Genomic DNA, 55562 nt, shown 5'->3' with positions numbered 1-55562 from the left:
GGGCCGGGCCAGGGTCTCCGGGTCGCGCTTGTACGGCCAGAAGACCTCGGTGCCGTCGGCCTGGGTGTGGTTCGGGCCGGTCGCGAAGGGGGTCCGCAGGTCGGGCAGGTCCGCGACCTCGGGGATCCGCCAGGGTTCGGAGCCGTTGGCGAGGTAGCCGTCGGAGAGCAGGAAGACCGGGGTGCGGTAGGTGAGGGCGATCCGGGCCGCCTCCAGGGCGGCGTCGAAGCAGTCGGCCGGGGTCTTCGGGGCCACGACGGGGACCGGCGCCTCGCCGTTGCGGCCGTACATGGCCTGTAGGAGGTCGGCCTGCTCGGTCTTGGTCGGCAGGCCGGTGGACGGGCCGCCGCGCTGGATGTCGACGACGAGGAGCGGCAGCTCCAGGGAGACCGCGAGGCCGATCGTCTCGGACTTGAGGGCCACGCCGGGGCCCGAGGTGGTCGTCACCGCGAGCGAGCCGCCGAAGGCGGCGCCGAGCGCCGCGCCGATGCCGGCGATCTCGTCCTCCGCCTGGAAGGTCCGCACGCCGAAGTTCTTGTGCCGGCTGAGCTCGTGCAGGATGTCCGAGGCCGGGGTGATCGGGTAGGAGCCCAGGTAGAGCGGCAGGTCCGCCTGCTTCGCGGCGGCGATCAGGCCGTAGGACAGGGCCAGGTTCCCGGAGATGTTGCGGTACGTGCCGGTGGGGAAGGCGCGGGTGGCGGGGGCGACCTCGTAGGAGACGGCGAAGTCCTCGGTGGTCTCGCCGAAGTTCCAGCCGGCCCGGAAGGCGGCCACGTTCGCCTCGGCGATCTGCGGCTTCTTCGCGAACTTGGACCGCAGGAAGGCCTCGGTGCCCTCGGTCGGCCGGTGGTACATCCAGGACAGCAGCCCGAGCGCGAACATGTTCTTGCTGCGCTCGGCCTCCTTCCGGGACAGGCCGAACTCCTTGAGCGCCTCGATGGTCAGCGTCGTCAGCGGCACCGGGTGGACGCGGTAGCCGTCCAGCGAGCCGTCCTCCAGGGGGCTCTGCGCGTAGCCGACCTTCGCCATGGCCCGCTTGGCGAACTCGTCGGTGTTCACGATGATCTCGCCACCGCGCGGCACGTCCGCGACGTTCGCCTTCAGGGCCGCCGGGTTCATCGCGACCAGCACGTTCGGCGCGTCGCCTGGGGTCAGGATGTCGTGGTCGGCGAAGTGCAGCTGGAAGGACGACACGCCGGGCAGGGTCCCCGCGGGGGCGCGGATCTCGGCCGGGAAGTTCGGCAGCGTGGACAGGTCGTTCCCGAAGGAAGCCGTCTCCGAGGTGAAGCGGTCACCCGTGAGCTGCATGCCGTCACCGGAGTCGCCCGCGAACCGGATGATCACCCGGTCCAGCCGTCGGACTTCCTTCTCGGCGCCGTTCCGGGCCTCCGCCGGGGCGCTGCGCTGCTCCCCGAGCAGGGCCTCGCCGGCCTCGCTACTGACCTGGCTGGTCACTTACTGGACCTCCCTAGCGGCAAGCGGGACTCTCGGCCCACCCTACGACGGTGAGGTGGGCCTTCCCGGGACTTCTCGCATGATGGGCCTCTGTTTGAGACGCCCTTTCGTGGTGCATTGTCCTGTTCTACGTCTACCCGGATTGTTCCGGAACGCCGTATTCCGCCTCGTTCTTCCGTCCTAGGACCGCCCCAGGGTCCCCCCGGGGCGTCCACGGCCCGTCCAGGGGCCGTCCAGGAGGCCGGCCCCTCAACTGACAGAGTGTCAGAAGATCAAGGCCCGGGCACAAGGGAAACGGCTCAGGACCTGAGGTACGTCAGCACCGCGAGCACCCGGCGGTGATCGCCCTCGCTCGGCGACAGGCCCAGTTTCAGGAAGATGTTGCCGATGTGCTTCTCCACCGCGCCGTCGCTCACCACCAGCTGCTTCGCGATGGCCGAATTCGTCCGCCCCTCGGCCATCAGGCCCAGGACCTCCCGCTCGCGCGGCGTCAGATGGGCCAGCACGTCCTGCTGCCGGCTCCGCCCCAGCAGCTGCTGGACCACCTCCGGGTCCAGGGCCGTACCGCCCCCGGCCACCCGCACCACCGCCTCGGTGAACTCGCGCACCTCCGCGACCCGGTCCTTCAGCAGATAGCCCACGCCCCGCGTCGACCCCGCCAGCAGCTCGGTGGCGTACTGCTCCTCCACGTACTGCGACAGCACCAGCACCCCGAGGCCCGGATGCTCCGCGCGCAGCCGCACCGCCGCCCGCACCCCCTCGTCCGTGTGGGTCGGCGGCATCCGCACGTCGGCCACCACCACGTCCGGCAGCGCGCCCGCCTCCGCGAGCTCCGCCACCGTCTTCACCAGCGCCTCGCCGTCCCCGACACCCGCCACGACCTCGTGCCCACGGTCCGTGAGCAGCCGCGTCAGCCCCTCGCGCAACAGCACCGAATCCTCGGCGATCACCACCCGCACCCGGTCCGCCACCTCTCCCACGCCCACGTCCGCCGCCCCCATGTCCCTGCCGTGCCGATCACGCGGCCCGGTCGGCGCCGCGTGATCAGCATCGCAGGAAAGCCCCCGCCGGGGACACGGGACGCCTCAGGCCCGCCAGGGCAGCTCCGCCGTCACCGTCGTCGGCCCGCCCGCCGGCGAGTCCACCGCGAGCACCCCGTCCACCGCCCGCAGCCGCTCCGCCAGCCCGGCCAGACCCCGCCCGCGCGCCGGGTCCGCACCGCCGACCCCGTCGTCCCGCACCTGGAGCATCAGCCGCTCCTGCGACCGCCACACGTCCACCGAGGCCCGCCGGGCCCGCGCGTGCCGCGTCACGTTCTGGAGCAGCTCCGTGACCGTGAAGTAGGCCAGGCCCTCGATCGCCGCCACCGGCCGCCCCGGCAGGTCCACCGTCACCGCCACCGGCACCGCGCAGCGGGCCGCCACCGACGACAGCGCCGCGTCCAGGCCCCGGTCCGTCAGCACCGCCGGGTGGATGCCCCGCGCCAGGTCCCGCAGCTCCTTCAGCGCCAGCTTCACCTCGCCGTGCGCCTCGTCCACCAGCACCGCCGCCGCCTCCGGGTCACGGGCCAGGGTCTCCCGCGCCAGCCCCAGGTCCATCGCCAGCGACGCCAGCCGCGCCTGCGGCCCGTCGTGCAGGTCCCGCTCGATCCGCCGCAGGTCCGCCGCCGCCGTGTCCACGGCCGCGCCCCGGTCCGACTCCAGCTCCGTCACCCGCTCCGCCAGCCGCCCCGGGCCCAGCAGCCCCGCCACCAGGAAGCGGTCCACCGCCGTCAGCCCCCGCACCACCGGCGGCCACGCCAGCACGAACAGCAGCCCGACCAGGCAGGTCACCCCCACCTCGAAGGGCGAGTCCAGGTACAGGGCGTGGGTCTCGTCCCCGTACAGCTGGATCCCGTCCTGGCCCAGGTACGCCGGGAAGACCCACCGCCACACCGGATACGTGAACAGGGACCAGCCCCACGTGAAGAAGACCAGCGACACCGAGAACGAGAACACCGCCCACGGGAAGTGCAGCAGCGCGTACAGCAGGTGCCGCCACGAGGCCCCGGACCGCAGCATCGCCGCCATCCACGAGAACGCCCCGCCCGTCCGGCCCCGCACCGGCTCCGGCGCCGCCACGTCCGCCCCGAGCAGCCCCCGCACCCGGGCCCGCTCCACCGCGCCGAACCCCCGGCACACGGCCAGCGACGCGGCCAGCACCGGAATCCCGAGGAAGGTGATCAGCAGCCCCGCCCCCGCCGAGGTCAGCGAGACCGCCAGCGAGAACCACAGCACGCTCAGCGGCAGACCCACCAGTGTGAAGAGGAAGGCCTTCCAGGTCCGTGCCTGGAAGGGGGCCCGAAGCGCGGCGGGGACGAGGGGCGAATCCATCGGACGTCCTTCTCTCTGGGGGGTTTCCCGGGTACGACTCCAGGGTTCCGTCCGGGCCCCCCTCGGCACCATGAGGCGGGTCGGCGTCTCCCGAGGGGGGTTATCCCTACCTGCCCCGGAGACGCCCGGGGAGCGGGCGCCCTCAGGCCGGGCGCGGGCTCCGCAGGCCCCCCGGGGGCAGGCTTCCCCGGGTCCGGCGCGGGCTCCTCCGGACCCACCGGGGGCGGGCTTCCCCGGGTCCGGCGCAGTGGTCACGGCAGCTCCGCCGTGGCCACCGGGGCCGGGCGCCCTCAGCCCCGGCGCGGGCTCCTCCGGACCCACCGGGGGGGCGGGCTTTCCCGGGTCCGGCGCGGTCGCGCGGCAGCTCCGCCGTGACCACCGTCGGACCGGGCGCCCTCAGACCCGGAGCGGGCTCCGCAGACCCCCCGGGGGCAGGCTTCCCCGGGTCCGGCGCGGTCGCGCGGCAGCTCCGCCGTGGCCACCGTCGGAGCGGGTGCCCTCAGGCCCTGCGGACCCGCCACGGCAGCTCCGCCGTGACCACCGTCGGACCGCCCTCGGGGGAGTCCACGACCAGCAGGCCGTCCACCGCGCCGAGCCGCTCCGCCAGCCCCGTCAGGCCCGTGCCGCCGTCGAGCCGCGCACCGCCCCGCCCGTCGTCGCGCACCTGGAGCAGCAGCCGGTCCCCCGCCCGCCACACCTCCACCGAGGCCGTACGGGCCCGGGCGTGCTTCGACACGTTCTGCAGCAGCTCCGAGACCGTGAAGTACGCGATCCCCTCGATCGCCTCCGCCGGCCGCTCGGGCAGCTCCACCGTCACCGACGCCGGCACCGTGCAGCGCCCCGCCAGCGACGACAGCGCCGCCCCGAGCCCCCGGTCGGTCAGCACCGCCGGGTGGATGCCCCGCGCCAGGTCCCGCAGCTCCTGGAGGGCCAGCTTCACCTCGCCGTGCGCCTCCGCGACCATCTCCGCCGCCGCCTCCGGGTCCTCGTGCAGCTTCTCCTTCGCCAGCCCGAGCCCCATCGCCAGCGCCACCAGGCGCGCCTGCGCCCCGTCGTGCAGGTCCCGCTCGATCCGCCGCAGGTCCGCCGCCGCCGTGTCCACGACCACGCCCCGGTCCGACTCCAGCTCGGCGATCCGCCGCTCCAGCTCGTCCGACGGCGAGAGCAGCCCCCGCACCATGCCCCGGTCCGCCGCCGCCAGGCCCCGCGCGATGAACGGCAGCACCGGCCACAGCGCCACCAGCGACACCAGGGTCACGCAGAAGGTGACGATCCCCCACGGCAGCCGGATCAGCCCGTACAGCTGGCTCCGCCACGCCACCGGGTCCTTCAGCCCCGCCCACAGCCACGGCAGCGCGCCGCCGGCCCGGGGCAGCGGCGACGGCTCCGCCACGTCCGCGTCGAGCAGCCACCGCGCCCGCGCCCGCTCCGAACGCCCGATCCCGCGCGCCCCCGCCAGCCCCGCCGCCAGCAGCGGCAGGCCGATCACGGTGACCGACAGGCCGATCCCGACGACCACCGTGGTGACGGCGTAGACGAAGCCCACGAGGGAGGCGGGCAGATTGAGGAGGAGGAAGGAGATCTCCTTCCAGGTCTCCTTGCCGTACGCGGTCCGCTGCCGCGCGGGCGGGTCCCCGGCCGTGACGGCGGGGGCGGAAGGGCTCGGGTGATCAGCGGTCATGCCCCCAGCCTGCCGTCCCCCGCCCTCCCGGGGCCATGGGGGGAGTGGGTGTCGGCCAGGGGGGATAACCCCACCCGCACCTGCTTACGCTCCTTTTAGCAGGGCCTAGACTCGCGTCGGTGAAAAAGCCGAGGGACCGAGAGGGGCGGCCGACGTGCGGGAACCGACCGTAGTCGCGGCGGACTACTTCGATACGTACTCCGTCGTCGGACTGCTCGCCGTGGTCGGCGTGCTCTTCGTCGCGGTCGCCTTCGGCGCCGGCCGGCTGCTCCGGCCCGTCGTGCCGACCCCGGAGAAACTCCTCACCTACGAGTGCGGCGTCGACCCCGTGGGGGAGGGCTGGGCCCACACCCAGGTCCGCTACTACGTCTACGCCTTCCTCTACGTCATCTTCGCCGTCGACTCGATCTTCCTCTTCCCGTGGGCGACGGTCTTCGCCGCGCCCGGCTACGGCGCCACCACCCTCGTCGAGATGTTCGTCTTCCTGGGCTTCCTGGCCGTCGGACTGCTCTACGCGTACAAGAAGGGCGTCCTGGCATGGACGTAACACCCGCGGGGAGCGCCGTGCCCCTGCCCGCGCCCAAGCTGGGCACGCTCTCCCGGCTGGCCCCCGAGCCCATGAAGGTGGTCCTGAACTGGGGCCGCCGCTACAGCCTCTGGGTCTTCAACTTCGGCCTCGCCTGCTGCGCGATCGAGTTCATCGCCGCGTCCATGGCCCGGCACGACTTCATCCGGCTCGGCGTGATCCCCTTCGCGCCCGGCCCGCGCCAGGCCGACCTGATGATCGTCTCCGGCACGGTGACGGACAAGATGGCCCCCGCGGTGAAGCGGCTCTACGAGCAGATGCCCGAGCCGAAGTACGTGATCTCCTTCGGCGCCTGCTCGAACTGCGGCGGCCCCTACTGGGACTCGTACTCCGTCACCAAGGGCGTCGACCAGATCATCCCGGTCGACGTGTACGTCCCCGGCTGCCCGCCCCGCCCCGAGGCGCTGCTCCAGGGCATCCTCAAGCTCCAGGAGAAGATCGCCCGGGAGAACCTGGGGGAGCGGTACGGCGCGACGGCACCGGCCTCGGTGTCCCAGCTCACCAGCCCGCTGGTCACCCCGCCGCCGGGAGGCGACGGCCGATGAACCGCTACGACTCCCTTCCCGAGGCCGTCACGGACCTGTTCGGCGACGAGGCGGCGGCGGAGCGGGCGTACGACCTGCTGACCGTCGACGTCCCCGTCACGGACTGGCTCGACGCGCTGCGGACCGCCCGGGACGAGCTGGGCTGCACCTACTTCGACTGGCTCAGCGCGGTCGACGAGCCCGGTACGGGCTTCCGCGTCTGCGCGCACGTCGTCGCCGTCGGCGACGGCGCCCCCCGACGCCTCCTGCTCCGCACGACGGTCCCGCACGGGGCCCCGTCGCTGCCGACCGCCATCGGCGTCTACGCGGGCGCGGCCTGGCACGAGCGCGAGACCCACGAGATGTTCGGCGTCGTCTTCGAGGGCCACCCGAACCTCACCCCGCTCCTCCTCCCCGAGAACTTCGAGGGCCACCCGCTCCGCAAGGACTTCGTCCTCGCCGCCCGCGTCGCCAAGGCGTGGCCGGGCGCGAAGGAGCCGGGCGAGTCGCACGACGGCGGCCCCAAGCGCCGCCAGATGCTCCCGCCCGGCGTCCCCGACCCCAACGAGTGGGGCCCCCTCAAGGGCCAGCTCCCCCCGGCCCCCGAACGCCCCGCCCGGGGCGCCGCCGCCGACCGCCCCCGCCGCACCCGCACCACCACGGAGGGCTCGGCGACCCAGGAGACCCCGCCTCCCCGCCGCACCCGCACCGCCTCGGAGGGCCCGGAGAGCCGACCGGCCGCGGACGCCCCGGCCCGCCGTACGCGCTCCGCGTCGGAGGGCTCGGCGAGCCAGGAGGCCCAGGCCGCCCCGGCCCCCCGCCGTATCCGCTCCGCGTCGGAAGGTTCGGCCAGCCAGCAGCCCCCGGCGGCCCCCGAGCCCCCGGCGGCCCCCGAGCCCCCGGCCGCTCCCGAGCCCCCGGCCGCCCCCGAGGCGGGTGCCGCCCCGGCCCCCCGCCGTACGCGCTCCGCGTCGGAGGGCTCGGCCAGCCAGCAGCCCCCGGCCGCCCCGCGCCGCGCACGCAGCGCGAGCCAGGGCTCGGCGAGCCAGCAGGCGGAGCGGAACGCGCAGGCCGAGCCGGCCGGGGGCGCTCCGGCCGCCGCCTCGCCGCCCCCGCGCACCCGCAGCTCCGACGCCCCCTGGCACCACGCCCGCCCGGCCTTCGACGAGCCGCCGAAGGACGAGCCCGCCCCGGAACCGGCTCCCGCCGCAGGCGAGCCCGCACCGAAGGACGAGCCCGCCCCGAAGCCGACTCCCGCCGCAGGCGAGCCCGCACCGAAGGACGAGCCCGCCCCGGAACCGGCTCCCGCCGCAGGCGAGCCCGCACCCGAGGCGAAGCCCGCCGCGGGCGGAAGCACGGCCGCCGCCGACGGCGAGCCCGCCGCAGGCGAAAGCGCCGCCGCCGAGGGCGAGCCCGCCGCCACCGACGCCGACCGCAACGACACCCGTCCCGACCCCGCCGGAGGCGATCCCGCGTGAACGACGCACTCGACGTCGCCGTCCGGCTGCTGCTGGTCTTCGCCGCGTTCCTCGTCCTGCCGCTCGTCGTCGGGCAGACCGAGCACAAGGTCATGGCCCACATGCAGGGCCGCCTCGGGCCCATGTACGCCGGCGGCTTCCACGGCTGGGCCCAGCTCGTCGCCGACGGCGTGAAGTTCGCGCAGAAGGAGGACGTCGTCCCGAAGGACGCCGACCGGCGGGTCTTCCAGCTCGCGCCGGCCGTCGCCCTCCTCCCGTACCTGCTCGTCCTCGTCGCGATCCCGGTCGCACCGGGCTCCGTCGGCGCGGTCGTCGACGCGGGGATCTTCTTCGCGCTCGCCGTCATGGGCGTCGGCGTGCTCGGCAGCCTGATGGCCGGCTGGGCGTCCGCCAACAAGTTCTCCCTGCTCGGCGGCCTGCGCACGGCCGCCCAGCTGCTCGCGTACGAGCTGCCGATGCTGCTCGCCGCCGCGTCCGTCGCGATGGCGGCCGGCACCGTCTCCCTCACCGGCGTGCTCGACGCCTTCGAGTGGTGGTGGGTGCCGTGGCAGATCGTCGGCGCGCTCGTCTTCTTCGTCGCCGGCCTCGCCGAGCTCCAGCGCCCGCCGTTCGACATGCCGGTCGCCGACTCGGAGATCATCTTCGGCGCGTACACCGAGTACACCGGCCTCCGCTTCGCGCTCTTCCTGCTCGCCGAGTACGCCGGCATCGTCGTCCTCTGCGGCCTCACCACCGTCCTCTTCCTCGGCGGCTGGCACGGCCCCTGGGGCGCGGACGGCCTCGGCTGGCTCTGGACCCTGCTCAAGACCGCCGTCCTGGCCTTCGTCGTCATCTGGCTGCGGGTGAGCTACCCGCGCCTGCGCGAGGACCAGCTCCAGAAACTGGCCTGGACGACCCTGGTCCCGCTCGCCCTGGCGCAGATCGCGCTCACCGGCATCGTGAAGGTGGCGATCAGCTAGATGTCCCCGAACTTCCCCGGCTCCGGCCTCGCCAAGGGCCTCGCCGTCACCCTCCGCACGATGACCCGCAAGACGGTCACCGCGCAGTACCCGGACGCGCAGCCCGAGCTGCCGCCCCGCTCGCGCGGGGTGATCGCGCTGTTCGAGGAGAACTGCACGGTCTGCATGCTGTGCGCCCGCGAGTGCCCCGACTGGTGCATCTACATCGACTCCCACAAGGAGACCGTCCCGGCCGCCGCCCCCGGCGGCCGGGAGCGCAGCCGGAACGTCCTCGACCGCTTCGCCATCGACTTCTCCCTCTGCATGTACTGCGGGATCTGCATCGAGGTGTGCCCCTTCGACGCCCTCTTCTGGTCGCCGGAGTTCGAGTACGCCGAGACCGACATCCTGGAGCTGACCCACGAGCGGGACAAGCTCCGCGAGTGGATGTGGACCGTCCCCGAGCCGCCCGCGCTCGACCCGGCGGCCGAGGAGCCCAAGGAGATCGCCGCCGCCCACAAGGCCGCGGAGAAGGCCGCCGCGGCCCGCGCGGCGGCGGCCCAGGCCGCCGCCGAGGCAGAGGCCGCGGCCCAGCAGCAGGAGGGCCCGCAGTGATCCTCGCCGCCCCGCCGGCCCACCCCGGCTTCCTCTCGCCCACCGGCGTCGAGATCGCCTTCCTCCTGGTCGGCCTCGTCACCCTCGGCGCCGCCGTCCTCTCCGTCACCACGAAGCAGCTCGTGCACGCCGCGCTCTGGCTTGTGGTCGCGCTCGGCGGCCTCGCCGTCGAGTACCTCCTGCTGACCGCCGAGTTCATCGCCTGGGTCCAGGTGCTGATCTACGTCGGCTCGGTCGTCGTCCTGCTCCTCTTCGGACTGATGCTCACCAAGGCGCCGATCGGCCGCTCCCCGGACGCCGACTCCGGCAACCGGCCGGTCGCCCTCGCCGTCGCCGCGGCCGCCGCCGCGGCGCTCGTCTGGGTGGTCTGGGACGCCTTCCGCAAGACCTGGATCGAGCTGGACGGGCCCGCGCAGGGCTCCACCGACGTGACCGGCGAGTTCCTCTTCCGGCACTGGGTGCTGCCCTTCGAGGCGCTCTCGGTCCTGCTGCTCGCCGCCCTGGTCGGCGCCATCGTCCTGTCCCGCAAGAAGCCGGAAGGGGAGCGGGACTGATGCACCTCGCCTACCCCGCCGTCCTCGCCGCGCTCCTCTTCTGCGTCGGCCTGTACGGCGTCCTCGCCCGCCGCAACGCCATCCTGGTCCTGATGTCGGTCGAGCTGATGCTCAACGCCGTCAACCTCAACCTGGTCGCCTTCGACGTCTGGCTGCGCGACGCCCTCCACGCCGGCCAGGCCCTCACCCTCTTCACCATCGCCATCGCCGCCGCCGAGATCGGCATCGGCCTCGCGATCGTCCTGATGGTCCACCGCAACCGGGGCACGGCCGACGTCGACCGCCTCCGCGACACGGCGGAACGGCAGCGGTCCGCAGACGAGAAGGCCGAGGCCGCCGCGTGACCACCACGACCCTCGCCGTCCTCGTCCCCGTCCTGCCCTTCCTCGGCGCCCTCGCCGGACTCGCCACCGGCCGCGCCGCGCCCGGCTTCGTCCGCCCGCTCGCCGTCCTGCCGACGCTCGCCGCCGCCGTCCTCGCCGTCCTCGTCGCCGTCCGCCAGGGCGGGAACACGGTCATCGAGGCGTCCACCGAGCTCACCCCCACCGGCTCCGTGCCGATCACCCTGGGCCTCCACATCGACGGCTTCGCCGCCCTCGTGGCCGTCCTCGTCGGCGTGGTCGCGAGCTGCGTGCAGATCTACTCGACCGGCTACCTCCGCGAGGACCCGCGCTACCCCTCGTACGCGGCGCTCGTCTCCCTCTTCACCGCCGCGATGCTCCTCGTCGTCTACTCCGGCGACCTGATGGTGCTCCTGGTCGGCTGGGAGATCATGGGCATCTGCTCGTACTTCCTCGTCGGGCACTACTGGGAGACCCCCGAGGCGCGCTCCGCCTCCCTGAAGGCATTCCTCGTCACCAAGCTCGGCGACGTCCCCTTCCTCTTCGGGCTCTTCGCGCTCGCCGCCGACGCGGGCACCTTCCGCATCGACGGCATCCTCGCCACCGTCGCCAGCGGCGGCCTCGACCACCCCACCGTGGTGGCGCTCCTGCTCCTCGCGGGCGTCGCGGGCAAGTCCGCGCAGTTCCCGCTGCACACCTGGCTCCCGGACGCCATGGCCGGCCCGACGCCGGTCTCCGCGCTCATCCACGCGGCCACCATGGTCGCCGCCGGCATCTACTTCGTCGCCCGGCTGCTGCCGGTCTTCGCCGCCTCCGCCGCCGCGATGACCGTGCTCGCCGTGATGGCCGCGGTCACCATGGTCGGCTCGGCGCTCGCCGCGCTCGCCCAGGACGACATCAAGCGGGTCCTCGCCTACTCGACGATCGGCCAGCTCGGCTACATGGCGGGCGCGCTCGCCGTCGGCGACCGCGGCGCCGCCGTCTTCCACCTCCTGTCGCACGCCGCCTTCAAGGCGCTGCTCTTCCTCGCCGCCGGCGCGGTCATCCACGCCGCCGGCACCAACTCGCTCACCGCCATGTCCCGGATGGGCGGCCTGGCGAAGCGGATCCCCGACGCGTACTGGACGATGACCGTCGCCCTCCTCGCGCTGGCCGCGATCCCGCCCTTCGCCGGCTTCTTCTCCAAGGAGGCCGTCCTGGTCGCCGCCGAGCACACCGCGCTCGGCGACCGGGCCGGCGTCCCCGCCGGGGCCGGCTGGACCGTCCTCGTCGCGGGCCTGCTGACCGCCCTGCTCACCGCCGCGTACGCGCTCCGCCTCTGGCTGCGCGCCTTCCGCGGCCGGGGCGCCGAGGCACCGGACCACGGACGCCAGCCGATCGCGATGACCGCCGTCCTGTGGGTCCTCGCGGTCCCGTCCCTCGGTTTCGGCCTGAGCGCGCTCGTCCTCGACGACTGGTTCGACGGCGAGGCGCTCCTGCCGACCCTCACCACCGCCGTCCTCGGCACCGGCCTCGCCGTCGCCGGCGGCGCCGTCACCTACGCCCTCTGGCGCACCCTCGCGGCCAGGGCCGTACCCCCCGTCCCGGTCCCGCACGTCGCCCACCCGGACGCCGACGCGGGCCTGGTCGAGGCGGAGGCGCTGCGCCTGCCGCACCCCGCCGAGGACCCGGCCGACCCCGGCCGCGCCCTCCTCGGCCCGCTGCACGGCGCCGCCGCCGACGGCTTCCACCTGGACGCCCTCTACCGGAAGGTGTTCGTCCGCCCGGTGCTCGGTGCCGCCTCCCTGGTCCGCTTCCTGGACCGCGAGGTCGTCGACACCTACGTGCGCGGCGCCGCCGGCACCGCCAAGGGCCTCGGATGGCTCGTCCGCCGCGCCCAGACCGGCAACGTGCAGACCTACCTCAGCGCCCTGCTCGCCGGCTCCGTCGTCCTGGCGATCGCCGCCGTCGCCCTCGCCAACGCCTTCGCCGGAGCGTGAGCCGTGATCGATATCAGCGAACCCGTGATGCAGTCCCTCCTCGCCTTCCTCGTCGTCGCGCCGCTCCTCGGCGCCGCCGCCGCGCTCCTGCCCGCCCCGCCCGGACTGAAGGGGAAGTCGCCCGAGCAGGCGGTGCTCCGCCACGGCGTCACCGTCACCGGCGTGATCCTCCTCGCGGCGATCGCCCTCGCCCTGGGCTTCGACCACGACGACCCGTCGAGGATGCAGGCCACCACCGACATCAGCTGGATCAGGGCGCTCGACGTGCGGATCCACCTCGGCGTCGACGGCATCTCCCTGCCCCTCCTGGTGCTGACCGCGCTGCTGACCTTCCTCTGCGCGCTGTACTCCTACTTCAAGATGCCGCAGGGCCCGACCCCGAAGGCGTTCGTCGCGCTGCTGCTCCTCCTGGAGGCCGGCACCCTCGCCACCTTCGCCGTCCTCGACCTGGTCCTCTTCTTCCTCGCCTTCGAGATGGTCCTGGTCCCGATGTACTTCCTCATCGCCCGCTGGGGCGGCGAGGGCCGCCGGGCCGCCGCCGGGAAGTTCATCCTCTACACGCTGCTCGGCTCCGTGGTCATGCTGCTCGGCCTGCTCCTCATCGGGATAAAGGCCGGCACCTTCGACATGGTCGCGCTCGCCACCGACAACGGCCGCGGACTGACCACGTCCGTGCAGGTCACCGCCGTCCTCGCGATCGGCCTCGGGCTCGCCGTGAAGACCCCGATGTGGCCCCTGCACTCCTGGCTGCCGGACGCCCACACCGCCGCTCCCACGGTCGGCTCGGTCCTCCTCGCGGGCGTGCTCCTCAAGATGGGCACGTACGGCTTCGTCCGCATCGCGCTGCCCATCGCCCCCGACGGCATGCACACCCTCGCGCCCTACCTGGCCGCCTTCGCCGCCGCCGGCATCGTCTACGGCTCGCTGGCCTGCCTCGCGCTGGCCCTCCCGTCGCCCGACCACCGCCCCTCATCGAGCCGCTTCGCGGCGCGGCGCCCTCCCAGCGGCGCCAAGGGCGACCTCAAGCGGCTGATCGCGTACTCCTCCGTCGGCCACATGGGCTTCGTCCTCCTCGGCATCGCCACCCTGACCCCCACCGGCGTCAACGGCGCGCTCTTCGCCAACATCGCCCACGGCCTCATCACCGGCCTGCTCTTCTTCCTCGTCGGCGCCCTGAAGGACCGCTACGGCAGCGCCGACCTCGACACCCTCGCCGGGGCCACCGGCGCCGCCCTCTACGGCCGCGCCCCCCGCCTCGGCGCCCTCCTCGCCTTCGCCGCCGTCGCCTCCCTGGGCCTGCCGGGCCTGGCCGGCTTCTGGGGCGAGATGCTCGCCCTCTTCGCCGCCTTCGACCCGGCCGAGGGGCTCAGCCGCCCCGCGTACCTCGTCTTCATGGCCCTCGGCGGCCTCGGCACCCTGCTCACCGCCGCCTACCTGCTGATCGTCGTCCGCCGCGTCTGCATGGGCGGCCCCCGCCCGGCCGGCGAGCCGGAGCTCGCCGACGTCCAGCCGTACGAGCTGGCCGCCTGGACCCCGCTCGTCGCCCTCACCGTCCTCGCCGGACTCTGGCCCGCGGTCCTCCTCGGCCTCACCGACCCGGCCGTCCAGCAGCTCCTCGCGGGAGGCACCCAGTGATGCCGGCCACCACCTCGCTCGTCCAGTCCGTCGACTGGCTGACGATCGCGCCCCCGACCCTCACCGCCCTGGTCGCCCTCGGCGTCCTCGTCGCCGACCTCTTCGTCCCCGCCGCCCGCAAGCAGCTCCTCGGCTGGATCTCGGTCGCCGGCCTCGCCGCCGCCCTCGTCCTGCTCCTGCCGCTGCGCGCCGGCGACCGCGCCACCTTCTGCCTCACCCCCGCCGCCCAGACCGACAGCGCCGCCCAGACCGCCGGGTGCAGCTACACCGCCGACCACTTCACGCTGGTCATCCAGCTCCTCGTGCTCGGCGGCGCCCTCCTCACCGCCCTGCTGTCGCTGCCCGCCACCCGCGAGAAGCTCCCGGCCGGCGAGTACTGGTTCCTGCTGCTGTCCTCCGCCGCCGGAGCCGCCCTGCTGCCCGCCTCCCGCGACCTCGCCACCCTCGTGGTCGCCCTGGAGGTCGCCTCCCTGCCCGCCTTCGCGCTCGTCGGCCTCAAGCGTGGCGACCGCCGCTCCAGCGAGGCCGCCCTCAAGTTCTTCCTCTCCTCGGTGACCGCCACCGCCGTCACCCTCCTCGGCGTGAGCTTCGTCTACGCCGCCACCGGCACCCTCCACCTCACCGAGATCGCCGCCCGGCTCGACGAGGTCCCCCGCGAGCTCCAGACCCTCGCCGAGGCCGGCGTCGCCCTCACCCTCGTCGGCTTCGCCTTCAAGCTCGCCGCCGTCCCCTTCCACTTCTGGGTCCCCGACACCTACACGGGCGCGCCGCTGCCCGTCGCCGCCTACCTGTCGGTCGTCGGCAAGGCCGTCGGCTTCACGGGCCTCATCCTGGTGACGGTCGTCGCCTTCCCCCCGTACGCCGACGTCTGGGGCCCCGCCCTCGCCGTCCTCGCCGCCCTCACCATGACCGCGGGCAACGTCGCCGCCCTCCGCCAGGACCCCGCCCGCCCCGGCAGCGCGGTCCGGCTGCTCGCCTGGTCCTCCGTCGCCCAGGCCGGCTACCTCCTGGTGCCGATAGGGGCCGCCGCGTACTCCAGCGACGAACAGGTCGGCGCCACCGTCGCCTACGCCCTCATGTACGCCGTCGTGAACCTCGGCGCCTTCGCGGTCGTCGCCCTCGTCGCCCGTACCCACCCCGGCAAGCGGATCGCCGACCACGCCGGGCTCCACGCCACCAGCCCCGCCGCCGCCCTCGCGCTCGCCTTCTTCCTCCTGAACCTGGCCGGTCTGCCCCCGGGTATCATCGGCCTCTTCGCCAAGGTGACCGTCTTCTCGTCGGCCGTCGACGCGGGCCTCGGCTGGCTGGCCGTGGTCATGGGCGTCAACGTCGTCATCGGCCTCGCGTACTACCTGCGGTGGACCGCCCTGCTGTTCCGCACGCCCCAGGACGCGATCGCCGCCGAGCCGCGCCGGGCCCCCGCCCCCGTCACCCTGGCGATCGTGCTGACCGCCGCCGCCGGAGCCGTCCTGTCGGGCTACCCGCAGTTCGCCCTCCGCTTCGCGACGACCGCACTGTTCTGACCCCCCACGCGACCTAGGAGCAACACCCCGTGCTGAACGGATTCAAGGACTTCATACTTCGCGGGAACGTCATCTCGATGGCCATCGGACTGGCCGTCGGCACCGCGTTCACCGCCGTCGTCACCGGCTTCAGCAAGGCGTTCATCACCCCGCTCATCGGCCTCGCCACCGGCTCCGTGGGCAACTTCAACGACGCGCAGTTCCACGTCGGCAAGACCGTCTTCCCCTACGGCCTGGCGATCTCCGCCACCATCGCGTTCGTCATCACCGCCGCCGTCCTCTACTTCCTGATCGTCGCCCCGCTGGCGAAGGTCCAGGAGCGGTTCGCCAAGGAGGAGGCCGCCGACCCCAAGGCCGAGAAGCGCGACTGCCCCCGCTGCTTCACCGAGATCCCGGCCGTCGCCTCCCGCTGCGCCCACTGCACCAGCGAGGTCGAGCCGGTCGCCGCCGGCCTGGAGAAGCTCTCCGTCACGTCCGCCCGCTGACCGGGCTCCCTCACCCGAACGGCGCAACACGCCCCCCGTGCGGCCGGGGGAACCGCAGCCTCCCGCCTGGCGTTGACCAGTACGTGAGGGTCCACTGGACGCGTGGACCACGAAGCAAAGGGTTCCCCTGCCGCACCACTTGGAGGGCGTACCGTGCACCGCCGGCACAACGGGCTGAGGACCGCCGTACTCCTCGGAGGGCTCTCCGCCCTCATCATCGTCATCGGCAGCTTCTTCGGCCGTACGGGCCTGATCGTCGGACTCGTCGTCGCGATCGGCACCAACGCGTACGCGTACTGGAACAGCGACAAGCTGGCCCTGCGCGCCATGCGCGCCCGCCCCGTCAGCGAATTCGAGGCCCCCGCCCTCTACCGGATGGTGCGGGAGCTCTCCACCCAGGCACGCCAGCCGATGCCGCGCCTCTACATCTCGCCGACCCAGGCGCCCAACGCCTTCGCCACCGGCCGCAACCCGCGCAACGCGGCCGTCTGCTGCACCGAGGGCATCCTCGCGATCCTCGACGAGCGCGAGCTGCGCGGCGTCATCGGCCACGAACTGAGCCACGTCTACAACCGGGACATCCTCATCTCCTCGGTCGCCGGCGCGCTCGCCTCCGTCGTGATGTTCCTGGTCAACTTCGCCTGGCTCATCCCCGTCGGCCGCTCCAGCGACGACGACGGACCCGGCCTCCTCGGCTACCTGATGGTCCTGATCCTCGGCCCCGTCGCCGCCTCCATCATCCAGCTGGCCATCTCCCGCTCCCGCGAGTACGAGGCCGACGCCTCCGGCGCCCAGCTCACCGGCGACCCCCTCGCCCTCGCCGACGCCCTCAGGAAACTCGAAGCCGGCACCAAGCAGCTCCCGCTGCCCCCCGAGCCGAGGATCGAGACCGCGAGCCACATGATGATCGCGAACCCCTTCCGTCCGGGTAAGGGACTCTCCAAGATGTTCTCGACCCACCCGCCCATGGCCGAGCGGATCGCCCGGCTCGAAGAGATGGCAGGTCGCCGCCCGTGAAGACCGTTCTCAACGTCATATGGCTCGTCCTCTCCGGCTTCTGGCTGTTCCTCGGCTACCTCCTCGCCGGAGTGCTGCTCTGCGTCACGATCATCGGCATCCCCTTCGGACTGGCCGCCTTCCGCATCGGCCTCTACGCCCTCTGGCCCTTCGGCCGCACCGTCGTCGACAAGCCCGGAGCCGGCGCCGCCTCCTGCGTCGGCAACGTCCTCTGGCTGGTCCTCGCCGGCTGGTGGCTCGCCATCGGCCACGTCGTCACCGGCGTCGCGCTCTGCGTCACGATCATCGGCATCCCGCTCGGCATCGCGAACTTCAAGCTCATCCCCGTCTCCCTGCTGCCCCTCGGCAAGGACATCGTCCCCACCGACCAGGCGTACGGCGGCCAGGCGCACTCCCCGCAGACGTACGGCCGCCCCGGCTTCTGAGAAACCGGCCACCCCGTGCGGAACGCGCGCTACGCCCTGCTCTCCGGCCTCCACGCCGTCGCCCTCTGCCACGACGTGCGCGGCCTCTACGGCGACCCCGTGCCGCCCCCGCGGGTCCGCCACGAACTGCGCGGCTGCGAACCGCGCGGCGAGCTGGCCCGGGCCGTCACCCAGGCGATCGTCGAGGGCACGGCCCCGCTCGGCACGCTCGACGTCGAGACCCCGGGCGGCGGCTGGCGGCTCGCCGCCGTCCGGGTCCTCGGCGCCCGCGGCGACGTCGTCACCGTCGAGTCCGCCGGCCCGCCGCGCCGCCTGCACGGGGCGTACGGCGCCGTCCCCTGCGCCAACCTCGTACCGGTCCCGCCGCGCCCGCCCGAGGAGCCGGCCCACGAGGACGTCACCTTCCTCGGCTGCTCCCCGCGCGGCGCGCTCCGCGACGCCCTGGCCGCCGGCGCCACCGAGTTCGAGACCGTCCGCTACCAGGTCCTCGACCGGACCTCGGGGCCCCAGCACGAGGCGGAGGCCGGCCGGGTGACCGCCGCCGCGGACTCCCGCCTCCACCACGGGCTCGTCGACCTGACCGTGGCCTTCCCCCGCTCCGGCCTGATCCCGCCGCGGACCCGCGAGGTCTGGGACCTCTTCCACGGGTACGAGCCGCCGCCCGCCCCCGGCACCTGGCGCCGCTACACCGGCCCCGCGCGCGCCGAGTGGCTGAACCAGGCCGCCCGCCGCGCCCGCCGCGACCCGCGGCCCGTCCCCGGCACCGTGTACGAACTCGACGGGCACGGCATCACCGACGGGGACGCCCTCCTCTGCGCCCTCGGCGAGGCCGTCCTCGGCCCCGGCCGCGCCTTCGAGGCGGGCTCCCCCCGCGCCCTCGGCGAGGAGCTGTCCGGCTGCGTCCTGGTCTGGCACCGCGCCGACGTCGCCCGCGCCTGCCTCGGCGTCACCCCGCTCCTCGCCGTCCCCCGCCCCGCCACCTTCCAGGAGTTCGTCGACGGCCTCAGGGCCGGGGGCGTCCGGGTCGTCCTCGACTGACCGCGTACGCCACCACGCCCGCCGCCAGCACCGCCGTCCCGGCCAGCACCGAGCCCAGCGGCAGCGCCGCCGCCAGCGCCGCGCACCCGGCGAGCCCCGCCGCCGCCAGGACCCGGTGGCGCCCGCCCAGCGTCCACGCCGAGGCGTTCGCGATCCCGTAGTAGGCGAGGACGCCGAAGGACGAGAAGCCGATCGCGCCCCGCACGTCCGCCGTCGCCGCCGCCACGGCCACCACCGCGCCCACGGCCAGCTCCGCCCGGTGCGGCACCCGGAACCGCGGGTGCACGACGGCCAGCCCGCCGGGCAGGTACCCGTCCCTGGCCATCGCCAGCGTCGTACGGGACACCCCGAGGATCAGCGAGAGCAGCGAGCCCAGCGCCGCGACCGCCGCCCCGGCGGTCACCACCGGCACCAGCCAGGAGGCGTCCGCCGCCCGCACGGCGTCGGCGAGCGGCGCGCCGGAGCCGGCCAGGCCGAGCGGCCCGAGCGCCACCAGGACGGCCACCGCGACCAGCGCGTACACCCCGAGCGCGAGGCCCAGCGCGAGCGGCACCGCCCGGGGGATCGTCCGCGCCGGATCGCGCACCTCCTCGCCGAGCGTGGCGATCCGCGCGTACCCCGCGAACGCGAAGAAGAGCAAACCGGCGGCCTGCAGCACCCCGCCGGGGGACACCTCGCCGGAGAGCCCGAAGCGGCCCCCGGGAGCACCCGCGAAGGAGGCCGTGACGACGGCCGCGAGCACCGCGAGGACCCCCGCCACGATCACCCGCGCCAGCAGCGCCGACTTCTGCACGCCCCGGTAGTTGACCGCCGTCAGGGCGACCACGGCGGCCACCGCCACCGCGTGCGCCCGCTCCGGCCACAGATAGGCGCCGACGGTCAGCGCCATCGCCGCGCAGGAGGCCGTCTTGCCCACCACGAAGGCCCACCCCGCCAGATGCCCCCAGAAGGGACCCAGCCGTTCGCGACCGTACACGTAGGTGCCGCCGGACTCCGGGTACAGGGCGGCGAGCCGGGCCGAGGCCATCGCGTTGCAGTACGCCACCGCGGCGGCGAGCCCCAGCGCCGTCAGCAGCCCCGCCGAGGTCCCGGCCGCGCCGGCGGCCGGCCCGAGGGCCACGAAGATCCCGGCGCCGACCATGGCGCCCAGCCCGACGACGACGGCGTCGAAGACGCCGAGGGAACGGCTGAGTCCGGCGTTCACGAGCGACCTGTCTCCCGCAGAGTGATGTTGAGCCGCCCGGTCAGGCCGAGCGACGGATCGGCCGTCCCAGGAAACACCCTCGGCACGCCGTGGTACACCCACCGAGACTCCCCGCCGAAGACGAAGAGGTCCCCGGAGTCCAGCTCCACGTCGGTCCAGGGCCGGCCCCGCCCCTCGGCGTTGCCCAGCCGGAAGACACAGCGGTCGCCGAGGCTCAGCGACACCACGGGCGCCCCGGAGCGCTCCTCCCGGTCCTGGTGCATGCCCATCCGGGCGCCGTCCCCGTAGAAGTTCACCAGCGCCGTGTCGGGCGCGTAGCCGCCGTCCCCGCCGTACGCCTCGGCCACCGCCGCCCGCCCCAACTCCACCAGCCACCCGGGCAGTTCGACGGCGACGGAGTCGAGGTAGCGGTACGGCACCCACTGCCGCCCCAGGCACAGCGAACGCACCGACATCACGCCCCCGCCGGGCAGCACGGTCCGCCGGTACGCCAGCGGGCCGCGCCCGAACTCGCGGCAGGCCGCGACCAGTTCCCGCTGCCGGCCGGCCGGCAGCCACCCGGGCACGTGCACCGCGCCGGGCGCGACCTCCGTCCGCTCGCGCGGGAAGAGCCCCTCGGTCACGCGAGGGCTCCCTCCAGGCCGAGCAGCGACCGCTTGCGCTCCGGACCGGCCGCGTACCCGCGCAGGCTCCCGTCCGCGCCGATCACCCGGTGGCAGGGCCGCACCACGAGCAGCGGATTGCGCCCGATCGCCGTCCCCACCGCCCGCACCCCGGGCCCGCCGGCCCCGACCCGCCGCCCGATCTCGCCGTAGCTGACGGTCGTCCCGTACGGGATCTCCTCCAGGGCCGCCCAGACCCGCCGCTGGAACTCCGTCCCGGCGCCGGTGTCCAGCGGCACGTCGAACCGCTCCCGCCGCCCGCCGAAGTACTCCTCCAGCTGCCGCACCGCCTCGCCGAAGGCCCCCTGGTCACGGACCCAGCCGTCCCCGACCGCGACGGCCCCCTTCTGCCCCGGCAGCGAGAGCGACCGCAGCACGGCCCGGCCCCCCGCGGAGAGCCGCCCGGTCAGCAGCATCTCGCCCAGGGGGCCGTCGGCGTACGCGTACACGGTGATGTCGTCCATGGCTCCAGTGTGCGAGCCCCGCCGCCCGGAGACCGGCGGCTTTCGGACACGACCCTGAGGGACCCGGAAGGGTCAGCGGTAGTTCACGAACTGGATCGCGAAGTCGAAGTCCTTGCCCTTGAGCAGCGCCTGCACCGCCTGGAGGTCGTCACGGCTCTTCGAGCTGACCCGCAGCTCGTCGCCCTGCACCTGCGCCTTGACGCCCTTGGGGCCCTCGTCGCGGATGGTCTTCGCGACCTTCTTCGCGTTCTCCTGCGAGATGCCCTCGGTGACCGACGCGAAGAGCTTGTACTCCTTGCCGGACAGCTGCGGCTCGCCCTCGACCTCCAGCGACTTCAGCGAGATCCCCCGCTTGATCAGCTTGGACTGGAAGATGTCGAGGATCGCCATCACGCGCTCCTCGCCGTTCGCCTGCATCAGGATCTTCTCGCCCGACCAGGAGATCGAGGCGTTGGTTCCCTTGAAGTCGTAGCGCTGGGAGATCTCCTTCACGGCCTGGTTGAGGGCGTTGTCGACCTCCTGCCGCTCGACCTTGGAGACGATGTCGAAACTGGAGTCGGCCATGACTCGTGGCTCCTTGCTCGGATGCTGTGGGGTACCCCCAAAGCCTAGGGGGTGACCCGGCGCCCCAACCGCTGATCAACCGGGTGGCGAACCACCCCCCGGGATCAGGTATTGTTTACGTCGTTGCCACGGAACACCGCCGGAAAGCGGGGAACCAAGGCGACGACCCATGGCGATGTGCCCGAGTGGCCAATGGGAGCGGACTGTAAATCCGTCGGCTTAGCCTACCCAGGTTCGAATCCTGGCGTCGCCACACTGAATGAAGGTCCCCGGTGTTCGCACCGGGGACCTTCTTCGTGCTGTCCGTGGACGGGGGGCGGCCGGTCAGTTGCCGGCCACGCTCCTCACCGCGACCGTGACCGGGGTCGAGCCGCCGACCAGTTCCAGGGTCAGGCCGGCCGTGCCGGGGGAGTCCACCAGTTCGGCGAGGACCGCCGCCACGTCGTCGCGGGGGACCGGGCCGCGGCCCGTGCGGGCCTCCAGGCGGACCAGGCCCGTGCCGGCGTCGTCGGTGAGCATGCCGGGGCGCAGGACCGTCCACTCCAGGCCCTCGCGGGAGCGGACCGCGTCGTCCGCCGCGCCCTTCGCCCGCAGGTAGACGTCGAAGACCTCGTCGCCCTCGTGCCGGGCGTCCGCGCCCATCGAGGAGACGACGACGAAGCGGCGGACGCCCGCCCGCTCCGCCGCGTCCGCGAACAGGACCGCGGCCCCGCGGTCCACCGTGTCCTTGCGGGCGGCCCCGCTGTCCGGGCCCGCGCCCGCGGCGAAGACGGCCGCGTCCGCGCCCCGCAGGACCTCCGCGACCTCCTCCACGGACGCCGCCTCCAGATCCAGCACGACGGACTCCGCGCCCGCCGTCCGCAGGTCCTCCGCCTGCTCCGGGCGGCGGATCAGCCCGACCGCCTCGTGTCCGCCCGCCGAGAGCAGCCGCTCCAGGCGCAGGGCGATCCGACCGTGTCCTCCAGCGATGACGATGCGCATGTTCCGACCGTACGGCTCAGCGGGCCGCCGGGCCTCCCGGCTCGGGCCGCCCGGCCTGTCGCGGCAGGTCCAGCGCCGCCGCCGAGTCGCAGTACTCCCGCACCGCGCTCGTCCGCGCCACCACCCGCCCCCGGTGCACCACGATCCGGCTGTACGCCAGCGACAGCACGCCCGCGAGCCGCTCGCCCCGCACCGCCACCAGCTCCGCCGGGAAACCCGCCTCGACCCGGACCTCCGGAAGGCCCATCGCCTCCCGCGCCCGGGCGCTCACCGCCCCGTACGCCTCCTCCGGCTCCAGGCCCTCCAGCGAGGCCAGCAGGAAGGCCGCCTCCAGCGGGTCCCCGCGCCCCACCGGGTTCGCCGCGTCCCGCAGCGCCCCGCCGCCCGCCGCCAGCCGCACCCCCGCCGACCGCAGCAGCCGCACCGGCGCCGGGCCCCGCCGCTCGGTCCCCGCGCAGCCGCCCTGCGGCAGGCACACCACCGTCACGCCCGCCGCCGCCAGCCGGTCCGCCGCCCGGCCCGCCACGTCCTCCGGCAGCCGGGAGAGCCCCGCGCACGGGCCGATCGCCACCCCGGGCCGCAGCCCGCCCGCCATCGCCGCGAAGCGGGCGAGCCGCGCCGGGTCGTCCCCGTCCGTGTGCAGGTCCACGGGCACGCCGTGCTCGGCCGCCACCTCCAGGACCGCCTCCACGTACCCCGTCGGGTCCGGGTCCAGGTCCGGGCAGCCGCCCACCACCCCGGCGCCCATCTTCACCGCGTCCCGCAGCATCGCGAGGCCGTCCGCGCCCGCCGCCCCGGTCAGCAGCCGGGGCACCGCCACCGCCGTGAGGTCCGTCAGCCCGCGCAGCGAGCGCCGGGCCTGGAGGACGGCCTCCAGCGGGCCCAGCGCGTGCACGTCGCCGATCCGGACGTGGGCCCGCAGCGCGGTCGCCCCGTGCCCGAGCTGGAGCAGCGCCGCCTCGGTGGCCCGGCGCTGCACCTCCTCGGGGGCGTAGGAGACCGGCCCGGGGGCGTCCGCGGAGAGCGCCGTGTCGGCGTGGGCGTGCGGCTCGGCCGGCGCCGGCAGCAGCAGGTGGCCGGCCAGGTCCACCCGGGTGCCCGCGGCGCTCAGGCTGCCCGCCGTGCCGACGGCCTCGATCCGGCCCCGCACGAGCCGCACGTCCACGGTCCGCCCGTCGGCCAGCCGGGCGTTCGACAGCAGGAGCGCCTTCGCGTCCTCGGTCGCCGCGCCGCCCGCGTCGCCCGCGTCGTCGGAGGGCGGACGGGGCTGCTTGCTGTCGGCCGACATCGGGCTCCTCACCAAGTCACCAAGATCGAGATCACGCAGCGTGGGGGAGAGCCTAGGGGCGGCCGGGGCCGCCTTCGAGGAGGAGCGCAATAGTCGTACCGATGAGTCCACGAGTGGCGTACGGGACGGGTGCGAGGGCCCTCCGGAGCACCCCGCTCCAAAGGATTTGGGTGATGGGCCGCAGACCGTGTAATGTCTTCCTCGCTCGCCCCAATAGCTCAGTCGGCAGAGCGTCTCCATGGTAAGGAGAAGGTCTACGGTTCGATTCCGTATTGGGGCTCTGGTGTAGGGAATCCCGCCTTCGGGCGGGGCTACCGACATCAAAGCGGTGTAGCTCAGTCGGTAGAGCAAGCGGCTCATAATCGCTGTGTCACCGGTTCAAGTCCGGTCACCGCTACACACGGTAGCCGATTGTGGGGTCGGTCCTGCGATCGGCTACTCTTTCATGCGTTCATCCATCCCATCCGTCCGTCAAGGAGCACTCACGTGGCTGCCACCGACGTCCGCCCGAAGATCACGCTGGCCTGCGTGGAGTGCAAGGAGCGGAACTACATCACCAAGAAGAACCGGCGCAACAACCCGGACCGTCTTGAGATGAAGAAGCACTGCCCCCGCTGCAACTCGCACACCGCGCACCGCGAGACGCGCTAATCAGGCTCGTTCACGAGGCCGTCCCCGCCAGGGGGCGGCCTCGTGGCGTTTCCCGGCACGCCCAGCACTATCGGCAAAAGATCCAGCAGGAGGTATCGAGTCCATGGCGCTCGACCAGTCCTTCGTGGGCCGGACCTATCCGCCCACCGCGCCCTACGAGGTCGGCCGCGAGAAGATCCGCGAATTCGCCGAGGCGATCGGTGACGCGAATCCCGCGTACACCGACCCCGAGGCGGCCAAGGAACTCGGCCACCCCGATGTGATCGCCCCGCCGACCTTCGTGTTCGCCATCACGTTCAAGGCCGCCGGCCAGGTGATCGAGGACCCGCAGCTCGGCCTCGACTACAGCCGCGTCGTCCACGGCGACCAGAAGTTCGCCCACACCCGGCCCGTCCGCGCCGGCGACCGCCTCGCGGTCACCTCCACCATCGAGGCGATCAAGTCGATGGCCGGCAACGACATCCTGGACATCCGTGGCGAGGTCCACGACGAGACCGGCGAGCACGTCGTCACCGCCTGGACCAAGCTCGTCTCCCGTGCCCCCGAGGAGGCCTGACCATGACCGCGAAGATCGCCTACGACGAGGTCGAGGCCGGCACCGAGCTGCCCGCGCGGACCTTCCCCGTGACCCGCGCCACCCTCGTCCGGTACGCGGGCGCCTCCGGGGACTTCAACCCGATCCACTGGAACGAGAAGTTCGCCGTCGAGGTCGGGCTCCCGGACGTCATCGCCCACGGCATGTTCACCATGGCCGAGGCGATCCGCGTCGTCACCGACTGGGCCGGCGACCCCGCCGCCGTCGTCGAGTACGGCGTCCGCTTCACCAAGCCGGTCGTCGTCCCGAACGACGGCGTCGGCGCCCTGATCGAGGTCTCCGCCAAGGTCGCCGCCAAGCTGGACGACAACCTCGTCCGCGTCGACCTCACGGCCACCAGCGCCGGGCAGAAGGTGCTGGGGATGAGCCGGGCGGTCGTCCGGCTCGCCTGAGCGGCCACGACGGCTTGCTTTTTCGCTCGCGAAAAAGCAAGCCGTAATGTGGGGCGGGTGCAGCTCCTCAACGACGCCCCCCTCGCCCCCCTGACCACCTTCCGGCTCGGCGGGCCCGCCACCCGGCTCGTCACGGCCACCACCGACGACGAGGTGGTCGCCGCGGTCCGCGAGGCCGACGCCTCCGGGACGCCGCTGCTCGTCATCGGCGGCGGCTCCAACCTGGTCATCGGGGACAAGGGCTTCGAGGGGACCGCGCTGCGCATCGCCACCACCGGCTTCTCCCTCGACGGGACCCGGCTGGAGGTCGCCGCCGGTGAGGTCTGGACCGACGTCGTCGCCCGGACCGTGGAGGCCGGACTCGCCGGGGTCGAGTGCCTCGCCGGCATCCCCGGCTCGGCCGGCGCCACCCCGATCCAGAACGTCGGCGCGTACGGGCAGGACGTCTCCGCCACCATCGGCGAGGTCGTCGCCTACGACCGCCGCGCCGAGGAGACGGTCACCCTCGCGAACGCCGAGTGCGCCTTCTCGTACCGGCACAGCCTCTTCAAGGAGCACCCCGAGCGGTACGTCGTGCTGCGGGTCCGCTTCGAGCTGGAGGACGCCGGCGGGATGTCGGCGCCGATCGCGTACCCGGAGACCGCCCGCGCCCTCGGCGTGGAGGCCGGCGACCGCGTGCCGCTCGCGACCGCCCGCGAGACCGTCCTGAGGCTGCGCGCGGGCAAGGGCATGGTCCTGGACCCCGAGGACCACGACACCTGGTCCGCCGGCTCCTTCTTCACCAATCCGGTCCTCACGGCGGAGCAGTACGCGGACTTCCTCGCGCGCGTGGCCGGCCGCCTCGGCCCCGAGGTCGCCCCGCCCGCCTACCCGGCGGGCGAGGGTCTCACCAAGACCTCCGCCGCCTGGCTCATCGACAAGGCCGGCTTCACCAAGGGGTACGGATCCGGCCCCGCCCGCATCTCCACCAAGCACACCCTCGCCCTCACCAACCGCGGCGAGGCCACCACCGAGGACCTGCTGGCCCTCGCCCGCGAGGTCGTCGCCGGCGTCCGGGATGCCTTCGGGATCACCCTCGTCAACGAGCCCGTGACGGTCGGCGTCCAGCTCTGAGCCGCCGCTAGTGGGCGACGCCCACGCCCTGCCGCACGGTCCGCGGGTCGTCGACCGCCGCCAGCATCGCGTGCGCCACGTCCGCGCGGGCCAGGGTGCGGCCCCGGGGCGGGTTGCCGCCGACGACCGTGCGGTAGCGGCCGGTGAGCGGCTTGTCCGTCAGTTTGGGCGGGCGGACCGAGGTCCAGTCGGTGGCGCTCGCGGCCAGCTCGGACTCCATGACCCGCAGGTCGGCGTAGACGTCCTTCAGGACCCGGCTGATCACCGCCAGGACGGCCTTGTCGAGCAGGCCCTCGTCCGCCGGGGCCGGTCCCACGGGGGCCGCGCTGACCACGACGAGCCGCCGCACGCCCGTCTCGCCCATGGCGGCGAGCACCGGCCGGGTCAGCCGTGCGGCGATGCCGGCGGCCGCGTCCGCCCGGCTGCGGGCTCCCAGGCCCGAGAGGACCGCGTCCCTGCCCGCCACCGCGGGGCGCAGGGCCCCCGCGTCGGAGAGGTCGGCGCGGAAGACCTCCAGGCGTTCCCCGGTCACCGCGAAGCGTGCGGGATCCCGCACGACCGCCGTCACCTCGTGGCCGGCCCCCAGGGCCTGCCGGACGATCTCCTGACCGATGCCGCCGGTCGCACCGAAGACGGTGAGCTTCATGACGCAGCCTCCTAGGTGGGTGAGTACTCACTCACCCCAGGGTGGGTGGATACTCACTCACAGGTCAAGCCTGCGTGGAGGATGCATGGAACAGAAGCCGACCCGGGTCCGGATCGTCGACGCCGCGCGCGACCTCATGGGCACCGTGGGCCTCGCCCGCACCACCACCAAGGAGATCGCCCGGGCGGCGGGCTGCTCGGAGGCCGCGCTCTACAAGCACTTCGCCAGCAAGGAAGAGCTGTTCCTCACCGTCCTCACCGAACGGCTGCCCCGGCTCGGCGGCCTCCTGGAGACGCTCGCCGCCGACCCCGGCGGCCGCACGGTCGAGGAGAACCTCACCGAGATCGCCCGGCAGGCCGCCCTCTTCTATGAGCAGACCTTCCCGATCGCCGCCTCGCTGTACGCGGAGCCCCGGCTCAAGGCCCGCCACGACGCCGGCATGCGGGAGCTCGGCGCCGGAGCGCACAAGCCGATCGAAGGACTCGCCGGCTACCTGCGGGCCGAGCAGCGGCACGGCCGCGTCGCCCCCGACGCCGACCCGGCAGCCGCCGCCGCGCTCCTCCTCGGGGCCTGCGCGCAGCGGGCGTTCGCCTACGAGTCGACCCCCGAAGGCCGGCCGCCGCAGTCGCTCGACGACTTCGCCCGCGCCGTCGCCCGCACCCTGACGCGGGCGCTCAGCTAGCCAGCCACGCGTCGATCCCGGCCAGCATCCCCTTCCGCACGCCCTCCGGCGCCGCGGAGCCCCGGACCGACTGCCGGGCCAGCTCCGCCAGTTCCGCGTCCGTGAAGCCGTGGTGGCGGCGGGCGATCTCGTACTGGGCGGCCAGCCGGGAGCCGAAGAGGAGGGGGTCGTCGGCGCCCAGGGCCAGCGGGACGCCCGCGTCGAAGAGGGTCCGCAGCGGGACGTCCTCGTGCTTCTCGTACACCCCCAGCGCCACGTTCGACGCCGGGCACACCTCGCACGTCACGCCGCGCTCGGCGAGCTTGCGCAGCAGCCGCTCGTCCTCGGCCGCCCGCACGCCGTGCCCGACGCGGGCCGCCCGCAGGTCGTCCAGGCAGTCGCGCACGGAGGAGGGGCCGGTCAGCTCGCCGCCGTGCGGGGCCGCCAGGAGGCCGCCCTCGCGGGCGATCGCGAAGGCCCGGTCGAAGTCGCGGGCCATGCCCCGGCGCTCGTCGTTGGAGAGCCCGAAGCCCACCACGCCCCGGTCCGCGTACCGCACCGCGAGGCGGGCGAGGGTGCGGGCCTCCAGGGGGTGCTTCATCCGGTTCGCCGCGACCAGGACGCGCATGCCGAGGCCGGTCTCCCGGGAAGCCGAGTCGACCGCGTCCAGGATGATCTCCAGGGCCGGGATGAGGCCGCCCAGGTGCGGTGCGTACGAGGTCGGGTCGACCTGGATCTCCAGCCACCCCGAACCGTCCCGCACGTCCTCCTGCGCCGCCTCCCGCACCAGCCGCCGGATGTCCTCCGGCGAGCGCAGGCAGGAGCGGGCGATGTCGTACAGGCGCTGGAAGCGGAACCAGCCGCGCTCGTCGGTCGCCCGCAGCTGCGGCGGCGTCCCGCTCTTCAAGGCCTCCGGCAGGTGCACCCCGTACTTGTCGGCCAGTTCGAGGAGGGTCGAGGGCCGCATCGAACCGGTGAAGTGCAGGTGCAGGTGGGCCTTGGGCAACAGGGTGAGATCGCGGGGGTGCTCCATCGCCCGATCCTGCCTTACCCGAATGGCGGTATGCACGGCGATTCCCCGATCGATACCAGCCCGAACGCAAAAACGGGCCCCGGTTCCGAGGAACCGGGGCCCGTCTTCGCGTTCGGCGGATCAGTCGCGGGCCTCGGCCAGCAGCTTCTGGATCCGGGACACGCCCTCCACCAGGTCCTCGTCACCGAGCGCGTACGAAAGACGCAGGTAGCCGGGGGTGCCGAAGGCCTCGCCGGGCACGACCGCGACCTCGGCCTCGTCCAGGATCAGCGCGGCCAGCTCGACGGAGCTCTGCGGGCGCTTGCCGCGGATCTCCTTGCCGATCAGCGCCTTCACCGACGGGTACGCGTAGAACGCGCCCTCGGGGGTCGGGCAGTAGACGCCCTCGATCTCGTTGAGCATCCGCACGATCGTCTGGCGGCGCCGGTCGAAGGCGGCGCGCATCTCGGCGACCGCGTCCAGGTTCCCGGAGACGGCGGCCAGCGCGGCCACCTGGGCCACGTTGGAGACGTTGGAGGTGGCGTGCGACTGGAGGTTGGTCGCGGCCTTCACGACGTCCTTCGGGCCGACGATCCACCCGACGCGCCAGCCGGTCATCGCGTACGTCTTGGCGACGCCGTTCACGACGATGCACTTGTCGCGCAGCTCGGGCACGATCGCCGGCAGCGAGGTGAACTTCGCGTCGCCGTAGACCAGGTGCTCGTAGATCTCGTCGGTGAGGACCCACAGGCCGTGCTCGACGGCCCAGCGGCCGATCGCCTCGGCGTCGGCCTCGCTGTAGACGGCGCCCGTCGGGTTCGAGGGGGAGACGAAGAGGACGACCTTGGTCCGCTCGGTGCGGGCCGCCTCCAGCTGCTCCACCGAGACGCGGTAGCCGGTGGTCTCGTCGGCCACGACCTCCACCGGGACACCGCCGGCGAGCCGGATCGACTCCGGGTAGGTGGTCCAGTAGGGGGCCGGGACGATGACCTCGTCGCCCGGGTCGAGGATCGCGGCGAACGCCTCGTAGATCGCCTGCTTGCCGCCGTTGGTGACCAGGACCTGGGAGGCGTCGACCTCGTAGCCGGAGTCGCGGAGCGTCTTGGCGGCGATCGCGGCCTTCAGCTCGGGCAGGCCGCCGGCCGGCGTGTAGCGGTGGTACTTCGGGTTCTTGCAGGCCTCGACGGCCGCGTCGACGATGTAGTCCGGGGTCGGGAAGTCGGGCTCGCCGGCGCCGAAACCGATCACCGGGCGCCCGGCGGCCTTGAGGGCCTTGGCCTTGGCGTCGACGGCGAGGGTGGCGGACTCGGAGATCGCACCGATCCGGGCGGAGACCCGACGCTCGGTGGGAGGGGTAGCAGCGCTCATGCGGCCATCGTCCCAGACCGTTTCCCGGCCCGGCACACAGGTTTCAGGGAGCGGACAGGAGCGGTCGATACCGGTCGGGAAGGGGCCCGCGGGCAGGTCGGCGCGGTTCCTGTTCGACGTGAGGGCCCAAGGTCACGTACACTCACTCCTCGTTGGCCCGCACCGGCCCCGTCACACATGGGGTAGGTTGGGGGACACCGCAAAGGGTCGTAGCTCAATTGGTAGAGCACCGGTCTCCAAAACCGGCGGTTGGGGGTTCAAGTCCCTCCGGCCCTGCTACACACACCGCCAGGTTGTGTGCGCATGTACGTCTTCATTGCATTGTCGTGCGGCTCCACCCGGGCGCGGCACGGCCACGACCCGGAATCAGGTGAGAGATCGTGACGGACGCCGTTGGCTCCATCGACATGCCTGATGCCGAAGACGCGTCCGAGTCGAAGAAGAAGGGCCGCAAGGGCGGCAAGCGCGGGAAGAAGGGCCCCCTGGGCCGTCTCGCCGTCTTCTACCGGCAGATCGTCGCAGAGCTCCGCAAGGTCGTCTGGCCCACGCGTAGTCAGCTCACCTCGTACACCACGGTCGTCATCATCTTCGTGGTCGTGATGATCGGCCTGGTCACCGTGATTGACTTTGGCTTCCAGGAAGCAGTCAAGTACGTCTTCGGCTGACTTTTTGTTCCACCCCATCTGTATCGCAGGAAGAAGCAGCCACCGTGTCTGACGCGAACCTGAACGACGCCTTCGAGTCCGAGTCCGTCGAGGACGAGCTGGACATCGTCGAGGCCGCCGACGAGGACGAGGACCAGGACGAGGCTGCGGACGCCGCGGCGGACGACGCCGTCGAGGACTTCGAGGACGACGAGGACGCGGACGACGAGTCCGAGCCCGTCGCCGACGAGACCGAGGACGACGACGAGGCCGCCGAGGGCGAGGCCGACGAGGACGACGCCGAGGCCGAGGACGCGATCGAGGAGACCGAGGAGGAGGCCGAGCCGGCCGCCCCGGTCGACCCCGTCGCCGCGCTCCGCGAGGAGCTGCGCACCCTGCCCGGCGAGTGGTACGTCATCCACACCTACGCGGGCTACGAGAAGCGCGTGAAGGCCAACCTGGAGCAGCGCGCCGTCTCGCTCAACGTCGAGGACTTCATCTACCAGGCCGAGGTGCCCGAGGAAGAGATCGTCCAGATCAAGGGCGGCGAGCGGAAGAACGTCAAGCAGAACAAGCTCCCCGGTTACGTCCTCGTCCGCATGGACCTGACGAACGAGTCCTGGGGCGTCGTCCGCAACACCCCCGGCGTCACCGGCTTCGTGGGCAACGCCTACGACCCGTACCCGCTGACCCTGGACGAGATCGTCAAGATGCTCGCCCCGGAGGCCGAGGAGAAGGCCGCCCGCGAGGCCGCCGAGGCCGAGGGCAAGCCGGCTCCGGCCCGCAAGCTGGAGGTCCAGGTCCTCGACTTCGAGGTCGGCGACTCGGTCACCGTCACCGACGGCCCCTTCGCCACCCTCCAGGCCACGATCAACGAGATCAACCCGGACTCGAAGAAGGTCAAGGGCCTCGTCGAGATCTTCGGTCGCGAGACCCCGGTCGAGCTCAGCTTCGACCAGATCCAGAAGAACTGATCGTTCTCAGGATCGCTCCCTAGCTTCCGGACAGGTCAGAAGGGCTGCTACAGCCCTTCTGACCTGCTCGGTTTTTGGACGCACGGCCATACCCGTTATCGTTGTGCGGTATGCCTCCATCCGGATGACCGGATGGATCGGCTGAAAAACTCTCACTAGGACCCGGAGAGAGCAATGCCTCCCAAGAAGAAGAAGGTCACGGGGCTCATCAAGCTCCAGATCAACGCCGGTGCGGCCAACCCGGCCCCGCCGGTCGGCCCCGCGCTCGGCCAGCACGGCGTCAACATCATGGAGTTCTGCAAGGCCTACAACGCCGCGACCGAGTCGCAGCGTGGCTGGGTGATCCCGGTGGAGATCACGGTCTACGAAGACCGTTCCTTCACCTTCATCACCAAGACCCCGCCGGCCGCGAAGATGATCCTCAAGGCCGCGGGCGTGGAGAAGGGCTCCGGCGAGCCGCACAAGACCAAGGTCGCCAAGATCACCGAGGCGCAGGTCCGCGAGATCGCCACCACCAAGATGCCCGACCTCAACGCGAACGACCTGGACGCCGCGTCGAAGATCATCGCCGGCACCGCCCGTTCCATGGGCATCACGGTCGAGGGCTGATCACCCCCCTCGTGACCTCAGTGGTAGGACCAGCGCTTGGTCCGCACCACGACTCCACACCTGCCACGCGGCGGAGCCGCATGGTGAAAACGCAACCAGGAGCAGAAGTGAAGCGCAGCAAGTCCCTCCGCGCTGCGGACGCCAAGATCGACCGGGAGAAGCTCTACGCTCCCCTCGAGGCCGTCCGCCTTGCCAAGGAGACCTCCACCACGAAGTTCGACGGCACCGTCGAGGTCGCCTTCCGCCTGGGTGTCGACCCGCGCAAGGCCGACCAGATGGTCCGTGGCACCGTGAACCTCCCGCACGGCACCGGCAAGACCGCCCGGGTCCTGGTCTTCGCGACCGGTGAGCGTGCCGAGGCCGCGGTCGCCGCGGGCGCCGACATCGTCGGTTCCGACGAGCTGATCGACGAGATCGCCAAGGGCCAGCGCCTGAACGAGTTCGACGCCGTGGTCGCCACCCCGGACCTCATGGGCAAGGTCGGCCGCCTCGGCCGCGTGCTCGGTCCCCGTGGCCTCATGCCCAACCCGAAGACCGGCACCGTGACGCCCGACGTCGCCAAGGCGGTCAACGAGATCAAGGGCGGCAAGATCGAGTTCCGCGTCGACAAGCACTCGAACCTGCACTTCATCATCGGCAAGACGTCCTTCGACGACACGCAGCTGGTGGAGAACTACGGCGCGGCCCTGGAGGAGATCCTCCGTCTGAAGCCGTCCGCCGCCAAGGGCCGCTACATCAAGAAGGCCGCCATCAGCACCACGATGGGCCCCGGCATCCCGGTCGACTCGAACCGCACCCGTAACCTCCTCGTCGAGGAGGACCCGGCCGCGGTCTGAGCCCTCCCGGCTCAGGCGTAGTCAGTCCTGAAAGCCGCCCCCCGTTCCCCTCCGGAGGAACGGGGGGCGGCTTTATTGGCGTCCTGTCTGTCGGAGCCGTCGGTTACGGTTCAAGGGACGGCAAAGACGATGATCAAGGGGTGGGGAACACCTATGGACAAGTCCAGCTGGAAGCGCGCGGGCGTCGCACTGACCGCGGCGGCCCTCGTGGCGGGCCTGGCGGGTTGTGACGGCGGGGACGACAAGGCGGCGGGCGGCAAGGCCGCCGGCGGCCTGGGAGACGTCACCCAGGTCCTCACGGCGGCCTACGAGAAGACCTCGGCCGCCAAGGCCGCGAAGTTCCGCATGACGATGGAGGTGGAGGGCACCGGAGCCGACGCCGGCACCATCACGATGACCGGCGTGCAGGGCTGGGACCCGACCCTCATGGACGTCACCATGTCCGGCGGCGCCTTCGCCGCCGGGAAGTCGGCGGGCGGGCCCGACAAGATGCGCATGATCATGCGTGACGACATCATGTACATGGACATGGGCGAGAAGCAGGCCGCCCAGATGGACGGCAAGCGCTGGATCAAGATGGACCTCGCCGGCCTCGCGAAGGAGTCCGGCGACGCCTCCCTCCAGCAGCTGACCCAGGGCATGGGCGGCAGCACCAACCAGGACCCCGCGCAGCAGCTCGCGATCCTCCTGGAGTCCCCGGGCATCAAGCACGTGGGTCCGGAGAAGATCGAGGGCGTCGACACCGAGCACTACAAGGGCTCGGTCTCCCTGGACGAGGTGCTCAAGAACGACAAGTCGTTCAAGGGCATGACGGCGGAGCAGCGCAAGTCCTTCACCGCGACCCTGGAGAAGTCCGGCGTCGAGGGCTACGACACCGAGCTCTGGGTCGACAAGGACGGCTACCCGGCGAAGATGATCGTCGACATGGAGATGCCGCAGGGCTCCGTGAAGCTGACCGCCTTCTACTCCGACTACGGCACCCAGGCCGCCGTCGAGGCCCCGCCGGCCGGGGAGACGGTGGACTTCATGGAGATGATGAAGGGCCTGTCCGAAGCGGGCGCCGAGGGCTGATTTGCCCCTGGCCCCGGCCATCACGTACGCTTCCACAGAAGCCAAAGACCGCTGGTCGTTGCTGTGCCCCTACCGGGTGCGGTGGCCGAAGGATCCGTTGACGACGGACGACCCGCGCAGGTGACTGTGGAAAGTTCCCGGGTGTTTCATCCGGTCGAGCTCAGCCCCGTGCGCCTGCGCCGGGGCGTTTTCGTTTGTTCAGCCCCTTCTGAGCGGTCCTCATCACCCGGAAGGAGGCGAACGCACTATGCCGACGCCCAACAAGGCTGCATCGGTGGCCGAGCTCAAGGACGCGTTCCAGAGCTCCAACGCCGCCGTGCTGACCGAGTACCGGGGTCTCACCGTCGCGCAGCTCAAGACGCTGCGCCGCTCGCTCGGTGAGAACGCCCAGTACGCCGTGGTGAAGAACACGCTGACCAAGATTGCGGCCAACGAGGCCGGGATCACCGCACTGGACGAGCACTTCGCTGGTCCGACCGCGGTCGCCTTCGTCACCGGTGACCCGGTGGAGTCGGCGAAGGCCCTGCGTGACTTCGCCAAGGAGAACCCGAACCTCATCATCAAGGCCGGTGTCCTTGACGGTAAGGCTCTCTCCGCCGACGACATCAAGAAGCTTGCGGACCTCGAGTCCCGCGAGGTTCTGCTCAGCAAGCTGGCCGGCGCCTTCAAGGGCAAGCAGTCTCAGGCTGCTCAGCTCTTCCAGGCTCTGCCGTCGAAGCTCGTCCGCACCGTGGACGCGCTCCGTGCCAAGCAGGCCGAGCAGGGCGGTGCCGAGTAATTCGGCTCGCGCATTGATCCGCGCCGCCTAGTGCGCGGGTCGTAGCGGGCCGTTACGCCCGCCTCTATAGACACATCGGCACCTGCCGAATTAGTGGAAGGATCGCCCATCATGGCGAAGCTCTCTCAGGACGACCTCCTCGCCCAGTTCGAGGAGATGACCCTCATCGAGCTCTCCGAGTTCGTGAAGGCCTTCGAGGAGAAGTTCGACGTCACCGCCGCCGCGGCCGTCGCCGTTGCCGCCCCGGGTGCCCCGGGCGCCCCGGCCGAGGCCGCCGAGGAGCAGGACGAGTTCGACGTCATCCTCGAGGGTGCCGGCGACAAGAAGATCCAGGTCATCAAGGTCGTGCGCGAGCTCACCTCCCTGGGCCTCAAGGAGGCCAAGGACCTCGTCGACGGCACCCCGAAGCCGGTCCTCGAGAAGGTCGCGAAGGAGGCCGCCGAGAAGGCTGCCGAGTCCCTCAAGGCCGCCGGCGCCTCCGTCACGGTCAAGTAAGACCGTTTCGAGTCGCTGAAGCTGACTCCCGCCCCCGTGTAACGCGGAGGCACCGAAAGGCGATCATCCATCTGGGTGGTCGCCTTTCGGCGTTCCCGGGACCCGCGTGGCGGGGGTCCCGGCGGCCGTCGGAAGCGGAGTATGGTGATCTTCGCCGTGCGCCGCTCGCGGGCGGGGGCCTTGACGAACGGCACGCCGCGCGCAATTCTCAGGACGCGTCGTCACAACGATCCGTTTCCGAGGCATGGATCGACGACCGAACGGGCAGTATCGAGGTGCGCCGCACGGCGCGAGTACCACGGAGTTGAGAGCAACGAGGGTCGCGAAGAAGTCGCCCTGGACATCAGTGGGCCAAGTGGCTACACTGTCCCTTTGCGCTGCCTGTTAGCTGCCCCCTGCCCGTCACCAGGGGCATACCTTCGCATCAGCTTCGTGGACCGACCCCGTCTGACCTGGCCTTTTGGTCACTTCAGGAAACGTCTGCCGTGAAGCGTTGCTGGGGACCGGTACGCGCGTAGTGAGTCCGAGCCCTCGGAAGGACCCCCTCTTGGCCGCCTCGCGCAACGCCTCGAACAACATGAACAACGCCGCCAGCACCGCCCCGCTGCGCATCTCCTTCGCAAAGATCAAGGAGCCCCTCGAGGTTCCGAACCTCCTCGCGCTGCAGACCGAGAGCTTTGACTGGCTGCTCGGCAACGCCGCCTGGAAGGCTCGCGTCGAGGCCGCCCTCGAGTCGGGACAGGACGTCCCCACGAAGTCCGGCCTGGAGGAGATCTTCGAGGAGATCTCCCCGATCGAGGACTTCTCCGGGTCGATGTCGCTGACCTTCCGCGACCACCGCTTCGAGCCCCCGAAGAACAGCATCGACGAGTGCAAGGACCGTGACTTCACGTACGGCGCCCCGCTCTTCGTCACCGCCGAGTTCACCAACAACGAGACCGGCGAGATCAAGTCCCAGACGGTCTTCATGGGCGACTTCCCGCTCATGACCAACAAGGGCACCTTCGTCATCAACGGCACCGAGCGTGTCGTCGTGTCGCAGCTCGTCCGCTCGCCGGGCGTCTACTTCGACTCCTCCATCGACAAGACGTCCGACAAGGACATCTTCTCCGCCAAGATCATCCCGTCCCGGGGTGCCTGGCTGGAGATGGAGATCGACAAGCGCGACCTCGTCGGTGTCCGCATCGACCGCAAGCGCAAGCAGTCCGTCACCGTCCTCCTCAAGGCTCTCGGCTGGACCACCGAGCAGATCCTCCAGGAGTTCGGCGAGTACGAGTCCATGCGCGCCACCCTGGAGAAGGACCACACCCAGGGCCAGGACGACGCGCTGCTCGACATCTACCGCAAGCTGCGTCCGGGCGAGCCGCCGACCCGCGAGGCCGCTCAGACGCTGCTCGAGAACCTCTACTTCAACCCGAAGCGCTACGACCTCGCCAAGGTCGGCCGCTACAAGGTGAACAAGAAGCTCGGCGCCGACGAGCCGCTGGACGCCGGCGTGCTCACGACCGACGACATCATCGCCACGATCAAGTACCTCGTGAAGCTCCACGCGGGCGAGACCGAGACGATCGGTGAGAACGGCAACGAGATCGTCGTCGAGACCGACGACATCGACCACTTCGGCAACCGTCGTCTGCGCAACGTCGGCGAGCTCATCCAGAACCAGGTCCGCACGGGTCTGGCTCGTATGGAGCGCGTCGTCCGCGAGCGCATGACCACCCAGGACGTCGAGGCGATCACGCCGCAGACCCTGATCAACATCCGGCCGGTCGTCGCCTCCATCAAGGAGTTCTTCGGCACCAGCCAGCTGTCCCAGTTCATGGACCAGAACAACCCGCTCTCGGGTCTGACGCACAAGCGTCGTCTGTCCGCGCTGGGCCCCGGTGGTCTCTCCCGTGAGCGGGCCGGCTTCGAGGTCCGAGACGTGCACCCGTCCCACTACGGACGCATGTGCCCGATCGAGACCCCCGAAGGCCCGAACATCGGTCTGATCGGTTCGCTCGCCTCGTACGGCCGCGTCAACGCGTTCGGCTTCATCGAGACGCCGTACCGCAAGGTCGTCGACGGCCAGGTCACCGACGAGGTCGACTACGTCACCGCCGACGAGGAGGACCGGTTCGTCATCGCGCAGGCCAACGCCGCGCTCGACGACGACCTGCGCTTCACCGAGAACCGCGTCCTGGTCCGCAAGCGTGGCGGCGAGGTCGACTACGTCGAGCCGTCGGACGTGGACTACATGGACGTCTCGCCGCGCCAGATGGTGTCGGTCGCGACCGCCATGATCCCCTTCCTCGAGCACGACGACGCCAACCGTGCCCTCATGGGCGCGAACATGATGCGTCAGGCGGTGCCGCTGATTAAGTCGGAGGCCCCGCTCGTCGGCACCGGCATGGAGTACCGCTGCGCCACCGACGCCGGCGACGTGCTCAAGGCCGAGAAGAGCGGTGTCGTCCAGGAGCTGTCGGCCGACTACGTCACGGTCGCCAACGACGACGGCACGTACAACACGTACCGCCTGCACAAGTTCTCCCGCTCCAACCAGGGCACCTCTGTGAACCAGAAGGTCGTCGTGGACGAGGGCGACCACGTCATCGAGGGCCAGGTCCTCGCTGACGGTCCCGCCACCGAAGACGGCGAGATGGCGCTCGGCAAGAACCTGCTCGTGGCGTTCATGCCGTGGGAGGGCCACAACTACGAGGACGCGATCATCCTGTCGCAGCGCCTCGTGCAGGACGACGTCCTCTCCTCGATCCACATCGAGGAGCACGAGGTCGACGCCCGTGACACCAAGCTCGGCCCCGAGGAGATCACCCGGGACATCCCGAACGTCTCCGAGGAGGTCCTCGCCGACCTCGACGAGCGCGGCATCATCCGCATCGGTGCCGAGGTCGTCGCCGGCGACATCCTGGTCGGCAAGGTCACGCCCAAGGGCGAGACCGAGCTGACCCCGGAGGAGCGCCTGCTCCGCGCGATCTTCGGTGAGAAGGCGCGCGAGGTCCGCGACACCTCGCTGAAGGTCCCGCACGGCGAGATCGGCAAGATCATCGGCGTCCGCGTCTTCGACCGCGAGGAGGGCGACGAGCTTCCCCCGGGCGTGAACCAGCTGGTCCGCGTCTACGTCGCCCAGAAGCGCAAGATCACCGACGGTGACAAGCTCGCCGGCCGTCACGGCAACAAGGGCGTCATCTCCAAGATCCTGCCGATCGAGGACATGCCGTTCCTTGAGGACGGCACCCCGGTCGACATCATCCTCAACCCGCTGGGCGTCCCGTCCCGAATGAACCCGGGACAGGTCCTGGAGATCCACCTCGGCTGGCTCGCCAGCCGCGGCTGGGACGTCTCCGGCCTCGCGGACGAGTGGGCGCAGCGCCTCCAGGCGATCGGCGCCGACCAGGTCGCCCCCGGCACCAACGTCGCCACCCCCGTCTTCGACGGCGCGCGCGAGGACGAGCTGGCCGGCCTGCTCAACCACACCATCCCGAACCGCGACGGCGAGCGCATGGTGCTCCCGACCGGCAAGGCGAGGCTGTTCGACGGCCGCTCCGGCGAGCCGTTCCCGGACCCGATCTCCGTCGGGTACATGTACATCCTCAAGCTCCACCACCTGGTCGACGACAAGCTGCACGCGCGTTCGACCGGCCCGTACTCGATGATCACCCAGCAGCCGCTGGGTGGTAAGGCCCAGTTCGGTGGCCAGCGCTTCGGTGAGATGGAGGTGTGGGCGCTGGAGGCTTACGGCGCCGCGTACGCCCTCCAGGAGCTGCTGACGATCAAGTCCGACGACGTGACCGGCCGCGTGAAGGTCTACGAGGCCATCGTCAAGGGCGAGAACATCCCTGAGCCCGGCATCCCCGAGTCCTTCAAGGTGCTCATCAAGGAGATGCAGTCCCTGTGCCTCAACGTGGAGGTGCTGTCCTCGGACGGCATGTCCATCGAGATGCGCGACACCGACGAGGACGTCTTCCGCGCAGCGGAGGAGCTCGGCATCGACCTGTCCCGGCGCGAGCCGAGCAGCGTCGAAGAGGTCTGACGGGAGTCCGGCGGGCCTTGAGTGATCAAGGCCCGCCGGCCCCAGGACCCCCGTATCAGACCCCACAGCCTTACAACCCTGAGAGGGATTGACGCATAGTGCTCGACGTCAACTTCTTCGACGAGCTCCGGATCGGTCTGGCCACCGCTGACGACATCCGTCAGTGGAGCCACGGCGAGGTCAAGAAGCCGGAGACCATCAACTACCGCACGCTCAAGCCCGAGAAGGACGGACTCTTCTGCGAGAAGATCTTCGGTCCGACCCGGGACTGGGAGTGCTACTGCGGCAAGTACAAGCGCGTCCGCTTCAAGGGCATCATCTGCGAGCGGTGTGGCGTCGAGGTCACCCGCGCCAAGGTGCGCCGTGAGCGGATGGGCCACATCGAGCTGGCCGCTCCCGTCACCCACATCTGGTACTTCAAGGGCGTCCCGTCGCGCCTCGGATACCTGCTGGACCTCGCCCCGAAGGACCTCGAGAAGGTCATCTACTTCGCGGCGTACATGATCACCTTCGTCGACGACGAGCGCCGCACCCGCGACCTCCCGTCGCTGGAGGCCCACGTCTCCGTCGAGCGCCAGCAGATCGAGCAGCGCCGCGACTCCGACCTGGAGAACCGCGCCAAGAAGCTCGAGTCCGACCTGGCCGAGCTGGAGGCCGAGGGCGCCAAGGCCGACGTGCGCCGCAAGGTGCGCGAGGGCGCCGAGCGCGAGATGAAGCAGCTGCGCGACCGCGCGCAGCGCGAGATCGACCGTCTGGACGAGGTCTGGTCCCGCTTCAAGAACCTCAAGGTCCAGGACCTGGAGGGCGACGAGCTCCTCTACCGCGAGCTGCGCGACCGCTTCGGCACGTACTTCGACGGCTCGATGGGTGCCGCGGCGCTGCAGAAGCGCCTGGAGTCCTTCGACCTCGAGGAAGAGGCCGAGAAGCTCCGCGAGATCATCCGCACCGGCAAGGGCCAGAAGAAGACCCGTGCGCTCAAGCGCCTCAAGGTCGTCTCCGCGTTCCTGCAGACCGCGAACAGCCCCAAGGGCATGGTTCTCGACTGCGTGCCGGTCATCCCGCCGGACCTCCGTCCGATGGTGCAGCTCGACGGTGGCCGCTTCGCGACCTCCGACCTGAACGACCTGTACCGCCGCGTGATCAACCGCAACAACCGTCTGAAGCGGCTTCTCGACCTCGGCGCGCCCGAGATCATCGTGAACAACGAGAAGCGCATGCTCCAGGAGGCCGTCGACGCGCTGTTCGACAACGGCCGTCGCGGTCGCCCGGTCACGGGCCCCGGCAACCGCCCGCTGAAGTCCCTGAGCGACATGCTCAAGGGCAAGCAGGGTCGTTTCCGTCAGAACCTGCTCGGCAAGCGTGTCGACTACTCGGCGCGTTCCGTCATCGTCGTCGGCCCGCAGCTCAAGCTGCACCAGTGCGGTCTGCCGAAGGCCATGGCGCTTGAGCTCTTCAAGCCGTTCGTGATGAAGCGCCTGGTCGACCTGAACCACGCGCAGAACATCAAGAGCGCCAAGCGGATGGTCGAGCGCGGCCGCACGGTCGTGTACGACGTCCTCGAAGAGGTCATCGCCGAGCACCCGGTCCTGCTGAACCGTGCGCCCACGCTGCACCGCCTCGGCATCCAGGCCTTCGAGCCGCAGCTGGTCGAGGGCAAGGCCATCCAGATCCACCCGCTCGTCTGCACCGCCTTCAACGCGGACTTCGACGGTGACCAGATGGCCGTGCACCTGCCGCTCTCCGCGGAGGCGCAGGCCGAGGCCCGCATCCTGATGCTGTCCTCGAACAACATCCTCAAGCCGGCCGACGGCCGCCCGGTGACGATGCCGACCCAGGACATGGTCCTCGGTCTGTTCTTCCTCACCACCGACGGCGAGCTGCGTGACACCAAGGGCGAGGGCCGCGCGTTCGGCTCCACGGCCGAGGCGATCATGGCCTTCGACGCCGGGGAGCTCGCGCTCCAGTCGGAGATCGACATCCGCTTCCCGATCGGCACCGTCCCGCCGCGCGGCTGGGTTCCCCCGGTCGCCGAGGAGGGCGAGCCGGAGTGGCAGCAGGGTGACAGCTTCCGTCTGAAGACGACGCTGGGCCGCGCGCTCTTCAACGAGCTGCTGCCCGAGGACTACCCGTTCGTCGACTACTCGGTGGGCAAGAAGCAGCTCTCCGAGATCGTCAACGACCTGGCGGAGCGCTACCCCAAGGTCATCGTGGCGGCGACGCTCGACAACCTGAAGGCGGCCGGCTTCCACTGGGCGACCCGTTCGGGCGTCACCGTGGCCATCTCCGACGTCGTCGTGCCCGAGGCCAAGAAGGCCATCGTCAAGGGCTACGAGGAGCAGGACGAGAAGGTCCAGAAGCAGTACGAGCGCGGTCTCATCACGAAGGAAGAGCGCACTCAGGAGCTCATCGCGATCTGGACCAAGGCGACCAACGAGGTCGCCGAGGCGATGAACGCGAACTTCCCGCGGACGAACCCGATCTTCATGATGGTGGACTCGGGCGCCCGAGGAAACATGATGCAGATGCGTCAGATCGCCGGTATGCGTGGTCTGGTGTCGAACGCCAAGAACGAGACGATCCCGCGTCCCATCAAGGCGTCGTTCCGTGAGGGCCTCACCGTCCTCGAGTACTTCATCTCGACGCACGGTGCCCGTAAGGGTCTCGCCGACACCGCCCTGCGCACCGCCGACTCGGGTTACCTGACCCGTCGTCTCGTGGACGTCTCGCAGGACGTGATCATCCGCGAGGAGGACTGTGGCACCGAGCGCGGTCTGAAGCTGCGGATCGCGGCCAAGGACGAGGCCGGTGTCCTGCGGAAGACGGACGACGTCGAGACCTCCGTGTACGCGCGGATGCTCGCCGAGGACGTCGTCGTCGACGGCAAGGTCATCGCGCCGGCCAACGTCGACCTGGGTGACGTGCTCATCGACGCCCTGGTCAACGCGGGCGTCGAGGAGGTCAAGACCCGCTCGGTCCTGACCTGTGAGTCCGCCGTCGGCACCTGTGCCTTCTGCTACGGCCGCTCGCTGGCCACCGGCAAGCTGGTCGACATCGGTGAGGCGGTCGGCATCATCGCCGCCCAGTCCATCGGTGAGCCCGGTACCCAGCTGACGATGCGTACCTTCCACACCGGTGGTGTGGCCGGTGACGACATCACCCAGGGTCTGCCGCGTGTCGTCGAGCTCTTCGAGGCGCGTCAGCCCAAGGGTGTCGCCCCGATCTCCGAGGCGGCCGGTCGCGTCCGCATCGAGGAGACCGAGAAGACCAAGAAGATCGTCGTCACCCCGGACGACGGCACCGACGAGACGGCGTTCCCGATCTCGAAGCGTGCCCGTCTGCTCGTGGGCGAGGGCGACCACGTCGAGGTGGGCCAGAAGCTCACCGTGGGTGCCACCAACCCGCACGACGTGCTCCGGATCCTCGGTCAGCGCGCGGTCCAGGTCCACCTGGTCGGCGAAGTCCAGAAGGTCTACAACTCGCAGGGCGTGTCGATCCACGACAAGCACATCGAGATCATCATCCGGCAGATGCTGCGCCGCGTGACGATCATCGAGTCCGGCGACGCGGAGCTCCTGCCGGGCGAGCTGGTCGAGCGGTCGAAGTTCGAGACCGAGAACCGTCGTGTGGTCACCGAGGGCGGTCACCCCGCCTCCGGCCGTCCGCAGCTGATGGGTATCACCAAGGCCTCGCTGGCGACCGAGTCCTGGCTGTCGGCCGCCTCCTTCCAGGAGACGACCCGAGTTCTGACGGACGCGGCGATCAACGCCAAGTCCGACAGCCTCATCGGCCTCAAGGAGAACGTCATCATCGGTAAGCTCATCCCGGCCGGTACGGGTCTGTCCCGCTACCGCAACATCCGGGTCGAGCCGACCGAGGAGGCCAAGGCGGCGATGTACTCGTCCGTCGGCTACGACGACCTCGACTACTCGCCGTTCGGCACCGGCTCCGGCCAGGCCGTTCCGCTGGAGGACTACGACTACGGTCCGTACAACCAGTAAGCGAGTCGCTTGACCGAAGGGCGGCCACCCCGTTGCGCACGGGGTGGCCGCCCTTCGGGGTTTCACCGGGAGGCGAGCTCCCAGAGCGCGACGAGCACGCCCGCGCCCGCCGTCATCGCCGCGATCGAGGCGAGCGGCCAGCGGGCCCGCTCCAGGTCGTCGAGCCTGGCCTCGTGGTCGGCGAGCTGCTTGTCGGTCTGGTCGCTGCGCTGGACGAGCAGGGCGAGCGAGCCGTCGACGCGGGCGAAGCCGGCTTCGAGGGTGCCGCGGAGCCGTTCCAGTTCGAGCGCCACCGCCACCGGGTCGTTCGGGTCAGCCTCGGTCATCGGCGCCGCCCGGGTCCGTCCGCAGCCACGAGGGCAGCAGGAGCTGTACGGCGGGGACCGCCATGGCCCGGGTGAGGGCGCCGGCGACGGTGAGCGCGCCGGCGACCCAGGGCAGGGTGGCGGGGACGCCGGAGGCGTCGACGAGCGCCGGCAGGACCAGGGCGAGGGCGACGGCGGTCTGCAGCACGGTGCGGGCCGTGCGCTTCGCGGCTTCGGACATGGGTCTGACTCCTTACGTGGTGTACGGGACCTTCAGCGCGTTCCAGGAGGCGGCGCCGGGCCAGCCGTCGGCGTCGGCGCCGCGGAAGCCGAGCTTGCGCTGCCAGGCCTCGTACGACCTGCGGTCGGCCTCGGACCAGCGGGGGCCGGGGCCGACCCGATAGCGGCCGCAGCCCTCGGCCATCAGCCGGCGGCCCATCGCGGTGACCACCGGGGAGCTGGGGTTCTTCCGGAAGAACGCGGCGCCGGGGAAGGGGTGGTACCTGGGGGCGGCGGGCTTCTGCGGGGCCGGGGGCTTCGGGGCGGGGGCGGCGCCGAGGCGCTTCTGCACCCGGTCGCGCATCCCGGGCATGCCGAAGCCCTTGGGGTCGCTCTTCCAGTCGGACCACTCCAGGTGGCCGATGACGGACTTCGCGCCCCAGCCGTGGGCCCGGCACAGGGCGGCGGAGACCCGTTCGATCGCGTCGAGCTGGGCGGCGGGCCAGGGGTCGGCGCCGTTGCCGAGGTTGACGCACTCGAAGCCGTAGAAGCGGGAGTTGCCGTCCACGGCGCCGGGGCTGCCCTGGTGCTCGCGCGGGGCCGGGGGCCGGTCGCCGTACGCCTCGGTGACGACGGCCCGCAGGACGGACGGGTCGCCGCCGCCGGCGTGGTTGGCCCGGCCGTTCGAGAGCAGGTGGACGGTGCCGTCCTTGGCGATCACGCCGTGGCAGAGCGGGCCGGGGAGGCCCGCGTAGCCGTCGAAGCACATCGCGACGGAGGACGCGGTGCCGGTGGACACGGTGTGGTGGATCATGACGCCGGCGACGGGCCCCCAGGCGCCGGCGCCGTTGCGGTCGTGGGTGCGCCAGCCGGGGTGCTCGACGACGGTGACGCCTTCGGCGCGGAGCGCGGCGAGGAACCGGTCCGCGGACAGGGGAGTGGCCAACTGTTGTCCTCCTGACGTGCGAAAACCCCGGCCGTCGGCGGCGCGGGGCGGGTGGGACGGGGCGGGGCGGGCGGGGCGGCACGCCCTGCGGCTCGGGGCGTTCACGGCTCCGGGGCGGGCTCCGGCTCCGGCTCGGGGACGGGCTCGGGCTCGGGGGCGGGCTCCGGCTCGGGCTCCGGGTCGGTGACCGGCGTCCAGGCGGCGCAGAGCGTGGCGTAGGAGGCCCGGCGGGTCTCGAAGTCGGTGAGCGCCGAGGCGACCGCGCGGGCCACGGCCTCCGGGTCCGGCACGGCGGGGCGGCCGCCGGTGGGCTGGACCATGGCGAGGCCGTAGCCGCGCAGCTGGGCGCCGGCGGTGCCGTTCTCGGTGACCTGCGCGCTGACGTAGACGGCCGGGTACTCGCCGGTCATCGGGTCCAGCTCCAGGGGGCCGCCGAGGGAGTTGTCGTACAGCCGGACGGTGACGGCGTGGCCCTGTTCGACGACGGAGCCGCGGCCCGCGTAGTCGATGGCGACGCCCCAGGGCTGGGTGGGGTCGGGGGTCATGGGATCACTCTTCTCGGGAGGGGCGGGTCAGGTCTGGCGGCCGTGCATGAGGACCGGCTGGACGGAGACGGTCCCGGAGGCGCTGGTGACCCGGGCCTGGATCTCCACGGTGAGGTCCTTGCCGAAGTCGGTGGCCATGGCCGTGGTGACGAGGTTGGTGTGGTCGAAGGTGGTGCCGGCCGGGTGCTCGGCGGCCCCGAACACCGCGCCGTTCACCATGACCCGGACGATGCCGGTGCCGGTGACCCGGGTGAGCATCCTCAGCCGCATCTTGGGCTGCCAGATCTGGTTGGTGGAGGTGGCGACGGTGGTCCAGGCCGCGGTGGCGGTGGTGGAGGCCCAGTTGGAGGTGTTGACGATGTCCTGCGGCGGCAGCAGCGGCAGCCAGGGCCGGGCGATGCCGCCGGTGACGATGTCGTCGGAGAGCACCTCGTGGCCGTAGGCGTCGTTGAACCGCAGCACCGGCTTGGTGCCGCCGGGACCGCTGGTGGTGAGCTGGGCGACCAGCGAGACCGGGCCGTTCTCGGTCTCCTGGCGCCTGAGCGCGAGCGAGCCGTTCAGGATCTCGGTGAGCGGCGGCCGGGTGTTGACCGCCGTGGACAGGGCGTTGAGCCGGCGCTCCATTTCGATGAGCCGGTCGACGATGGACTCGGGGAGCAGCGCCATCAGAGGGCCTCCAGGGAGAGTTCGGCGGTGTCGGGGCGGCCCCGCTCGGCCGGCCGGACCTTGACGCCGACGATGCGGAAGCGGGTGTCGAGGCCGGTCGGGTGCCACTCGTCGGTGATCCGGATGCGGGCGGTGCGCCCGAGGAGCGTCGAGGGCACGATGTCGGAGAGCCGGATGCTGATCTCGGGGATCCGCACGGAGCCCTGTGCCTCGTGGAGCGCGGCCCGGGCCAGCCGGTCGAGGACGGCGGGGTCGGTGACGTCGTTGTGGTCGACGGACACGTCGAGCTGCGGCCACTCCTCGCCCCAGTCCGGCGCGTACACCGCGGAGAGCGTCGGCCGGGACTCGGCGGCGGCGTTGGTGTTGGCGGTGGCGCCGCGGGCCAGGGCGGTGGTGCCGCCGCGGGTCGCGTCGTCGGGGAAGGAGTAGCTGAGGATGGTGCCGGGCCGGTCGAAGAGGACGTCGGTGGCCCCGGTGCGGATCTTGGGGGAGCCGAGCCGGAGCTGCCGCACCCGCCGCCCGTCCGCCGGGTCGCGGTAGACGAGGATCTGGTACTCGAAGCCCGTCTCCTCCTGCGGGTTCTCGCCGCCCTTGAGGGCGGAGAGCTGGTCCAGCGCCTCCTGGTAGACGGTCTCGTCGCCGAGCCGCCAGGAGACGGTGCGCAGGACGGGGTTGGCCGAGACCTCCTCGCCGAGTTCGACGGCGCTGGCCCCGAGGCCGGCGCCGAGGTCCCGCCAGAGCGCGCGGGCGATGTCGAACTGCTCGGTCTGGACGAAGTCCCGCTTCTCCCGGATCCGCCGCCGGCTCGCGTACGAGTCGAAGGTGGAGGCCTGGATGCCGAGGGTCATCACCCCGCGGTCGCTGCTCTGGAGGTTGGTCGTCCAGACGATGCCGCCCCACCACAGGAAGCCGCCGCGCTCCAGGTAGACGGCGGTGCGGCCGGGCCGGATCTTGTGGGCCCGGCCGGCCATGGTGCGGTCGGGGAGGGGGACGGTGCCGGAGAGGGAGCCGGGCCTGCCGATGTAGTCCTCGAAGGAGACGTCCCGCAGCGGCAGGATGTCGAGGGTCAGGTCGGTCAGCAGGTCGCAGAAGACCGCCCGGTAGGGGGTGTCGAGACTCATCGGGACCTCACGGGAGGATGTAGGTGGCGGTGACGCGGACGTTGCGTCCCGGGACGAGCGCGCCGTTGGAGGACCAGCTCCGCAGGGTGACCTGACCGGTGGGGGAGAGGTACGCGGCTCCGTTCCCGTAGCCGTCGCCCGCGATGGCCTCCATGCCGAAGGGGGGCCGCCAGCCGGCGGGCAGCACGCACAGCGGTTCGTCGGAGGCGACGTTCCCGGCCGAGTTGGCGTCCACCTGGGGGCCGCTGCGGGTGACCGTGACCGACATGGTGCACAGGCCGCGGGTGCGGCGGGCCTCGAAGGACACCAGGGTCCAGTTGGTGAGCGCGGCCGCGCCCGCCGAGGTCGACTCCACCTCCACCGGGGGGTGGTAGGCGGCCCAGGCGGTGCCGTTCCACCGCTGGAGGACGCCGTTGTTCTCGCGGAACTGCCCGGTGTAGCCGCCGACGGAGAGCGCCCCCTGCGGGGCGACGCCGCCGATCTCCTTCGGGTACGCGACCCAGCTGGTGCCGTTCCACCGCTGGAGGTGGTGGGCGACGTCGTTGTCCTGGTACTGGCCCGGGTAGGAGCCGTTCACGCCCGCGTTGTTGTAGACGGGCAGGATGCCGCCGACCGCGACGACGGTGGCGCGCAGGTCGGTGAGGTCGGTGGTCCAGATGATGCCGCCGTTGCCGGCCGAGACCCCGGCCTTGACCAGGACGGTGAAGAGGGGGAGCGAGGCGGCGGGGACGGCCGGTGCCGAGGGCTGCGCCCTGGGCTCGCCCGGGAGGACCTCCAGGACGGCCTCGTGGCGGGTCAGGCCGTCGGCCTCGTTGTCGTACACGCGCAGGACGACGAGGTCGATCCGCGGGTTGAGCGGGTCGCCGTCGCCGAAGGTGAGGACGGTGTCGCCGTCGAGCGTGACGGGGTACGCGCCCTGCTCGGGCCGGCCCTGGACGACGGCCCGGCCCGGGTGGACGGTGGCGCTCATCGGGCCGCTGCCCGACATCGACAGGCCGCTGACCCGGTACTTGCCGTCGGCGGAGCCGGGCAGGATGCCGGAGCGGGAGACGAGCGGGTCGGCCGGGGTGACGGCGCCGACCTGGGTGAGGCGGGTGGTCTGGCGGGTCTGGCCCTGGGGCAGCAGCCAGCCGGGACGGATGGGCATGGGGGTCTCCTCTCGGACGGGCGGCCGGTCAGTACTGCGGGTGGACCATGAGGAAGGTGTTGTCGAAGTTGCCCCTGATCTGCGTGGTGTTGGGGCCGACCTTGTACATGGCCGTGAGGGTGTACACCGTGCCCGGGGTCATGCTGTGGAAGCGGACGGTGGACGCCATGGAGGCGGGCGTGTTGCCGGTGTGGACCACCGCCGCCTCGTCGGTCTCCGCGATCCTCGTCTCGCTGCCCTGGCTGAGCCGCAGCGCCATGGCCACCAGGTGCGGCGTGGACGAGGTGGGCCACATGCGGGCGCCGAAGTGGATCAGGACCGCGCCGGACGGCGGCGCGGTGAAGTCGATCGAGAGCGGGCTGGCCGCGGTCTCCGTCAGCGTCGGCGAGTAGGCCGTGGAGTACGTGTACCCGTGGTCGAGGGAGCCGTTGTAGTACGGGCCCGGGTACGCCGGCCGCCAGGACGAACCGTTCCAGCGCTGGAGCACGCCGGCGGCGGAGTCGCGGTACTGGCCGGTGTAGCTGGCCGGGGTGGAGGAGGCCGAACCCGGGATGATGCCGCCGATCGCCGACGGGTACGGCACCCAGGCGCCGCCGTCCCAGCGCTGGAGCGCGCCGCCCGCGTCCTGGTACTGGCCCGGGTAGGCGCCGGGCTGGACGTCGCCCTCGACGGGCAGGATGCCGCCGAGGCCGACGACCGGGGTGCGCAGGTCGACGAGGGAGGTGTTCCACGGGATGCCGCCGTTGCCCGCGCTGACGCCGGCCGGGACGAGGACCTCGTAGAGCGGCAGGCAGCGCTCCGGGACGCGGGGGCGCTCCGGAGCGGCGTTCGGGGTGCCCTGGAGGATCTCCAGCTTGGCCTCGTACCGCTGCTCCTCGTCGTACAGGCCGTCGTAGATCCGCAGGACGATCAGGTCGATGCGGTTGTAGGCGTTGCCCGGGGCGAAGGTGAGGACCTCGGAGTTGGGCAGGGTGACCGGGTAGGCGCCCTGGGAGATGTCGCCCTGGATGACGGCCCGGCCCTCGGAGACGGTCGCCGACATCGGGGCGGAGCCGAAGGTCCAGAAGCCCGACAGCCGGTACCGGCCGTCGTAGGAGCCGGGCAGGACGCCGGAGCGGACCTGGACCGGGTTGGCCAGGGTGGTGACGCCGGTCTGGGTGAGGCGGGTGTCCTCGCGGGTCTGGCCGGTCTCGGCGAGCCAGCTGCTGCGCAGGTTCATGGGGTTCTCCGAATTCTTCGGGTGCGGTGGGGACGGAGGGGCGGGAGGGTCAGGAGCGGATCCACTCGGCGGAGAGGTTGCAGGCGTAGCCGGAGCCGCCGAGGGTCTTCACGGCCGAGGTGTGGTTGTGGAAGCCCGCGAGCTGGAGGGTGTCTCCGGCGACGAGCCGGACCACTCCGCCGCCGCCCACCGAGATCGCGCCGTTTCCGGCGGGGGTGAGCCAGGTCATCCGGGACTGCCCGGCGCCGCTGACGAGGACGCGCGCCCCGCGCATGCCGGTCTGGGCGTCGTTGGCGAAGGTGGCGTGGGCGGAGATCCGCCACCAGCCGGCGCGCTTGACGGTGTAGGTGGTGCTGCCGTTCCACCCGGCGGCGTCGTCGACCTCGACGGTCGGCAGGCTGAGCACGGTCCAGGCGTTGCCGGGGATCGACTGCTGCTGCTCGGTCAGCCACTGGGTGGCGCTGAGCAGCTGCACCGAGGTGCCCTGGACGTGCTGCCAGGCGGTGCCGTCCCAGCGCTGGAGGCCGCCGGACTGGTCCCGGAACTGCCCCGGGTAGGAGCCGGTGGCGGTGGTGGCCGGCGCGATCCCGCCGATCGCCTTCGGGTACGAGACCCAGGTGGTGCCGTCCCAGCGCTGGAGCAGGCCGGCGGCGTCGCGGTACTGGCCGGTGTAGGCGCCCTTGAAGCCGCTGGTCGGCGTGATCCCGCCGAGCGCGACGACGGGCCAGTGCAGGGTGGTGACCGCGCCGCCGGTCCAGGCGATGCCGCCGGTGCCGGCGGAGGTGCCCTTGGGCACGCGGACCGCGTACAGCGGCAGCACGCTGCCGGGGCCGCTCGCCGGGACGGCCGGGGTGGCGCTCGGCACGCCGGTGACCAGGCGGATGACGGCCTCGGTGGTGCCGGTGCGGTCGTAGGCGTCGTCGACGACGGCCAGTTCGACGAGGTCGACGCGGTCGTACTGGGCGTTTCCGTCCTCGAAGGTCAGCGGTTCGGGCGCGGTGGCGGCGACGAGGTACGCGCCCTGGGCGGTGTCCTTGCCCTGGACGATCGCGCGGCCGGTGCCGATGGTGGCCTGCATCGGGGAGGTGCCGGTCAGCGTGAAGCCGCCGGGCAGGATGCCGGGCCGGGAGCGGAGCGGCGTCTCCTCGGCGCTCTGGCCGCTGGGGGTGAGGAGGGCGGCGAGGGCGAGGCGGGTGTCCTCGCGGGTCTGCCCGGTGGACTGGAGCCAGGCGGCTCGTACGGTCATGGGGTCACCTCGGGTCGGGGAGGTTCGGAAGGGGCCGGAACGCCGCCGCCCCGCCGGACGACGGGGACGTCCGACGGGGCGGGGGCGGGGCCGGTGCGGGGCGTGGGCGTGCCGCCGGGGCGCGGGCCGGGCGCGTACGGGGGCCCGGCCCCGGGGGGCGTACGGGTGTTCAGCGGGGTCCGGGGCGCGCGGGCCGGGCGGTGGGGGTCACCACTCGGCGCTGCGCCAGCGGACCGTCATCTGCGACTCCTTCGTGCCCTCCTCGGGGCGGAAGGACAGGTCGCTGCGGCCGGGCTCCAGCACGAACAGCTCCTCCGGGGTGGAGTCGGCCATCGCCGTGTGCAGCCGGGAGGCGGAGTTGTTGAGCGTGACGGTGCCGGCGCGGGTGTCGACGGTGAGCTCGTCCCCGGCCGCGAGGTCGATCGCGTACCGCAGCCGGCGCCGGCTGACCCGCTCGGTGACGCTCGGCATCGAGCAGGGGCCGCGGAAGACGATCACCGGGTGGGCGGGGGCGGAGCCGGCGTTCTCGACGACGGCGTCGCCGGTGGACTCGGCCCGGCCCCAGTCGAGCGGCCACTGGAGCCCCTCGACGCCGTCCTTGACCCACACGAGCCCGGTCTCCGGCTGCGGCGGGGTGGTGGTGGCGACCTGCTCGTTGACCGTGTAGCGGCGCGGGTCGGCGGCGAGCCACTGGACCGACATGCGCGAGCTGCCCTGGGTGGCGAAGCCCTGGTCGGCGGGGACGACCCGCTGGGCGATCCGGGCGCGCACGGCGAGGGTCTCGCCGTGCAGCCGGACGGCGAGCCAGCGTTCCTCCTCCAGCAGGCCGAGCGCCTGGCGCAGGGCCCGGACGGCGTCGGCGGCGGAGCCGTGCTCGGGCACCAGGACGATGGTGCCGCCGGCCTTGCGGGGCTTGGCGTAGCGGGAGCCGGGCCAGGCGCCGTGGGAGGTCGGGCGGTCGGCGTCGGAGGAGTCGTACTCGGGCAGGTCCTCCCAGCCGGTCAGGCCGGACTTGTCGACGGCGAAGGGGGTGCCGGGGCCGATGAGGAGTCCGGCCCACTGCATCTGCCCGTCCTGGGTGATGAGCGAGCCGGGCGCGAGGTCGGCGGTGAAGGTGTTTCCGGTGTACGGGCTGGTGGACTCGGCCATGGGGGCCGTCACCTCACTTCGGGGTGGGCGGGGTCGTCAGGTCAGGACCGGATGGGCGGAGCCGGCTCCGGCGTGGGCGGTGAGGAGGAAGTACAGGTCCTCCGCCGCGGCCCGGGGGCCGGCGCCGGGCTCCTCGCGGAACTCCCGGACGCGGTGGGGCGGCGGGGGCGCCTCGGTGAGGGCGGGGACCCGCCGGTTCTCCAGCCGGCCGAGCGTGTCGATGCGGTACTCGCCGGCCTCGGGGGGCGCGACGATGCCGCCCTCGGCGAGCATGGGGAGCTTGTCGAGGGAGACGCCGAACTTCTTGCCGGTGAGCGGGATCTTGAAGCTCAGCTTGTTGAGGCCGTCGATGATCCAGTTGGCGAAGGCGATGAGGCCGTTGACCGGTCCCTTGACCACGCCGAGGACGGCGCTGAGGCCGCCCTTCACGAGGTCGCCGATGCCCTTGAGGGCCTTGGAGACGGCGTCCTTGGCGGTGCGGAAGAAGCCGGGGATCTTGTCGGTGATCCAGCGGACGACGGGCTGGACGGCGCTCTTGACGCCGCCGATGGTGCGGGAGGCGATGGAGCGCAGGGCGGTGGTGGCGGAGCGGACGGCGGAGCCGATCCCGGAGATGCCGCCGACGGCCGCGCCGACGACCTTCAGGGCGGTCCTGAAGACGGTGAGCCAGGCCTTGACGTAGGTCCCGATCGCGGTGCCGATGAGCTTCAGGACCGGCTGGAGGAAGTTCCAGACCGACTGGAAGCCCTTCAGCGCCTGCTGGAAGACCTGCCGGATGATCCGCTGTCCGGTCTCGGAGGTGAGGGCCAGTTCGATGAGGTACGCCGCGATGGGCACGATCAGGCCGATGACGAAGCCGAGCGGGTTGGCCCGCATGGCGACGTTGACGGCCGTCATGGCGATGGCGGCGATGGTCATGGCGGCGCCGAAGGAGCTCATCAGGCCGCTGAGGAGGCCGGCGACGGGGAGCAGGGGCAGCAGCAGGGCGAGGAGGCCGCCGGCTCCGGTGCCGAGCTTGGCGGCCGAGCTCCTGGCCCGGGCCGCCTTGCCGCCGAAGCTCCGCACCCCGGTGCCCGCCCGGGAGCGGCCGAGCTTCGCGGCGGCTCCGGCGGCGGCCGTGGCGCCGCCCGCGAAGGCGCGTACGGGGGTGGCGGCCGTCCGGGCTGCGGTGCGGAGCCGGTCGGCGCCCGAGGCCGCCCGGTCGACGGCCTGTTTGACCCGCAGGACGGCCCCGGCCGCCTGCGCGGCGGCGCTGGTGAGCCCGGAGAAGGCCGCCGCGCTCCCCGCGAGCGGGTTCAGCGGCATCGCGGCGGCGCTCATGCGCGGGCTCCCCGCGCCTTCACCAGGTACATGAGGGCGTCGGCGGTGGACTTCGGGTCGCTGCCGCGGGCCGCGTGGTAGTGCTCGATGTGCAGTCCGCCGCCGGCGGAGGCGGCCTGGCCCTGGGCCTGGCGGGCCCGGCGGGCGGTGAGGGCGAGGAGCCGGTCGAGCTTGGACAGCGGCAGGACGGCCTCGGCCTCGCCGGCCTCGGCGAGGATGGCGGGGACGCCGCCGGTGCGGGGCATGACGACACCGCCGGTGGCGAGCATCGGGATGGTCGGGATGCTGACGCCGAAGGTCTTGCCGCCGACGACGGGGACCCAGCCGGGGACGCTGACCTTGACCTTGTTCAGGGCGCCGATCATCCGGTTGATGAGGCCGATGACCGCGTTGATCGGGCCCTTCACGCCGTTCTTGATGCCGTTGAAGGCCCGGCTCGCGATGGACTTGAGGCCGTTCCAGATGGACGACATCTTGTCCTTGACGGCGCTGAACGCCTTCGGGACGGCGCTCTTGATCCAGTTGACGACCGGTGTGATGACGCGCTTGATGCCGTTCCAGACGGTGCTGATGACGGTCTTGATCGCCTTCATGACCGTGGTGATGACCGTCTTCCAGATCTTCACGTAGGTCTTGATGACGGTGGCGACGGCCTTGACGACGGTGGAGATGGCCTTCTTGATGCCGTTCCAGACCGTCTTGATGAGCGAGCCGGCCTTCTTCATGATCGGGCCGACGGCCTTCATGACCGAGCTGATCACGGTCTTGATGGCGCCGAACGCCTTCTTCATGATCGTCTGCATCGTCTTCGAGCGGGTCGCCATCTCGACGACCGTCTCGATGAGCGGCATGAAGAGGTCGAGCAGCCGGGCGAGGAAGTTGCCCTTCATGGACTTGTTGAGCTTGTCCTGGCCCTTGGCGGCCTTGTCGGCGCCGGACTGGAACTTCCCGAGCTGCGAACCGGCGGTCCGGCCGGTCCTGCCCGCCTTGGCCATGGACCGCTCGGCCTGGTCGGCGGCGGTCTTCAGGCCCTTGAGCTCCTTGGCGGAGCCCTGGGCGGAACCCTTGATGCCGTTGATGCCCCGGCTCGCCGTCGAGGCGCGCTGACCGAGGGTCGACGCGGCGCGATCGGCGGTGTCCGAAGCGGACTTGAACTGCTTGAGGGCTCCTGAGGAGTTGTTCAGGGAGCGTACGAGGGACATGGGCGTCTACCTCTGCTAGCGGCCGTGGGGATGCCGTGGTTTCGGGGGGTCAGGACAGGGCGGCGGTGAGGAGGGCGACCCGTCGTTCGAGGAGGGTGACCTGGTTCGTCGTGCCCTGGAGCGCGGGCGAGGACTCCATGTGCCGGATCTGCTGCCGGGAGACGTTCCGCGCCCGGTCGAGCTTCTTGACCGTCTTCTCCAGCTTGCTGATGCGGAGGTTGGAGTTCTTGATCTTGTCGCGGGTGCCGTGGTGGTAGTCCTGGAGCTTCGCGAGCGCCTTGTCGACCCGCTGGGCCTCGCGCTCGCGCTTCTCCCGCTCGGCCTTGGAGACCCGCCAGAGCATGCCCCACCGGTTGCGTTCGATGTTGACCTTCTTGAGCAGGCCCTCGACGACCGGTTCGAGGCTGTACAGGGCGGGGAGGCCGAGCGCGATGATGTCCCAGGAGGCGTGGACGGCCACCACCTCGCCCTTGAGGGCCGCGTGTTCGCTCGCGAGCCGGGTGATCTCCTGCTTGATCGCGATGGTCTCGTGGCCCCAGTACTCCTTGCGGTCCTGCTCCTTCTCCTTGTCCTCCTTGTCCCGGCCGGCCTCCTTCTCCTCCAGGGCTTCGACGCGCTGGACCAGCGTGGGGGCCTTCTTCTCCTCGGGATCGGCCATGGGGTCCTCCTGCCGGCCCCCGGGGAACGCCGAGGCCCCCGACTCCGGTGCGGAGGCGGGGGCCTGACGGGGCGGGGGCGTGTTAGTCGCGGGTGTGGCGGTGCTTGCGGAGTTCGGTCCGGGCGTCGTTCCACCCG

Annotated in this window: 55 protein-coding genes and 4 tRNA genes (2 of these 59 only partly in view); 32 read left to right on the top strand and 27 right to left on the bottom strand. The window is 71.9% G+C overall.

The window, feature by feature from the left end; genetic code table 11:
- The 4 genes from ACF1ED_RS25665 to ACF1ED_RS25650 form a co-directional block, all read right to left on the bottom strand.
- A protein-coding gene (locus ACF1ED_RS25665; RefSeq protein WP_391764206.1) for a 2-oxoacid:acceptor oxidoreductase subunit alpha crosses the window boundary here: on the bottom strand, nucleotides 1–1455 show its 5' portion. Its footprint begins 483 nt before the window's first position; the window shows 1455 of its 1938 coding nt (coding positions 1–1455); the start codon lies at nucleotides 1453–1455; the stop codon falls past the left edge of the window.
- 299 nt (nucleotides 1456–1754) lie between these two features.
- Entirely contained in the window at nucleotides 1755–2414 is a 660-nt protein-coding gene (locus ACF1ED_RS25660) for a LuxR C-terminal-related transcriptional regulator (protein WP_391764488.1), read from the bottom strand.
- Between the two features lie 126 nt (nucleotides 2415–2540).
- Nucleotides 2541–3827, bottom strand: coding sequence for a sensor histidine kinase (locus ACF1ED_RS25655; RefSeq protein ID WP_391764204.1), 1287 nt, complete (start codon nucleotides 3825–3827; stop codon nucleotides 2541–2543).
- Nucleotides 3828–4326: 499 nt separating this feature from the next.
- Nucleotides 4327–5508 (bottom strand): sensor histidine kinase, encoded by a 1182-nt coding sequence (locus tag ACF1ED_RS25650; RefSeq protein WP_391764202.1) that lies wholly within the window; start codon nucleotides 5506–5508, stop codon nucleotides 4327–4329.
- A gap of 154 nt (nucleotides 5509–5662) precedes the next feature.
- On the opposite strand from ACF1ED_RS25650, the gene ACF1ED_RS25645 reads away from it, so the two are divergent.
- From ACF1ED_RS25645 to ACF1ED_RS25580, 14 genes are all read left to right on the top strand, one after another.
- Complete coding sequence (locus ACF1ED_RS25645) at nucleotides 5663–6055, top strand: NADH-quinone oxidoreductase subunit A (protein WP_031009254.1); 393 nt, start codon at nucleotides 5663–5665, stop codon at nucleotides 6053–6055.
- Nucleotides 6046–6639, top strand: coding sequence for an NADH-quinone oxidoreductase subunit B (locus ACF1ED_RS25640; RefSeq protein WP_391764200.1), 594 nt, complete (start codon nucleotides 6046–6048; stop codon nucleotides 6637–6639). Before ACF1ED_RS25645 ends, ACF1ED_RS25640 begins: the two co-directional genes overlap by 10 nt.
- On the top strand, nucleotides 6636–8096 hold the full coding sequence (locus ACF1ED_RS25635; protein ID WP_391764198.1) for an NADH-quinone oxidoreductase subunit C: 1461 nt from the start codon (nucleotides 6636–6638) through the stop codon (nucleotides 8094–8096). The genes ACF1ED_RS25640 and ACF1ED_RS25635 overlap by 4 nt, the downstream gene beginning before the upstream one ends.
- Nucleotides 8093–9055 (top strand): NADH-quinone oxidoreductase subunit H, encoded by a 963-nt coding sequence (locus tag ACF1ED_RS25630; RefSeq protein ID WP_391764196.1) that lies wholly within the window; start codon nucleotides 8093–8095, stop codon nucleotides 9053–9055. Before ACF1ED_RS25635 ends, ACF1ED_RS25630 begins: the two co-directional genes overlap by 4 nt.
- Nucleotides 9056–9649, top strand: coding sequence for a NuoI/complex I 23 kDa subunit family protein (locus tag ACF1ED_RS25625; RefSeq protein ID WP_391764194.1), 594 nt, complete (start codon nucleotides 9056–9058; stop codon nucleotides 9647–9649).
- Nucleotides 9646–10203, top strand: coding sequence for an NADH-quinone oxidoreductase subunit J (locus tag ACF1ED_RS25620; protein ID WP_391764193.1), 558 nt, complete (start codon nucleotides 9646–9648; stop codon nucleotides 10201–10203). The genes ACF1ED_RS25625 and ACF1ED_RS25620 overlap by 4 nt, the downstream gene beginning before the upstream one ends.
- The gene (nuoK, locus tag ACF1ED_RS25615) at nucleotides 10203–10547 is read left to right on the top strand and encodes an NADH-quinone oxidoreductase subunit NuoK (protein WP_391764191.1); all 345 of its coding nucleotides are present in this window, start codon (nucleotides 10203–10205) and stop codon (nucleotides 10545–10547) included. The genes ACF1ED_RS25620 and nuoK overlap by 1 nt, the downstream gene beginning before the upstream one ends.
- Entirely contained in the window at nucleotides 10544–12523 is a 1980-nt protein-coding gene (locus ACF1ED_RS25610; protein WP_391764189.1) for an NADH-quinone oxidoreductase subunit L, read from the top strand. The genes nuoK and ACF1ED_RS25610 overlap by 4 nt, the downstream gene beginning before the upstream one ends.
- A gap of 27 nt (nucleotides 12524–12550) precedes the next feature.
- A complete protein-coding gene (locus ACF1ED_RS25605) occupies nucleotides 12551–14158 on the top strand; it encodes a NuoM family protein (RefSeq protein WP_391764486.1) in 1608 nt (535 codons plus the stop codon).
- Nucleotides 14158–15681, top strand: a complete 1524-nt coding sequence (locus ACF1ED_RS25600) for an NADH-quinone oxidoreductase subunit N (protein ID WP_391764188.1) — start codon at nucleotides 14158–14160, stop codon at nucleotides 15679–15681. The genes ACF1ED_RS25605 and ACF1ED_RS25600 overlap by 1 nt, the downstream gene beginning before the upstream one ends.
- A gap of 29 nt (nucleotides 15682–15710) precedes the next feature.
- Nucleotides 15711–16166 carry a large conductance mechanosensitive channel protein MscL gene (mscL, locus tag ACF1ED_RS25595; protein WP_391764187.1) on the top strand — a complete coding sequence of 152 codons (456 nt, stop codon included), beginning with the start codon at nucleotides 15711–15713 and terminating at the stop codon, nucleotides 16164–16166.
- Nucleotides 16167–16319: 153 nt separating this feature from the next.
- A complete protein-coding gene (gene htpX, locus ACF1ED_RS25590; RefSeq protein ID WP_391764185.1) occupies nucleotides 16320–17183 on the top strand; it encodes a zinc metalloprotease HtpX in 864 nt (287 codons plus the stop codon).
- On the top strand, nucleotides 17180–17608 hold the full coding sequence (locus ACF1ED_RS25585) for a YccF domain-containing protein (protein ID WP_391764183.1): 429 nt from the start codon (nucleotides 17180–17182) through the stop codon (nucleotides 17606–17608). Before htpX ends, ACF1ED_RS25585 begins: the two co-directional genes overlap by 4 nt.
- Before the next feature lie 15 nt (nucleotides 17609–17623).
- Nucleotides 17624–18646 carry a hypothetical protein gene (locus ACF1ED_RS25580; RefSeq protein WP_391764181.1) on the top strand — a complete coding sequence of 341 codons (1023 nt, stop codon included), beginning with the start codon at nucleotides 17624–17626 and terminating at the stop codon, nucleotides 18644–18646.
- Here the strand turns inward: ACF1ED_RS25580 and ACF1ED_RS25575 are convergent.
- The 4 genes from ACF1ED_RS25575 to ACF1ED_RS25560 form a co-directional block, all read right to left on the bottom strand.
- Complete coding sequence (locus ACF1ED_RS25575) at nucleotides 18612–19787, bottom strand: APC family permease (RefSeq protein WP_391764484.1); 1176 nt, start codon at nucleotides 19785–19787, stop codon at nucleotides 18612–18614. The two genes, ACF1ED_RS25580 and ACF1ED_RS25575, sit on opposite strands and share 35 nt — an antisense overlap.
- A gap of 59 nt (nucleotides 19788–19846) precedes the next feature.
- Nucleotides 19847–20473 carry an alpha-ketoglutarate-dependent dioxygenase AlkB family protein gene (locus ACF1ED_RS25570; protein WP_391764179.1) on the bottom strand — a complete coding sequence of 209 codons (627 nt, stop codon included), beginning with the start codon at nucleotides 20471–20473 and terminating at the stop codon, nucleotides 19847–19849.
- Nucleotides 20470–20976: a methylated-DNA--[protein]-cysteine S-methyltransferase gene (locus ACF1ED_RS25565; RefSeq protein ID WP_391764177.1), complete on the bottom strand. Its 507-nt coding sequence runs from the start codon at nucleotides 20974–20976 to the stop codon at nucleotides 20470–20472. The genes ACF1ED_RS25570 and ACF1ED_RS25565 overlap by 4 nt, the downstream gene beginning before the upstream one ends.
- Before the next feature lie 72 nt (nucleotides 20977–21048).
- Nucleotides 21049–21540, bottom strand: a complete 492-nt coding sequence (locus tag ACF1ED_RS25560; protein WP_391764175.1) for a YajQ family cyclic di-GMP-binding protein — start codon at nucleotides 21538–21540, stop codon at nucleotides 21049–21051.
- A gap of 171 nt (nucleotides 21541–21711) precedes the next feature.
- Here ACF1ED_RS25560 and ACF1ED_RS25555 point away from each other — a divergent pair.
- Nucleotides 21712–21793, top strand: a tRNA-Tyr gene (locus ACF1ED_RS25555).
- Nucleotides 21794–21864: 71 nt separating this feature from the next.
- Here the strand turns inward: ACF1ED_RS25555 and ACF1ED_RS25550 are convergent.
- Nucleotides 21865–22521 (bottom strand): SDR family oxidoreductase, encoded by a 657-nt coding sequence (locus ACF1ED_RS25550; RefSeq protein ID WP_391764173.1) that lies wholly within the window; start codon nucleotides 22519–22521, stop codon nucleotides 21865–21867.
- A 16-nt stretch (nucleotides 22522–22537) separates the two neighbouring features.
- Nucleotides 22538–23809, bottom strand: a complete 1272-nt coding sequence (locus tag ACF1ED_RS25545; protein ID WP_391764171.1) for an amidohydrolase family protein — start codon at nucleotides 23807–23809, stop codon at nucleotides 22538–22540.
- 207 nt (nucleotides 23810–24016) lie between these two features.
- On the opposite strand from ACF1ED_RS25545, the gene ACF1ED_RS25540 reads away from it, so the two are divergent.
- The 6 genes from ACF1ED_RS25540 to ACF1ED_RS25515 all read left to right on the top strand — a co-directional run bounded on the left by ACF1ED_RS25540 (nucleotide 24017) and on the right by ACF1ED_RS25515 (nucleotide 26560).
- A tRNA-Thr gene (locus ACF1ED_RS25540) sits at nucleotides 24017–24089 on the top strand.
- Between the two features lie 44 nt (nucleotides 24090–24133).
- Nucleotides 24134–24206: transfer RNA gene (locus ACF1ED_RS25535), tRNA-Met, on the top strand.
- An 89-nt stretch (nucleotides 24207–24295) separates the two neighbouring features.
- The gene (gene rpmG, locus ACF1ED_RS25530) at nucleotides 24296–24460 is read left to right on the top strand and encodes a 50S ribosomal protein L33 (protein WP_003956487.1); all 165 of its coding nucleotides are present in this window, start codon (nucleotides 24296–24298) and stop codon (nucleotides 24458–24460) included.
- Nucleotides 24461–24563: 103 nt separating this feature from the next.
- Nucleotides 24564–25016, top strand: coding sequence for a MaoC family dehydratase N-terminal domain-containing protein (locus ACF1ED_RS25525; RefSeq protein ID WP_391764169.1), 453 nt, complete (start codon nucleotides 24564–24566; stop codon nucleotides 25014–25016).
- Between the two features lie 2 nt (nucleotides 25017–25018).
- On the top strand, nucleotides 25019–25447 hold the full coding sequence (locus ACF1ED_RS25520; RefSeq protein ID WP_391764167.1) for a MaoC family dehydratase: 429 nt from the start codon (nucleotides 25019–25021) through the stop codon (nucleotides 25445–25447).
- A gap of 48 nt (nucleotides 25448–25495) precedes the next feature.
- Nucleotides 25496–26560, top strand: coding sequence for a UDP-N-acetylmuramate dehydrogenase (locus ACF1ED_RS25515; protein ID WP_391764165.1), 1065 nt, complete (start codon nucleotides 25496–25498; stop codon nucleotides 26558–26560).
- 7 nt (nucleotides 26561–26567) lie between these two features.
- On the opposite strand, the gene ACF1ED_RS25510 is transcribed toward ACF1ED_RS25515, so the two are convergent.
- Nucleotides 26568–27206: an NAD(P)-dependent oxidoreductase gene (locus ACF1ED_RS25510; protein WP_391764163.1), complete on the bottom strand. Its 639-nt coding sequence runs from the start codon at nucleotides 27204–27206 to the stop codon at nucleotides 26568–26570.
- An 85-nt stretch (nucleotides 27207–27291) separates the two neighbouring features.
- On the opposite strand from ACF1ED_RS25510, the gene ACF1ED_RS25505 reads away from it, so the two are divergent.
- The gene (locus ACF1ED_RS25505; RefSeq protein WP_391764161.1) at nucleotides 27292–27888 is read left to right on the top strand and encodes a TetR/AcrR family transcriptional regulator; all 597 of its coding nucleotides are present in this window, start codon (nucleotides 27292–27294) and stop codon (nucleotides 27886–27888) included.
- On the opposite strand, the gene ACF1ED_RS25500 is transcribed toward ACF1ED_RS25505, so the two are convergent.
- Together ACF1ED_RS25500 and ACF1ED_RS25495 are read right to left on the bottom strand one after the other, a co-directional pair.
- Nucleotides 27881–28900, bottom strand: a complete 1020-nt coding sequence (locus ACF1ED_RS25500) for an adenosine deaminase (RefSeq protein WP_391764159.1) — start codon at nucleotides 28898–28900, stop codon at nucleotides 27881–27883. The two genes, ACF1ED_RS25505 and ACF1ED_RS25500, sit on opposite strands and share 8 nt — an antisense overlap.
- A 120-nt stretch (nucleotides 28901–29020) precedes the next feature.
- A complete protein-coding gene (locus tag ACF1ED_RS25495; protein ID WP_391764157.1) occupies nucleotides 29021–30247 on the bottom strand; it encodes a pyridoxal phosphate-dependent aminotransferase in 1227 nt (408 codons plus the stop codon).
- A gap of 203 nt (nucleotides 30248–30450) precedes the next feature.
- Here ACF1ED_RS25495 and ACF1ED_RS25490 point away from each other — a divergent pair.
- The 10 genes from ACF1ED_RS25490 to ACF1ED_RS25445 all read left to right on the top strand — a co-directional run bounded on the left by ACF1ED_RS25490 (nucleotide 30451) and on the right by ACF1ED_RS25445 (nucleotide 43682).
- Nucleotides 30451–30523 (top strand) — tRNA-Trp (locus ACF1ED_RS25490).
- Between the two features lie 104 nt (nucleotides 30524–30627).
- Complete coding sequence (secE, locus tag ACF1ED_RS25485) at nucleotides 30628–30912, top strand: preprotein translocase subunit SecE (RefSeq protein WP_391764155.1); 285 nt, start codon at nucleotides 30628–30630, stop codon at nucleotides 30910–30912.
- Nucleotides 30913–30956: 44 nt separating this feature from the next.
- Complete coding sequence (gene nusG, locus ACF1ED_RS25480) at nucleotides 30957–31865, top strand: transcription termination/antitermination protein NusG (protein ID WP_391764153.1); 909 nt, start codon at nucleotides 30957–30959, stop codon at nucleotides 31863–31865.
- A gap of 174 nt (nucleotides 31866–32039) precedes the next feature.
- Nucleotides 32040–32474, top strand: a complete 435-nt coding sequence (gene rplK, locus ACF1ED_RS25475) for a 50S ribosomal protein L11 (RefSeq protein WP_030494213.1) — start codon at nucleotides 32040–32042, stop codon at nucleotides 32472–32474.
- Nucleotides 32475–32581: 107 nt separating this feature from the next.
- Complete coding sequence (gene rplA / locus ACF1ED_RS25470) at nucleotides 32582–33310, top strand: 50S ribosomal protein L1 (RefSeq protein ID WP_200426015.1); 729 nt, start codon at nucleotides 32582–32584, stop codon at nucleotides 33308–33310.
- A gap of 153 nt (nucleotides 33311–33463) precedes the next feature.
- A complete protein-coding gene (locus tag ACF1ED_RS25465) occupies nucleotides 33464–34381 on the top strand; it encodes a hypothetical protein (RefSeq protein WP_391764150.1) in 918 nt (305 codons plus the stop codon).
- 247 nt (nucleotides 34382–34628) lie between these two features.
- Complete coding sequence (gene rplJ / locus ACF1ED_RS25460) at nucleotides 34629–35159, top strand: 50S ribosomal protein L10 (protein WP_030757401.1); 531 nt, start codon at nucleotides 34629–34631, stop codon at nucleotides 35157–35159.
- 111 nt (nucleotides 35160–35270) lie between these two features.
- Nucleotides 35271–35654, top strand: a complete 384-nt coding sequence (rplL, locus tag ACF1ED_RS25455) for a 50S ribosomal protein L7/L12 (RefSeq protein WP_364627775.1) — start codon at nucleotides 35271–35273, stop codon at nucleotides 35652–35654.
- A gap of 547 nt (nucleotides 35655–36201) precedes the next feature.
- Entirely contained in the window at nucleotides 36202–39684 is a 3483-nt protein-coding gene (rpoB, locus tag ACF1ED_RS25450; RefSeq protein ID WP_200426018.1) for a DNA-directed RNA polymerase subunit beta, read from the top strand.
- A gap of 98 nt (nucleotides 39685–39782) precedes the next feature.
- Nucleotides 39783–43682, top strand: a complete 3900-nt coding sequence (locus ACF1ED_RS25445) for a DNA-directed RNA polymerase subunit beta' (RefSeq protein ID WP_390068966.1) — start codon at nucleotides 39783–39785, stop codon at nucleotides 43680–43682.
- 62 nt (nucleotides 43683–43744) lie between these two features.
- Here the strand turns inward: ACF1ED_RS25445 and ACF1ED_RS25440 are convergent, their stop codons facing one another.
- From ACF1ED_RS25440 to ACF1ED_RS25375, 14 genes are all read right to left on the bottom strand, one after another.
- Nucleotides 43745–44008, bottom strand: a complete 264-nt coding sequence (locus ACF1ED_RS25440; protein WP_351844834.1) for a hypothetical protein — start codon at nucleotides 44006–44008, stop codon at nucleotides 43745–43747.
- Complete coding sequence (locus tag ACF1ED_RS25435) at nucleotides 43995–44228, bottom strand: hypothetical protein (RefSeq protein WP_391764147.1); 234 nt, start codon at nucleotides 44226–44228, stop codon at nucleotides 43995–43997. Before ACF1ED_RS25435 ends, ACF1ED_RS25440 begins: the two co-directional genes overlap by 14 nt.
- Before the next feature lie 12 nt (nucleotides 44229–44240).
- Nucleotides 44241–45152 carry a peptidoglycan-binding protein gene (locus ACF1ED_RS25430; protein WP_391764145.1) on the bottom strand — a complete coding sequence of 304 codons (912 nt, stop codon included), beginning with the start codon at nucleotides 45150–45152 and terminating at the stop codon, nucleotides 44241–44243.
- Between the two features lie 101 nt (nucleotides 45153–45253).
- On the bottom strand, nucleotides 45254–45697 hold the full coding sequence (locus ACF1ED_RS25425) for an ATP-binding protein (protein WP_391764143.1): 444 nt from the start codon (nucleotides 45695–45697) through the stop codon (nucleotides 45254–45256).
- A 27-nt stretch (nucleotides 45698–45724) separates the two neighbouring features.
- Entirely contained in the window at nucleotides 45725–46363 is a 639-nt protein-coding gene (locus tag ACF1ED_RS25420) for a hypothetical protein (protein ID WP_391764141.1), read from the bottom strand.
- Entirely contained in the window at nucleotides 46363–47484 is a 1122-nt protein-coding gene (locus ACF1ED_RS25415) for a hypothetical protein (protein ID WP_391764139.1), read from the bottom strand. The genes ACF1ED_RS25420 and ACF1ED_RS25415 overlap by 1 nt, the downstream gene beginning before the upstream one ends.
- 7 nt (nucleotides 47485–47491) lie before the next feature.
- Complete coding sequence (locus tag ACF1ED_RS25410) at nucleotides 47492–48631, bottom strand: hypothetical protein (protein WP_391764137.1); 1140 nt, start codon at nucleotides 48629–48631, stop codon at nucleotides 47492–47494.
- Nucleotides 48632–48659: 28 nt separating this feature from the next.
- Nucleotides 48660–49850 (bottom strand): hypothetical protein, encoded by a 1191-nt coding sequence (locus ACF1ED_RS25405; protein ID WP_391764135.1) that lies wholly within the window; start codon nucleotides 49848–49850, stop codon nucleotides 48660–48662.
- Between the two features lie 49 nt (nucleotides 49851–49899).
- Nucleotides 49900–51096, bottom strand: a complete 1197-nt coding sequence (locus ACF1ED_RS25400; RefSeq protein ID WP_391764133.1) for a hypothetical protein — start codon at nucleotides 51094–51096, stop codon at nucleotides 49900–49902.
- A 207-nt stretch (nucleotides 51097–51303) separates the two neighbouring features.
- The gene (locus tag ACF1ED_RS25395) at nucleotides 51304–52245 is read right to left on the bottom strand and encodes a phage distal tail protein (RefSeq protein WP_391764131.1); all 942 of its coding nucleotides are present in this window, start codon (nucleotides 52243–52245) and stop codon (nucleotides 51304–51306) included.
- 36 nt (nucleotides 52246–52281) lie between these two features.
- Nucleotides 52282–53565 (bottom strand): tape-measure protein, encoded by a 1284-nt coding sequence (locus ACF1ED_RS25390; protein ID WP_391764129.1) that lies wholly within the window; start codon nucleotides 53563–53565, stop codon nucleotides 52282–52284.
- Entirely contained in the window at nucleotides 53562–54767 is a 1206-nt protein-coding gene (locus tag ACF1ED_RS25385) for a phage tail protein (protein WP_391764127.1), read from the bottom strand. Before ACF1ED_RS25385 ends, ACF1ED_RS25390 begins: the two co-directional genes overlap by 4 nt.
- A gap of 49 nt (nucleotides 54768–54816) precedes the next feature.
- Entirely contained in the window at nucleotides 54817–55425 is a 609-nt protein-coding gene (locus ACF1ED_RS25380) for a hypothetical protein (RefSeq protein ID WP_391764125.1), read from the bottom strand.
- Nucleotides 55426–55507: 82 nt separating this feature from the next.
- On the bottom strand, nucleotides 55508–55562 hold the final stretch of the coding sequence (locus tag ACF1ED_RS25375; protein WP_391764123.1) for a hypothetical protein. 152 nt of this gene lie beyond the right edge of the window; only the last 55 of its 207 coding nucleotides appear in the window; its start codon lies off the right edge, out of view; it ends in the stop codon at nucleotides 55508–55510.

The organism is Streptomyces sp. NPDC014656 (genome assembly GCF_043084305.1).
Lineage (GTDB): Bacteria > Actinomycetota > Actinomycetes > Streptomycetales > Streptomycetaceae > Streptomyces.
This window is presented reverse-complemented; position numbering and strand designations above follow the sequence as displayed.

Bases quoted from the DNA above. Each gene is read 5' to 3' on its own strand.
- ACF1ED_RS25655 (WP_391764204.1), bottom strand. From the start codon at position 3,827: ATGGATTCGCCCCTCGTCCCCGCCGCGCTTCGGGCCCCCTTCCAGGCA.
- ACF1ED_RS25650 (WP_391764202.1), bottom strand. From the start codon at position 5,508: ATGACCGCTGATCACCCGAGCCCTTCCGCCCCCGCCGTCACGGCCGGG.
- ACF1ED_RS25640 (WP_391764200.1), top strand. From the start codon at position 6,046: ATGGACGTAACACCCGCGGGGAGCGCCGTGCCCCTGCCCGCGCCCAAG.
- ACF1ED_RS25635 (WP_391764198.1), top strand. From the start codon at position 6,636: ATGAACCGCTACGACTCCCTTCCCGAGGCCGTCACGGACCTGTTCGGC.
- ACF1ED_RS25625 (WP_391764194.1), top strand. From the start codon at position 9,056: ATGTCCCCGAACTTCCCCGGCTCCGGCCTCGCCAAGGGCCTCGCCGTC.
- nuoK (WP_391764191.1), top strand. From the start codon at position 10,203: ATGCACCTCGCCTACCCCGCCGTCCTCGCCGCGCTCCTCTTCTGCGTC.
- ACF1ED_RS25605 (WP_391764486.1), top strand. From the start codon at position 12,551: ATGCAGTCCCTCCTCGCCTTCCTCGTCGTCGCGCCGCTCCTCGGCGCC.
- ACF1ED_RS25600 (WP_391764188.1), top strand. From the start codon at position 14,158: ATGCCGGCCACCACCTCGCTCGTCCAGTCCGTCGACTGGCTGACGATC.
- ACF1ED_RS25575 (WP_391764484.1), bottom strand. From the start codon at position 19,787: ATGGTCGGCGCCGGGATCTTCGTGGCCCTCGGGCCGGCCGCCGGCGCG.
- ACF1ED_RS25565 (WP_391764177.1), bottom strand. From the start codon at position 20,976: ATGGACGACATCACCGTGTACGCGTACGCCGACGGCCCCCTGGGCGAG.
- ACF1ED_RS25560 (WP_391764175.1), bottom strand. From the start codon at position 21,540: ATGGCCGACTCCAGTTTCGACATCGTCTCCAAGGTCGAGCGGCAGGAG.
- ACF1ED_RS25550 (WP_391764173.1), bottom strand. From the start codon at position 22,521: ATGCGCATCGTCATCGCTGGAGGACACGGTCGGATCGCCCTGCGCCTG.
- ACF1ED_RS25545 (WP_391764171.1), bottom strand. From the start codon at position 23,809: ATGTCGGCCGACAGCAAGCAGCCCCGTCCGCCCTCCGACGACGCGGGC.
- ACF1ED_RS25525 (WP_391764169.1), top strand. From the start codon at position 24,564: ATGGCGCTCGACCAGTCCTTCGTGGGCCGGACCTATCCGCCCACCGCG.
- ACF1ED_RS25520 (WP_391764167.1), top strand. From the start codon at position 25,019: ATGACCGCGAAGATCGCCTACGACGAGGTCGAGGCCGGCACCGAGCTG.
- ACF1ED_RS25510 (WP_391764163.1), bottom strand. From the start codon at position 27,206: ATGAAGCTCACCGTCTTCGGTGCGACCGGCGGCATCGGTCAGGAGATC.
- ACF1ED_RS25505 (WP_391764161.1), top strand. From the start codon at position 27,292: ATGGAACAGAAGCCGACCCGGGTCCGGATCGTCGACGCCGCGCGCGAC.
- ACF1ED_RS25500 (WP_391764159.1), bottom strand. From the start codon at position 28,900: ATGGAGCACCCCCGCGATCTCACCCTGTTGCCCAAGGCCCACCTGCAC.
- ACF1ED_RS25495 (WP_391764157.1), bottom strand. From the start codon at position 30,247: ATGAGCGCTGCTACCCCTCCCACCGAGCGTCGGGTCTCCGCCCGGATC.
- rplK (WP_030494213.1), top strand. From the start codon at position 32,040: ATGCCTCCCAAGAAGAAGAAGGTCACGGGGCTCATCAAGCTCCAGATC.
- ACF1ED_RS25465 (WP_391764150.1), top strand. From the start codon at position 33,464: ATGGACAAGTCCAGCTGGAAGCGCGCGGGCGTCGCACTGACCGCGGCG.
- rplJ (WP_030757401.1), top strand. From the start codon at position 34,629: ATGCCGACGCCCAACAAGGCTGCATCGGTGGCCGAGCTCAAGGACGCG.
- rplL (WP_364627775.1), top strand. From the start codon at position 35,271: ATGGCGAAGCTCTCTCAGGACGACCTCCTCGCCCAGTTCGAGGAGATG.
- ACF1ED_RS25440 (WP_351844834.1), bottom strand. From the start codon at position 44,008: ATGACCGAGGCTGACCCGAACGACCCGGTGGCGGTGGCGCTCGAACTG.
- ACF1ED_RS25435 (WP_391764147.1), bottom strand. From the start codon at position 44,228: ATGTCCGAAGCCGCGAAGCGCACGGCCCGCACCGTGCTGCAGACCGCC.
- ACF1ED_RS25425 (WP_391764143.1), bottom strand. From the start codon at position 45,697: ATGACCCCCGACCCCACCCAGCCCTGGGGCGTCGCCATCGACTACGCG.
- ACF1ED_RS25420 (WP_391764141.1), bottom strand. From the start codon at position 46,363: ATGGCGCTGCTCCCCGAGTCCATCGTCGACCGGCTCATCGAAATGGAG.
- ACF1ED_RS25415 (WP_391764139.1), bottom strand. From the start codon at position 47,484: ATGAGTCTCGACACCCCCTACCGGGCGGTCTTCTGCGACCTGCTGACC.
- ACF1ED_RS25410 (WP_391764137.1), bottom strand. From the start codon at position 48,631: ATGCCCATCCGTCCCGGCTGGCTGCTGCCCCAGGGCCAGACCCGCCAG.
- ACF1ED_RS25405 (WP_391764135.1), bottom strand. From the start codon at position 49,850: ATGAACCTGCGCAGCAGCTGGCTCGCCGAGACCGGCCAGACCCGCGAG.
- ACF1ED_RS25400 (WP_391764133.1), bottom strand. From the start codon at position 51,096: ATGACCGTACGAGCCGCCTGGCTCCAGTCCACCGGGCAGACCCGCGAG.
- ACF1ED_RS25395 (WP_391764131.1), bottom strand. From the start codon at position 52,245: ATGGCCGAGTCCACCAGCCCGTACACCGGAAACACCTTCACCGCCGAC.
- ACF1ED_RS25390 (WP_391764129.1), bottom strand. From the start codon at position 53,565: ATGAGCGCCGCCGCGATGCCGCTGAACCCGCTCGCGGGGAGCGCGGCG.
- ACF1ED_RS25385 (WP_391764127.1), bottom strand. From the start codon at position 54,767: ATGTCCCTCGTACGCTCCCTGAACAACTCCTCAGGAGCCCTCAAGCAG.
- ACF1ED_RS25380 (WP_391764125.1), bottom strand. From the start codon at position 55,425: ATGGCCGATCCCGAGGAGAAGAAGGCCCCCACGCTGGTCCAGCGCGTC.